This is a genomic window from Mobilicoccus massiliensis (assembly GCF_000826525.2).
GTDB classification, from domain to species: Bacteria; Actinomycetota; Actinomycetes; order Actinomycetales; family Dermatophilaceae; genus Mobilicoccus; species Mobilicoccus massiliensis.
In genome coordinates, this window is the sequence record NZ_LN651330.1 from 551,200 (window position 1) to 608,092 (window position 56,893).

Annotated in this window: 51 protein-coding genes, 4 tRNA genes and 1 pseudogene (1 of these 56 cut by a window edge); 43 read left to right on the top strand and 13 right to left on the bottom strand. The window is 70.1% G+C overall.

What is annotated here, in order from left to right; translation table 11 throughout:
• The 20 genes from BN1197_RS12265 to BN1197_RS12360 form a co-directional block, all read left to right on the top strand.
• On the top strand, nt 1-52 hold the 3' portion of the coding sequence (locus BN1197_RS12265) for a GNAT family N-acetyltransferase (protein WP_052466666.1). The gene continues 1,217 nt to the left of window position 1, outside the view; only the last 52 of its 1,269 coding nucleotides appear in the window; its start codon lies off the left edge, out of view; it ends in the stop codon at nt 50-52.
• 224 nt (nt 53-276) lie between these two features.
• Complete coding sequence (locus BN1197_RS12270) at nt 277-1,587, top strand: isochorismate synthase (RefSeq protein ID WP_040160072.1); 1,311 nt, start codon at nt 277-279, stop codon at nt 1,585-1,587.
• Between the two features lie 198 nt (nt 1,588-1,785).
• Nucleotides 1,786-2,475: a demethylmenaquinone methyltransferase gene (locus BN1197_RS12275; RefSeq protein WP_040160331.1), complete on the top strand. Its 690-nt coding sequence runs from the start codon at nt 1,786-1,788 to the stop codon at nt 2,473-2,475.
• A 56-nt stretch (nt 2,476-2,531) separates the two neighbouring features.
• Entirely contained in the window at nt 2,532-3,845 is a 1,314-nt protein-coding gene (locus BN1197_RS12280) for a geranylgeranyl reductase family protein (protein ID WP_040160074.1), read from the top strand.
• Between the two features lie 116 nt (nt 3,846-3,961).
• Nucleotides 3,962-4,330 (top strand): NADH-quinone oxidoreductase subunit A, encoded by a 369-nt coding sequence (locus BN1197_RS12285; protein WP_040160076.1) that lies wholly within the window; start codon nt 3,962-3,964, stop codon nt 4,328-4,330.
• A 1-nt stretch (nt 4,331) separates the two neighbouring features.
• Complete coding sequence (locus BN1197_RS12290; protein WP_040160078.1) at nt 4,332-4,904, top strand: NADH-quinone oxidoreductase subunit B; 573 nt, start codon at nt 4,332-4,334, stop codon at nt 4,902-4,904.
• Nucleotides 4,901-5,653: an NADH-quinone oxidoreductase subunit C gene (locus BN1197_RS12295; protein WP_040160081.1), complete on the top strand. Its 753-nt coding sequence runs from the start codon at nt 4,901-4,903 to the stop codon at nt 5,651-5,653. The genes BN1197_RS12290 and BN1197_RS12295 overlap by 4 nt, the downstream gene beginning before the upstream one ends.
• Entirely contained in the window at nt 5,653-7,026 is a 1,374-nt protein-coding gene (locus tag BN1197_RS12300) for an NADH-quinone oxidoreductase subunit D (protein ID WP_040160082.1), read from the top strand. Before BN1197_RS12295 ends, BN1197_RS12300 begins: the two co-directional genes overlap by 1 nt.
• Before the next feature lie 55 nt (nt 7,027-7,081).
• Complete coding sequence (gene nuoE, locus BN1197_RS12305; protein WP_040160083.1) at nt 7,082-7,918, top strand: NADH-quinone oxidoreductase subunit NuoE; 837 nt, start codon at nt 7,082-7,084, stop codon at nt 7,916-7,918.
• Between the two features lie 31 nt (nt 7,919-7,949).
• The gene (gene nuoF, locus BN1197_RS12310; RefSeq protein WP_040160084.1) at nt 7,950-9,260 is read left to right on the top strand and encodes an NADH-quinone oxidoreductase subunit NuoF; all 1,311 of its coding nucleotides are present in this window, start codon (nt 7,950-7,952) and stop codon (nt 9,258-9,260) included.
• Entirely contained in the window at nt 9,257-11,746 is a 2,490-nt protein-coding gene (locus BN1197_RS12315) for an NADH-quinone oxidoreductase subunit G (RefSeq protein ID WP_040160085.1), read from the top strand. Before nuoF ends, BN1197_RS12315 begins: the two co-directional genes overlap by 4 nt.
• Nucleotides 11,743-13,149 carry an NADH-quinone oxidoreductase subunit NuoH gene (nuoH, locus tag BN1197_RS12320; RefSeq protein WP_040160086.1) on the top strand — a complete coding sequence of 469 codons (1,407 nt, stop codon included), beginning with the start codon at nt 11,743-11,745 and terminating at the stop codon, nt 13,147-13,149. The genes BN1197_RS12315 and nuoH overlap by 4 nt, the downstream gene beginning before the upstream one ends.
• Complete coding sequence (gene nuoI, locus BN1197_RS12325; protein ID WP_040160088.1) at nt 13,142-13,942, top strand: NADH-quinone oxidoreductase subunit NuoI; 801 nt, start codon at nt 13,142-13,144, stop codon at nt 13,940-13,942. Before nuoH ends, nuoI begins: the two co-directional genes overlap by 8 nt.
• Nucleotides 13,939-14,703 (top strand): NADH-quinone oxidoreductase subunit J, encoded by a 765-nt coding sequence (locus BN1197_RS12330; RefSeq protein WP_040160091.1) that lies wholly within the window; start codon nt 13,939-13,941, stop codon nt 14,701-14,703. The genes nuoI and BN1197_RS12330 overlap by 4 nt, the downstream gene beginning before the upstream one ends.
• Nucleotides 14,700-14,999 carry an NADH-quinone oxidoreductase subunit NuoK gene (gene nuoK, locus BN1197_RS12335; RefSeq protein WP_040160092.1) on the top strand — a complete coding sequence of 100 codons (300 nt, stop codon included), beginning with the start codon at nt 14,700-14,702 and terminating at the stop codon, nt 14,997-14,999. The genes BN1197_RS12330 and nuoK overlap by 4 nt, the downstream gene beginning before the upstream one ends.
• Before the next feature lie 102 nt (nt 15,000-15,101).
• Nucleotides 15,102-16,958, top strand: coding sequence for an NADH-quinone oxidoreductase subunit L (nuoL, locus tag BN1197_RS12340; RefSeq protein WP_095999913.1), 1,857 nt, complete (start codon nt 15,102-15,104; stop codon nt 16,956-16,958).
• 5 nt (nt 16,959-16,963) lie between these two features.
• Nucleotides 16,964-18,658, top strand: a complete 1,695-nt coding sequence (locus BN1197_RS12345; protein WP_040160097.1) for an NADH-quinone oxidoreductase subunit M — start codon at nt 16,964-16,966, stop codon at nt 18,656-18,658.
• Nucleotides 18,658-20,220, top strand: coding sequence for an NADH-quinone oxidoreductase subunit NuoN (nuoN, locus tag BN1197_RS12350; protein ID WP_040160333.1), 1,563 nt, complete (start codon nt 18,658-18,660; stop codon nt 20,218-20,220). The genes BN1197_RS12345 and nuoN overlap by 1 nt, the downstream gene beginning before the upstream one ends.
• Complete coding sequence (locus BN1197_RS12355; protein WP_040160099.1) at nt 20,217-21,218, top strand: polyprenyl synthetase family protein; 1,002 nt, start codon at nt 20,217-20,219, stop codon at nt 21,216-21,218. Before nuoN ends, BN1197_RS12355 begins: the two co-directional genes overlap by 4 nt.
• 318 nt (nt 21,219-21,536) lie before the next feature.
• A complete protein-coding gene (locus BN1197_RS12360; protein ID WP_040160101.1) occupies nt 21,537-22,190 on the top strand; it encodes a TetR/AcrR family transcriptional regulator in 654 nt (217 codons plus the stop codon).
• 98 nt (nt 22,191-22,288) lie between these two features.
• Here BN1197_RS12360 and BN1197_RS12365 read toward each other — a convergent pair whose 3' ends face one another.
• A complete protein-coding gene (locus tag BN1197_RS12365) occupies nt 22,289-23,356 on the bottom strand; it encodes a 2-oxoacid:ferredoxin oxidoreductase subunit beta (RefSeq protein WP_040160105.1) in 1,068 nt (355 codons plus the stop codon).
• A complete protein-coding gene (locus BN1197_RS12370; RefSeq protein ID WP_245851919.1) occupies nt 23,353-25,281 on the bottom strand; it encodes a 2-oxoacid:acceptor oxidoreductase subunit alpha in 1,929 nt (642 codons plus the stop codon). The genes BN1197_RS12365 and BN1197_RS12370 overlap by 4 nt, the downstream gene beginning before the upstream one ends.
• A gap of 173 nt (nt 25,282-25,454) precedes the next feature.
• Between BN1197_RS12370 and htpX the strand changes: the two genes are divergently transcribed.
• A complete protein-coding gene (gene htpX / locus BN1197_RS12375) occupies nt 25,455-26,336 on the top strand; it encodes a zinc metalloprotease HtpX (RefSeq protein ID WP_040160335.1) in 882 nt (293 codons plus the stop codon).
• A gap of 518 nt (nt 26,337-26,854) precedes the next feature.
• On the opposite strand, the gene BN1197_RS12380 is transcribed toward htpX, so the two are convergent.
• From BN1197_RS12380 to BN1197_RS12410, 7 genes are all read right to left on the bottom strand, one after another.
• Nucleotides 26,855-27,982, bottom strand: a complete 1,128-nt coding sequence (locus BN1197_RS12380; protein WP_040160111.1) for a glycerate kinase — start codon at nt 27,980-27,982, stop codon at nt 26,855-26,857.
• A gap of 35 nt (nt 27,983-28,017) precedes the next feature.
• Complete coding sequence (locus BN1197_RS12385) at nt 28,018-29,055, bottom strand: asparaginase (RefSeq protein WP_052466668.1); 1,038 nt, start codon at nt 29,053-29,055, stop codon at nt 28,018-28,020.
• Between the two features lie 116 nt (nt 29,056-29,171).
• On the bottom strand, nt 29,172-30,305 hold the full coding sequence (locus BN1197_RS12390; RefSeq protein WP_040160113.1) for a pyridoxal-phosphate-dependent aminotransferase family protein: 1,134 nt from the start codon (nt 30,303-30,305) through the stop codon (nt 29,172-29,174).
• Between the two features lie 55 nt (nt 30,306-30,360).
• The gene (locus tag BN1197_RS12395; protein WP_217991197.1) at nt 30,361-31,053 is read right to left on the bottom strand and encodes an MOSC domain-containing protein; all 693 of its coding nucleotides are present in this window, start codon (nt 31,051-31,053) and stop codon (nt 30,361-30,363) included.
• A complete protein-coding gene (locus tag BN1197_RS12400) occupies nt 31,050-32,342 on the bottom strand; it encodes an MFS transporter (RefSeq protein ID WP_315969812.1) in 1,293 nt (430 codons plus the stop codon). Before BN1197_RS12400 ends, BN1197_RS12395 begins: the two co-directional genes overlap by 4 nt.
• A 201-nt stretch (nt 32,343-32,543) precedes the next feature.
• Entirely contained in the window at nt 32,544-34,277 is a 1,734-nt protein-coding gene (locus tag BN1197_RS12405) for an AMP-binding protein (RefSeq protein ID WP_040160118.1), read from the bottom strand.
• A 198-nt stretch (nt 34,278-34,475) separates the two neighbouring features.
• Nucleotides 34,476-34,970: a YajQ family cyclic di-GMP-binding protein gene (locus BN1197_RS12410; protein ID WP_040160120.1), complete on the bottom strand. Its 495-nt coding sequence runs from the start codon at nt 34,968-34,970 to the stop codon at nt 34,476-34,478.
• A gap of 184 nt (nt 34,971-35,154) precedes the next feature.
• Between BN1197_RS12410 and BN1197_RS12415 the strand changes: the two genes are divergently transcribed.
• Nucleotides 35,155-35,235 (top strand) — tRNA-Tyr (locus tag BN1197_RS12415).
• A 154-nt stretch (nt 35,236-35,389) separates the two neighbouring features.
• On the opposite strand, the gene BN1197_RS12420 is transcribed toward BN1197_RS12415, so the two are convergent.
• The gene (locus tag BN1197_RS12420) at nt 35,390-36,373 is read right to left on the bottom strand and encodes a hypothetical protein (RefSeq protein ID WP_040160122.1); all 984 of its coding nucleotides are present in this window, start codon (nt 36,371-36,373) and stop codon (nt 35,390-35,392) included.
• A 220-nt stretch (nt 36,374-36,593) separates the two neighbouring features.
• Here BN1197_RS12420 and BN1197_RS12425 point away from each other — a divergent pair, with 220 nt between their 5' ends.
• From BN1197_RS12425 to aroQ, 5 genes are all read left to right on the top strand, one after another.
• Entirely contained in the window at nt 36,594-37,394 is an 801-nt protein-coding gene (locus tag BN1197_RS12425) for a helical backbone metal receptor (protein ID WP_052466669.1), read from the top strand.
• A 7-nt stretch (nt 37,395-37,401) separates the two neighbouring features.
• Nucleotides 37,402-38,226: an enoyl-CoA hydratase gene (locus BN1197_RS12430; protein ID WP_040160344.1), complete on the top strand. Its 825-nt coding sequence runs from the start codon at nt 37,402-37,404 to the stop codon at nt 38,224-38,226.
• Between the two features lie 80 nt (nt 38,227-38,306).
• Complete coding sequence (locus BN1197_RS12435; RefSeq protein WP_040160124.1) at nt 38,307-40,073, top strand: NAD-dependent malic enzyme; 1,767 nt, start codon at nt 38,307-38,309, stop codon at nt 40,071-40,073.
• A 185-nt stretch (nt 40,074-40,258) separates the two neighbouring features.
• The gene (locus tag BN1197_RS12440) at nt 40,259-41,635 is read left to right on the top strand and encodes an MFS transporter (protein ID WP_040160346.1); all 1,377 of its coding nucleotides are present in this window, start codon (nt 40,259-40,261) and stop codon (nt 41,633-41,635) included.
• Nucleotides 41,636-41,791: 156 nt separating this feature from the next.
• Nucleotides 41,792-42,259 carry a type II 3-dehydroquinate dehydratase gene (aroQ, locus tag BN1197_RS12445; RefSeq protein ID WP_040160126.1) on the top strand — a complete coding sequence of 156 codons (468 nt, stop codon included), beginning with the start codon at nt 41,792-41,794 and terminating at the stop codon, nt 42,257-42,259.
• A gap of 67 nt (nt 42,260-42,326) precedes the next feature.
• Here aroQ and pntB read toward each other — a convergent pair whose 3' ends face one another.
• Together pntB and BN1197_RS12455 are read right to left on the bottom strand one after the other, a co-directional pair.
• A complete protein-coding gene (pntB, locus tag BN1197_RS12450; RefSeq protein ID WP_052466670.1) occupies nt 42,327-43,760 on the bottom strand; it encodes a Re/Si-specific NAD(P)(+) transhydrogenase subunit beta in 1,434 nt (477 codons plus the stop codon).
• Nucleotides 43,760-45,331, bottom strand: a complete 1,572-nt coding sequence (locus BN1197_RS12455) for a Re/Si-specific NAD(P)(+) transhydrogenase subunit alpha (protein ID WP_040160131.1) — start codon at nt 45,329-45,331, stop codon at nt 43,760-43,762. The genes pntB and BN1197_RS12455 overlap by 1 nt, the downstream gene beginning before the upstream one ends.
• A 219-nt stretch (nt 45,332-45,550) precedes the next feature.
• Between BN1197_RS12455 and BN1197_RS12460 the strand changes: the two genes are divergently transcribed.
• The 9 genes from BN1197_RS12460 to BN1197_RS12500 all read left to right on the top strand — a co-directional run bounded on the left by BN1197_RS12460 (nt 45,551) and on the right by BN1197_RS12500 (nt 50,499).
• Nucleotides 45,551-46,174: a biotin transporter BioY gene (locus tag BN1197_RS12460; protein WP_082043867.1), complete on the top strand. Its 624-nt coding sequence runs from the start codon at nt 45,551-45,553 to the stop codon at nt 46,172-46,174.
• A 102-nt stretch (nt 46,175-46,276) separates the two neighbouring features.
• Nucleotides 46,277-47,002, top strand: coding sequence for an energy-coupling factor ABC transporter ATP-binding protein (locus BN1197_RS12465; protein WP_052466671.1), 726 nt, complete (start codon nt 46,277-46,279; stop codon nt 47,000-47,002).
• On the top strand, nt 46,996-47,634 hold the full coding sequence (locus BN1197_RS12470) for a CbiQ family ECF transporter T component (RefSeq protein WP_040160134.1): 639 nt from the start codon (nt 46,996-46,998) through the stop codon (nt 47,632-47,634). Before BN1197_RS12465 ends, BN1197_RS12470 begins: the two co-directional genes overlap by 7 nt.
• A 201-nt stretch (nt 47,635-47,835) precedes the next feature.
• Nucleotides 47,836-47,908: transfer RNA gene (locus BN1197_RS12475), tRNA-Thr, on the top strand.
• Between the two features lie 61 nt (nt 47,909-47,969).
• Nucleotides 47,970-48,043: transfer RNA gene (locus tag BN1197_RS12480), tRNA-Met, on the top strand.
• A gap of 95 nt (nt 48,044-48,138) precedes the next feature.
• On the top strand, nt 48,139-48,306 hold the full coding sequence (gene rpmG / locus BN1197_RS12485) for a 50S ribosomal protein L33 (protein ID WP_040160136.1): 168 nt from the start codon (nt 48,139-48,141) through the stop codon (nt 48,304-48,306).
• Between the two features lie 158 nt (nt 48,307-48,464).
• Nucleotides 48,465-48,908, top strand: a complete 444-nt coding sequence (locus BN1197_RS12490; protein WP_040160138.1) for an FAS1-like dehydratase domain-containing protein — start codon at nt 48,465-48,467, stop codon at nt 48,906-48,908.
• 2 nt (nt 48,909-48,910) lie between these two features.
• Nucleotides 48,911-49,354, top strand: a complete 444-nt coding sequence (locus BN1197_RS12495) for a MaoC/PaaZ C-terminal domain-containing protein (protein ID WP_040160141.1) — start codon at nt 48,911-48,913, stop codon at nt 49,352-49,354.
• Nucleotides 49,351-50,499, top strand: coding sequence for a UDP-N-acetylmuramate dehydrogenase (locus tag BN1197_RS12500; RefSeq protein ID WP_052466673.1), 1,149 nt, complete (start codon nt 49,351-49,353; stop codon nt 50,497-50,499). The genes BN1197_RS12495 and BN1197_RS12500 overlap by 4 nt, the downstream gene beginning before the upstream one ends.
• An 82-nt stretch (nt 50,500-50,581) precedes the next feature.
• Here the strand turns inward: BN1197_RS12500 and BN1197_RS12505 are convergent, their stop codons facing one another.
• Nucleotides 50,582-51,613 carry an adenosine deaminase gene (locus tag BN1197_RS12505; protein WP_040160142.1) on the bottom strand — a complete coding sequence of 344 codons (1,032 nt, stop codon included), beginning with the start codon at nt 51,611-51,613 and terminating at the stop codon, nt 50,582-50,584.
• A 152-nt stretch (nt 51,614-51,765) separates the two neighbouring features.
• Here BN1197_RS12505 and BN1197_RS12510 point away from each other — a divergent pair.
• From BN1197_RS12510 to rplL, 7 genes and pseudogenes are all read left to right on the top strand, one after another.
• Nucleotides 51,766-51,838, top strand: a tRNA-Trp gene (locus BN1197_RS12510).
• An 88-nt stretch (nt 51,839-51,926) separates the two neighbouring features.
• On the top strand, nt 51,927-52,202 hold the full coding sequence (gene secE / locus BN1197_RS12515) for a preprotein translocase subunit SecE (RefSeq protein ID WP_040160144.1): 276 nt from the start codon (nt 51,927-51,929) through the stop codon (nt 52,200-52,202).
• 275 nt (nt 52,203-52,477) lie between these two features.
• A pseudogene (nusG, locus tag BN1197_RS12520) lies at nt 52,478-53,375 on the top strand (transcription termination/antitermination protein NusG).
• 589 nt (nt 53,376-53,964) lie between these two features.
• On the top strand, nt 53,965-54,393 hold the full coding sequence (gene rplK / locus BN1197_RS12525; protein WP_040160147.1) for a 50S ribosomal protein L11: 429 nt from the start codon (nt 53,965-53,967) through the stop codon (nt 54,391-54,393).
• Nucleotides 54,394-54,616: 223 nt separating this feature from the next.
• Nucleotides 54,617-55,330, top strand: a complete 714-nt coding sequence (rplA, locus tag BN1197_RS12530; protein ID WP_040160357.1) for a 50S ribosomal protein L1 — start codon at nt 54,617-54,619, stop codon at nt 55,328-55,330.
• 473 nt (nt 55,331-55,803) lie between these two features.
• Complete coding sequence (gene rplJ / locus BN1197_RS12535; RefSeq protein WP_040160148.1) at nt 55,804-56,385, top strand: 50S ribosomal protein L10; 582 nt, start codon at nt 55,804-55,806, stop codon at nt 56,383-56,385.
• A gap of 67 nt (nt 56,386-56,452) precedes the next feature.
• Entirely contained in the window at nt 56,453-56,845 is a 393-nt protein-coding gene (gene rplL, locus BN1197_RS12540; protein WP_040160151.1) for a 50S ribosomal protein L7/L12, read from the top strand.
• The last annotated feature ends 48 nt before the right edge of the window (nt 56,846-56,893 follow it).

Below are 56,893 nucleotides of genomic sequence, written 5' to 3' on the forward strand. Positions count from 1 at the left end.
GACCCGTGCCTTCGCCACGGGCGTCCTCCCGATCGGCGGCGTCGGATTCTGACGCCTGCCGGGCGGTCCCGGCCCGCCCCGCGCAACAAAGACCGGTCAGTCTGAGGGCGTTCGACGTGGTCGGCCAGCTGACCAGGGGGAACAGCGAATCGGTCGCGTGACGACGCCACGGTGACCGGTCTTTGTTGCGTGAGATTCCCGGGGCACCCTGGGGGTGAAAGGGCCTGTCCGAGCGGGGTGGGTGGCGCGGGTGACCGACAGGTAGGGTGATCCGCTGTGACTTCCGACGCACCCGCCCACCTCATCGCGCGTACGCGCGAGGTCGGCGACGTCGCCTCGCTGCTCGCCCTGCTGCCCGCCGATGCGCCGTCGCGAGAGTTGTGCTCGTGGGTGCGCGGGGGCGACGGGATCGTCGGCTGGGGCCGCGCGGCGGGCATCGCCACCTGCGGGGAGTCGCGCTTCGACGACGCGGAGACGTGGTGGCGACACGTCACCGAGGACGCCGAGGTCGACGACGAGGTGGGCCTCGTCGGGACCGGGCTGGTGGCCTTCGGGTCGTTCGCGTACTCCCCGGCTTCACGCGAGGAATCGCTGCTGGTCGTGCCACGGGTCATCCTCGGCCGACGCGACGGCCGCAGCTTCGTCACGACGATCTCGTGGTCGGTCGGCGCACACGACGACGCAGAGGTTCCGTCGTCCCAACCCGCGCCGCGGTCGCCCGGCGAGGTGAGCTTCTTCGACGGGGCGCTCGCGGGCCCCGCCTGGCAGACCGCGGTCGCCGAGGCCGTGCGCCGCATCGGTGAGGGCGACCTCGACAAGGTCGTCCTCGCCCGCGACCTCGTCGCCGAGGCCGAGCAGCCGATCGACCCTCGCTACCTGTTGCGGTGGCTGGCCGACGCCTACGCCAACACCTGGGTGTTCTCGGTCGACGGACTCCTCGGCGCGACCCCCGAGATGCTCGTGCGACTCGAACGCGGTCTCGTCACCTCCCGCGTGCTCGCCGGCACCATCCGGCGCACCGGCGACGACGAACGTGACCTCGCGCTCGCGGCCTCGCTCGCCCGCTCGAGCAAGGACCTCGAGGAGCACGAGTACGCGGTGGCCTCCGTCGCCGACGTCATCGCCCGGTACTGCACCTCGGTGAACACTCCCGAGACGCCGTTCGTGCTGCACCTGCCGAACGTCATGCACCTGGCCACCGACGTCGCCGGGCGCCTCACCAACGGCGCCTCCTCGCTCACCCTCGCGCGGGCGCTGCACCCCTCGGCCGCGGTCTGTGGCACACCAAAGGCACACGCCGACGCGGTGATCTCCGAGCTCGAGCACATGGACCGCGGGCGTTACGCCGGCCCGGTGGGCTGGATCGACGCCCGCGGCGACGGCGAATGGGGGATCGCCTTGCGCACCGGCGCTCTCGATCCGGCCGACCCGCGGCGCATGCGCCTCTTCGCCGGATGCGGCATCGTCGCCGGCTCCGACCCGGCCGCCGAACTCGCCGAGTCCGACGCCAAACTCGTGCCCATCCGCACGGCCCTCGCCGACCCCGGCCGCTCCGAGCGTCCTGGAGACCGCGCGAGCCGCATGTGAGCGTCATTCACGCCGCCGCCCGAGCGGATCGGGCCGAGCACGCGCATCCGCCTACGAAGGCGACACCCGACGACTCGGGCCCGCACCTCGCCGCCGTAGCCGCCGCCCGAGGCGCCACCACACTCCCCGCCCCGGCCACCCCGCAGACGCGGACGAGGCCACGCAGCAGCGGTGAGAGCCGATGAGAGGATGGGGATCATGATGCGCGCAGGCCTGGACAAGGAGCCCTCGGACGTCGCCCGGATGTTCGACGCGGTGGCCGCCCGATACGACCTCACCAACGACTTCATGACCGGTGGTCTCGTGCGGTACTGGCGCCGGGTCGTCACCGACGCGGTCGGGGCTCAGCCCGGAGAGGTCGTCCTCGACATCGCCTCCGGCACGGGCACCTCGAGCGTCCCGTTCGAGCGTGCGGGCGCGCACGTCATCTCGGCCGACTTCTCCCTCGGCATGCTGCGCGAGGGCGCGCGCCGCTACCCCGACCTCTCGTTCGTCGCCGCCGACGCCACCCGGCTGCCGTTCGCCGACGACTCCGTCGACGTGGTCACGATGTCGTACGGTCTGCGCAACGTGCGCGAGTACGCCGCCGCCCTCGCGGAGTTCCGTCGTGTCACGCGCCCGGGCGGCCGCCTCGTGATCTGCGAGTTCAGCTCGCCGACCACGCCCGCGTTCCGCGAGCTCTACACGCGCTACATCATGGGTTCGCTGCCGGCGATCGCGCGGGCCGTGAGCTCGGACCCGGAGTCCTACGTCTACCTCGCCGAGTCGATCCGCGACTGGCCCGATCAGCAGCGTCTGGCCACGACCATCGGCGGCGCGGGTTGGCGCGGGGTGGAGTGGCGCAACCTGCTCGGCGGCATCGTCGCGATCCACCGCGCCCGCGCCTGATCCACCGGCATGCGTGACCCCAGCCAGCCGCGCGACCCCAGCCAGACAGGAGTGACGTGAGTTCCCACAACGCCGACTCCCGGACCGCGGACGTCGTCGTCGTCGGCGCGGGCCCGGCCGGTGCCACGGCGGCCGCCTACCTCGCGGCCGACGGTCTCGACGTGGTCCTGCTCGAGAAGGCGACGTTCCCGCGCGACAAGATCTGCGGCGACGGCCTCACCCCGCGGGCGGTCAAGGAGCTGGTCTCCCTCGGCGTGCCCCATCCGGCCGAGGAGGGGTGGATCCGCAACCGCGGCCTGCGTCTCATCGGCGGCGGGCACCTCGTCGAGGTCGACTGGCCCGACGTGGCCGAGTACCCGGCGTACGGGCTCGCGATGCCGCGCACCGGCTTCGACCACGCCCTCGCCCGCCACGCGGTGTCCCGCGGGGCCCGGCTCGTCGAGGGTGCGTCGGTCACCGGTCCCATCCACGACTCGGGCGGCCGGGTCACGGGGGTTCGGGTCAAGGGGGTCGACGCGCGCGGCCGGGCCACGGGGGAGCGGTTCGAGTACCGGGCTCCCGTCGTACTGGCCGCCGACGGCAACAGCGCCCGCCTCGGCGTGGCCGAGGGCCGACGCCGGCGGGACGATCGTCCCATGGGCGTCGGGGTGCGCACGTACTACGAGACCCCACGTAGCAACGACGACTACATGGAGTCGTGGATGGAGCTGTGGGTCGACAAGGATCCGAAGGATCCCTCGGCCGGACGCATCCTCCTGCCCGGCTACGGCTGGATCTTCGCCCTCGGCGACGGCGCGAGCAACGTCGGCCTCGGCATCCTCGACACCTCGCCCGCCTTCGGCACGGTCGACTACAAGGACGTGCTGCGGCGGTGGGTCGCCACGTTGCCGCCCGAGTGGACCTTCGACGAGGAACACCGCAACGGGCAGGTACGCGGTGCCGCCCTGCCGATGGCCCTGGGGCGGGTGCCGCACTACGCCGACGGGCTGCTGCTGCTCGGCGACGCCGGCGGCATGATCAGCCCCTTCAACGGCGAGGGCATCGCCCACGCGATGGAGGCCGCGCGCCTGTCGGCCGAGATCGTCGCGCAGGCGATGACCCGGCCCGACGCCGCGGCGCGAGACCGCGTCCTCGCCCGCTATCCCGCCGCCGTCCGCGAGGAGATGGGCGGCTACTTCCGCCTCGGCACGGTCTTCGCCTCGCTCATCGGACACCCCGAGGTGATGCGTCTGGCCGTCCGGTACGGTCTGCCGCGGCGGACCCTCATGCGGTTCGTCGTCAAGATCATGGCGGGCCTCGCCGAACCCCACGGCGGGGGTCTCGACGATCGCGTCATCTCGACCCTGGCGCGCTTGACCCCTTCGGCCTGAGAGCGCGGGTCATTCACTAGACTGTTGGCGATGCCACGGGCCGGCGCGCCCGCGGCCTCGATTCGGGACACCGAGCCGGACCGTCGCACCATCAACCGAAAGGGGAGCGCGTCGAGATGACCAGCCCCTATCTGCCGATCCTGATCTTCTTCGCCTGTGGCATCGGCTTCGCCGCCCTGTCGGTGTTCGGCCTGGGCCTCGTGCTGGGGCCCAAGCGGTACAACTCCGCCAAGGTCATGGCGTACGAGTGCGGCATCCAGCCCTCCCCGCGCGCGGAGGCGGGCGGGCGGTTCCCGGTCAAGTACGCCACGACGGCGATGCTCTTCATCATCTTCGACATCGAGGCGCTCTTCCTCCTGCCGTTCGCGGTCACGTTCGACCAGCTCGGCCTGTACGGACTCCTCGCGATGACGCTCTTCCTCGTCAACGCGTTCTTCATCGCCGACGCCTACGTGTGGCGCCGCGGCGGATTGGATTGGGACTGACATGACGAACTCCGAATACGCCTTCGACCCCGAGGCGCTGCCCTCGGGCGTGATGACGGCCAAGATCAACGAGCTCGCCGGGTTCCTGCTCAAGACCTCCGTCTGGCCGGCCACGTTCGGGCTCGCGTGCTGCGCGATCGAGATGATGGTCACGGTCTCGCCCGACAACGACATCGCGCGGTTCGGCATGGAGCGCTTCTGCGCCACGCCGCGCCAGGCCGACCTCATGATCGTCGCCGGTCGGGTCAGCCAGAAGATGGCCCCGGTCGTGCGTCAGGTCTACGACCAGATGCCCGAGCCCAAGTGGGTCGTCTCCATGGGCGTCTGCGCGAGCTCCGGCGGCATGTTCAACAACTACGCGATCGTGCAGGGGGTCGACCACATCGTGCCGGTCGACGTCTATCTGCCCGGATGTCCACCGCGACCACAGATGCTCATCAACGCCTTCCTCAAGCTGCACGAGCAGATCCAGAAGTCGCCGCACATCTTCGACCGCAAGGCGATCGCGCGTGAGGTCGAGCGGGCCGCGATGGCCGAGGTGCCGCTCATCGAGTCGAAGGGGCTGCTGGCGTGAGTGAGAACACCCCCGGGTCCTCCGGACCCCAGACGCAGGGCACGGGTGGCCACCTTCCCGCGGCGCCGGGTACCCACCCCGACCCCGTCGTCGTCGGCGAGCGCCAGGGCATGTTCGGCGCGACCCGCGGTCAGGACACCACCGGTTACGGCGGCCTCGTCACCCGCACGCTCTTCCCCGGTGCGTCGGTGCGCCCCTACGGCGGCTACTTCGACGAGATCGCCGACGAGCTCGAGGCGGCGCTCGCCCGACGCGGCGGCCCGACCATGGAGCAGGCCGTCGAGCGGGTCGTCATCGACCGCGGCGAGATGACCCTGCACGTGCGGCGCGAGCACTTGCCCGCCGTCTGCTGGGCCCTGCGCGACGAGCCCGCGCTGCGCTTCGAGATGTTCTCGGGTGTCTCCGGCGTGCACTACCCCCAGATGGAGGGGGAGGAGTTGCACGCCTGCTACCACCTGCTCTCGATCACCCACCACTCGCGCCGCCTCCGCCTGGAGGTGAGCTGCCCCGAGGAGGACCCGCACATCCCCTCGGTGGTCGAGTGCTATCCCGGCGCCAACTGGCACGAACGGGAGACCTGGGACTTCTTCGGCATCATCTTCGACGGGCACCCCGCGCTCACGCGCATCCTCATGCCCGACGACTGGCCGGGGCACCCCCAGCGCAAGGATTACCCCCTCGGCGGAATCCCGGTGGAGTACAAGGGCGCCACCGTGCCGCCGCCGGACCAGCGGAGGGCCTACAACTGATGAGCGCCAACACCGATCACACCGCCACCGGCGCGCACGCCGGGGCCACGGCCACCGAGGGCACCCTCCCGGCCGACGAGGCGCTGCGCTCGTTCACCACCACCGGTGGCGACTTCGACGCCATCGCGGCCGAGGCCATCGAGCACAGCGACGAGCGCATCGTCGTCAACATGGGCCCGCAGCACCCGTCCACGCACGGCGTGCTCCGCCTCATCCTCGAGCTCGACGGCGAGCACGTCACCGAGGGCCGCGCCGGCATCGGGTACCTGCACACCGGCATCGAGAAGAACATGGAGTACCGCACCTGGACCCAGGGCGTGACGTTCTGCACCCGCATGGACTACCTCACGCCGATGTTCCAGGAAGCGGCGTACTGCATGGGCATCGAGAAGCTCCTCGGTGTCACCGACGAGATCCCCGAGCGGGCGCAGATCATCCGGGTGCTCATGATGGAGCTCACCCGCATCAGCTCCCACCTCATCTGCCTCGGCACCGGCAACATGGAGCTCGGCGCCACGACGGTGTTCACCACCGCCGCCCAGCAGCGTGAGCGCATCTTCCGGTTCATCGAGGCCGCGACCGGTCTGCGCATGAACAACGCCTACATCCGCCCCGGCGGTGTGGCGCAGGATCTGCCCGCGGGGTGGAAGGACCTGCTCGACGAGCAGCTTCCGCTGCTGCGCCAGGGCGTGAAGCAGATGGAGGCGCTCGTCATCGAGAACCCCATCGCCAAGGGGCGCCTCTGCGACGTCGGCTACCTCGACCTCACCGGCTGCATGGCGCTCGGCATCACGGGTCCGATGCTGCGGGCCACCGGGTTCCCGCACGACCTGCGCAAGTCCGACCCCTACTGCGGCTACGAGACGTACGAGTTCGACGTCTGCACGTGGGACACCCCCGACGCGTACGGCCGTCTGCGGGTGCGGTTCAACGAGATCTGGCAGTCGCTGCGCATCGTCGACCAGTGCATCGAGCGGCTCGCGAGCAGCTCCGGCCCGGTCATGCACCCCGACCCCAAGATCGGGTGGCCGGCCCAGCTCGCCATCGGCGGCGACGGCATGGGCAACAGCCTCGACCACATCCGCCACATCATGGGCACCTCCATGGAGGCGCTCATCCACCACTTCAAGATCGTCACGGAGGGCTTCCGGGTGCCGCCCGGCCAGGCCTACCAGGCCGTCGAGTCGGCCAAGGGCGAGCTGGCCTGCCACGTCGTCTCCGACGGCGGCACGCGGCCATACCGTGCGCACTTCAAGGACCCCTCGTTCCACAACCTCCAGTCGGTCGCGGCCGTCGTCGAGGGCGGCAACGTCGCCGACGTCGTCGTCGCGGTCGCCTCGATCGACCCGGTGATGGGCGGCGTGGACCGATGACGAACCACCTCGCCGCGAGGGATGCGGCCACGAGCGAGACCGAGGAGCAGGGCGCATGAGCGGGCATCACGACCGCCCCAACTACGGCACCGAGCCGGCGCGGCCCACCCAGCCGTACACGGCCGAGCAGTTCGAGCGCCTGCGGGGCGAGGCCGAGCAGATCATCGCGCGTTACCCGCAGCGGCAGTCGGCGCTGCTGCCGCTGCTGCACCTGGTGCAGAGCGAGGACGCCTACATCTCCCCGCGCGGCATCGAGTTCTGCGCCCAGATGATCGGCATCCCCGCAGCCCAGGTCAGTGGCGTGGCGACCTTCTACACGCAGTACAAGCGGTTCCCCAACGGCGACTACACGGTCGGCGTGTGCACGAACACGCTCTGCGGGATCATGGGCGGCGACGCGATCTGGAAGGCGGTCTCCGATCACCTCGGCGTCGGCCACGACGAGACGACCGCCGACGGCCGCATCACCCTCGAGCGGCTCGAGTGCAACGCGGCGTGCGACTACGCCCCGGTGGTCATGGCCAACTGGGAGTTCTTCGACAACCAGACGCCGGAGTCCACGATCGCGCTGGTCGACGCGCTGCGTGCCGGGCAGGACGTGCGGCCCAGCCGCGGGCCCGACAAGGTCCACACGTTCAAGCAGATCGCGCACGTGCTCGCCGGGTTCCCCGACGGCCACGTCGACGAGGGCCCCGGAGCCGGCCCGGCGTCGTTGGCCGGGCTCGTCCTCGCCGACGAGGAGGGCTGGACGGCCCCCGTTCCCGAGCGGCCCGTGGCCACCGAGTCCACCGCCCCGGCCGAACAGGGCATGTCTCCCGGCAGCCACAGCTCGGTGGACACCCCCGCCAACGCCCCCGACGAGAAGCCGGGCGACGGAAAGGTCGACGCATGAGCATCCACCAGTCGCCGAAGGGAGTGCGCCCATGACTCAGCTCACACCGATCCTCACCAAGCCGTGGGGTGCCGAGCGCTCGTGGAGGCTCGAGACGTACGAGGCCTTCGACGGCTACCAGGCGCTGCGCAAGGCGCTGACGATGTCGCCGGACGAGGTCGTGCAGCAGGCCAAGGACTCCGGCCTGCGCGGCCGCGGCGGCGCGGGCTTCCCCACCGGCATGAAGTGGGGGTTCCTGCCCCCGCCCGACGGCGGTCCCCGCTACCTCGTCGTCAACGCCGACGAATCCGAGCCGGGCACCTGCAAGGACATCCCGCTGCTCATGGCCAGCCCGCAGACCCTCATCGAGGGCATGGTCATCACGAGCTACGCGATCGGCTGCAACCACGCGTTCGTGTACCTGCGCGGCGAGGTCGTCCACGTCTACCGCCGCCTCATGGAGGCCGTGCGCGAGGCCCGCGAGGCCGGCTACATCGGCACGAACATCCTCGGCAGCGGCTTCGATCTCGAGATCACCGTCCACGCCGGTGCGGGCGCCTACATCTGTGGTGAGGAGACCGCGCTGCTCGACTCCCTCGAGGGTCGTCGCGGCCAGCCCCGTCTCAAGCCGCCGTTCCCCGCCGTCGCGGGTCTGTACGCGCGGCCGACCGTCGTCAACAACGTCGAGTCGATCTCCTCGGTCCCCGCGATCGTCCTCGGCGGCGCCGACTGGTTCGCGGGCATGGGCACCGAACGCTCCAAGGGCTTTGGCATCTTCAGCCTGTCGGGCCACGTCGAGGTCCCCGGCCAGTACGAGGCGCCGCTCGGCATCACGCTGCGCGAGCTGCTCGACATGGCGGGCGGCGTCCGCGCCGGTCACCGCCTGAAGTTCTGGACCCCGGGTGGTTCGTCCACGCCGCTGTTCACCGAGGAACACCTCGACGTGCCGCTGGACTTCGAGTCCGTCGCGGCCGCCGGCTCGATGCTCGGCACGCGTGCGCTGCAGATCTTCGACGAGACGGTCTCGGTCGTGAAGGCGGTCTCGCGCTGGATCGACTTTTACGCGCACGAGTCCTGCGGCAAGTGCACACCCTGCCGTGAGGGCACGTACTGGCTGCGTGAGATCTACACCCGCCTCGAGCAGGGGCAGGGCCGCGACGGCGACATCGAGAAGCTCGCCGACATCGCGGCCAACATCCTCGGCCGCGCGTTCTGCGCGCTCGGTGACGGTGCCACCAGCCCCGTCAGCTCGAGCATCAAGTACTTCCGCGAGGAGTACGAGCAGGCCATGACGACGCCGGTCGACGTGTCGTTCCCGCCGGAGAGATCGGTGCTGTTCGCGAAGGAGAGCGTGACCTCATGACCGTCCCGACCAGTCCCGCGTCGGGTGCCAACCCGACCTCCCAGGGCGGCGACGCGACGATTCCGCCGCCCGTGGAGATGGTCGAGGCCAAGATCGACGGCATCCCCGTGAGCGTCCCCAAGGGCACGCTCATCATCCGGGCCGCCGAGCAGCTCGGCATCGAGATCCCGCGCTTCTGCGACCACCCGTTGCTGGAGCCGGCCGGCGCCTGTCGGCAGTGCCTCGTCGACGTCGCCATGCCGGGCCGCGACGGCAAGCTCGCGAAGATGCCCAAGCCCCAGGCCTCGTGCACGATGACCGTCTCGCCGGGCATGGAGGTGGAGACCCAGCTCACCTCGCCCGTCGCCGAGAAGGCGCAGCGCGGCATCATGGAGTTCCTCCTCATCAACCACCCGCTGGACTGCCCGGTCTGCGACAAGGGCGGCGAGTGCCCCCTGCAGAACCAGGCGATGAGCCACGGGCAGGGCGAGACCCGCTTCACCGACGTCAAGCGCACCTACCCCAAGCCGGTGAACGTCTCCACCCAGGTGCTGCTCGACCGCGAGCGGTGCGTGCTCTGCCAGCGCTGCACCCGGTTCTCCGACCAGGTCGCGGGCGACCCGTTCATCTCGCTCACCGAGCGTGGCGCGAACAGCCAGATCGGCATCTTCCAGGACAAGCCGTTCCAGTCCTACTTCTCGGGCAACACCGTGCAGATCTGCCCGGTCGGCGCCCTCACGAGCGCGACCTACCGGTTCCGGTCCCGCCCGTTCGACCTCGTCTCGACGCCCGGCATCTGCGAGCACTGCTCGGCGGGCTGTCATCAGCGCACCGACCACCGCCGCGGCGTCACGCTGCGTCGCATGGTCACGAACGCTCCCGAGGTCAACGAGGAGTGGAACTGCGACAAGGGCCGCTGGGCGTTCACGTACCAGACCCAGCCCGACCGGTACGCCGCACCGCGCGTTCGCGGCGCCGACGGCACGCTGCGCGTCGCCTCCTGGCCCGAGGCCCTCGAGGCCGCGGCCCGGGGACTCGCCGCCGCGGGTGTGGGCGGTGTCGGTGTGCTCACCGGCGGTCGCCTGACTTCCGAGGACGCGTACGCGTACAGCAAGTTCGCGCGAGTCGTGCTCGGCACCAACGACATCGACTTCCGCGCCCGGCCGCACTCGGAGGAGGAGGAGGCGTTCCTCGCCTCTCGGGTCGTCGCGACCGCCCCTCAGGGCGGTGCGGTCACGTTCGAGGCGTTGGAGAGCGCGAAGTCGGTCCTCCTCGTGGGCTTCGAGCCCGAGGAGGAGAACCCCATGGTGTTCCTGCGGCTGCGCAAGGCGGCCCGCAAGAACAAGACCAAGGTCTTCACCATCGCGCCCTATGCGAGCTCCGGTCTGACCAAGCTCATGGGCACCCTCGTGCAGGCCGCTCCCGGCACCGAGGCGGAGCTGCTCGCCGCCGTCGGCGAGGGTCGCACCGAGTTGGCGACCGTGGCCGAGGCCCTCGACGACGGGGCGATCATCCTCGTGGGGGAGCGGCTCGCGACGGTGCCCGGTGCGCTGTCGGCCGCGGCCGCCCTGGCCGACCGCACGGGTGCCCGCCTGGCCTGGATCCCGCGTCGCGCCGGTGAGCGCAGCGCTCTCGAGGCCGGCGCGCTGCCCTCGATCCTGCCCGGCGGTCGTCCGCTCGGCGACGAGGGCGCCCGCGCCGAGATCGCCTCGGCCTGGCAGCTCGACTCGCTCGCCGCCAGCCCCGGCCGCGACGGCAACCGCATGATCGCCGACGCCGCCGACGGCCGCCTGCGGGCACTGCTCATCGGCGGTGTCGAGCCGGGCGACCTGCCCGAGCCCGCGCGTGTGCAGCAGGCCCTGGAGCGGGCGTTCGTCGTCTCGCTCGACCTGCGGGCCGGTGAGATGACCGAGTACGCCGACGTCGTCCTGCCGGTGTCCACCCACGACGAGCGTGCAGGCTCCTTCGTCAACTGGGAGGGGCGTCTCGGCGAGTTCGGCGAGGCCCTCAAGAGCCACACCATGGCCGACCACCGGGTCCTCGACCTCCTCGCGGGCGAGATGGGCCACTGGCTCGGACTGCCCAACCTCGCGGTCACCCGCGCGGAGATGGAGAGCCTCGGCGCCTGGACCGGTCGGCGGGCGGACACGCCCACCGCGCAGCCCCGCGGCCTCGCGACTCTGCGAGACGGGGAGGCCGTGCTCGCCACCTGGCACCAGTTGCTCGACGCCGGCGTGATGCAGGACGGAGAGCCGTTCCTCGCCGGAACGGCCAAGCCGTCCCGGGCACGTCTCTCGGCGGCCACCGCGGCCGAGGTCGGCGTCGTCGACGGCGATCCGCTCACCGTTTCGACGGCTCGCGGTTCGATCACGCTGCCGGTCGCCGTCACGACGATGGTCGACCACGTCGTGTGGCTGCCCACGAACTCCCCCCGGTCACGGGTTCGCGCCGGTCTCGGCGCTGTTGCCGGTGACGTCGTCACGCTCTCCAAGGGTGGTGTCGCATGACCCCGGTCCTCGCCCTCTCCGGTCCGGCCGTCGCGCTCTCCGGGCCCGTCGCCGACTTCTCCGACACGCCGTTGTGGCTGGCGGCGATCAAGGCGGTGCTCGTGTTCGTGTACCTGCTGCTGCAGGTGCTCGTCATCATCTGGTTCGAGCGTCGCTTCGTCGGCTTCATGCAGCAGCGTCCCGGCCCGAACCGCTTCGGCCCCCTCGGCGCACTGCAGACCCTCGCCGACGGCTTCAAGCTCATGTGGAAGGAGGCCGTGCGCCCCGCACGCGCCGACCGGTTCACGTACGCACTGGCGCCGATCATCGCCGGGTCCACCGCGTTCATCTCGTTCTCGGTGATCCCGCTCGGTGGCCAGGTGTACATGTTCGGCCACTGGACTCCGCTGCAGGTCACCGACAGCCCCGTCGCGGTGCTCATCGTGCTCGCGGCGGCCGGCGTCGGCGCCTACGGCTTCGTCCTCGCGGGCTGGTCCTCGGGCTCGACGTACCCGCTGCTGGGCGGTCTGCGTTCCACCGCCCAGGTCATCTCCTACGAGATCGCGATGGGCCTCTCGCTCGTCTCGGTGTTCCTCTTCGCCGGCTCGATGTCGACCTCGACGATCGTCGAGGCCCAGCGAGGCCTGTGGTTCATCGTGCCCGCCTTCTTCAGCTTCCTCGTCTACGTCGTCTGCATGGTCGGCGAGACCAACCGCCTGCCGTTCGACCTCGCCGAGGGTGAGGGCGAACTCGTCGGCGGCTACCACACCGAGTACTCGGGCATGTGGTTCGGCATGTTCTTCCTCGGCGAGTACGTCAACATGTTCACGGTCTCGGCGCTGGCGAGCACCCTGTTCCTCGGCGGCTGGCACTCCCCGATCCCGGGCTTCCTCGACGGCGGCTACTGGGGCATCCTCTGGCTCACCGCCAAGATGTGGATCTTCATGTGGGGCTTCGTCTGGCTGCGCGGCACCCTGCCCCGCACCCGGTACGACCAGTTCATGGCATTCGGCTGGAAGTTCCTCATCCCCGCCACGATCGTGTGGGTTCTCGCCGTCTCGTTCATGCACGCCGCCCGCCTCGGCTTCTTCGGCCCGCACCCGGTCATCGCGACGGTGATCATCGTGCTCGTCGTCGCCGCGATCGCGCTCGGCGCTGCGGTCAAGTGGGACTCGACGCAACAGGCCAAACGGCAACCCGTCGAGATCCCCGCCGAGGTCGACCCGTACGCAGGCGGATACCCTGTTCCGCCGATGCCGGGCCAGCGCCTGATCGAGCCGGGATCGGGCCGCGACGACCGGGTCCTCTCGGGCGCGGCCGCCCGCCGCACCGACGAGCCCACCGAGCACTCGCCGCACTCCCAGCAGCGCGCCGAGGAGCGCTCGAGCGACACCACCACCGACCAGGAGGGACACCGTGGCTGAGTCCACCCCCAACCCCGACGAGAGCCGGCGCTCCGACGTCGCCCGTCGCGAGCAGGCGGGTGCGCCGTCGGTCTACGGGCCGGAGCAGAACGCCGCCGACAACCAGGGCGGCTTCCTGTCCGACCTGCTCGCCCCGATCGCGGGATTCGGCGTCTCGTTCACCAACCAGTTCCGTAAGCGCCACACCGAGGAGTACCCCGAGGAGAAGCGGCCCACCCAGCCGCGTTACCACGGGCGTCACCAGCTCAACCGTCACCCCGACGGCCTCGAGAAGTGTGTCGGTTGCGAGCTGTGCGCCTGGGCCTGCCCGGCCGACGCGATCCTCGTCGAGGGCGCCGACAACGACGACACCCCGGTCGAGCAGGGCGGCACCGGCCGGTACTCCCCGGGTGAGCGCTACGGCCGCGTCTACCAGATCAACTACCTGCGGTGCATCTTCTGCGGGCTGTGCATCGAGGCGTGCCCCACTCGCGCGTTGACGATGACGAACTTCTACGAGCTCGCCGACCACACCCGTGAGGACCTCATCTTCGAGAAGCACCAGCTTCTCGCCCCGTTGTCCGAGGGCATGGTCTCCCCGCCCCACCCCATGGTCGAGGGCATGGAGGAGCGCGACTACTACCAGGGCAAGGTCGCCAAGGCCACGCCCGAACAGGAGGAGTTCGCGCGCGAGCGGACGGTGGCCGACGCCGACCACGCGACCTCCGACGCCGTGGGCGGGCCCGACCCGGCCGACGTGCCCACCAAGCCTCGCGACGAGGGCGGTCTGACGGAAGGCGGTACCCGGCGATGAGCAGCGGAGAGGCGGTCCTGTTCTGGATCGTGGCACCGATCATGGTGCTCGGGGCCCTCGGTCTCGCATTCAGCAAACGCGCCGTCTACGCGGCGCTGTCGATGGTCCTCACGATGATCCTGCTGGGTATCGTCTACCTCGCCCAGGGGGCCGACTTCCTCGGCATCGTGCAGATCTTCGTGTACTCGGGCGCGGTGATGATGCTCTTCATCTTCGTCGTCATGATGGTCGGCGTCGACGCCTCGGAGACGCGGCTGGAGACGATGAAGGGCCACCGGGTGTTCTCGGTGCTGCTCGGCCTCGGCCTGCTGTTGCTGCTCGGCGGTGCGCTCGCCAAGGTCACCTTCCGTCCCGGCGCCCCCATCGCGGAGATCAACGCCGGTGGCAACGTGACGATGCTCGGCCACCTCATCTTCGGGCCGTACATGGCCGCCTTCCAGATGGTCGGCGTCCTGCTCGTCGTCGCGGCCGTCGCCGCCATGGTGCTCGCCCACCGCGAACGCTTGTTGCCGCGTCCGGACCAGAAGGCCTGGAGCCGCCGCCGCATCCGCGAGAACAAGAACGTCGCCGGCCTGCCGGCCCCGGGTGTGTACGCGCGTCACAACGCGGTCGACACGCCGGCGCTGCTGCCCGACGGCACCCCGAGCGAGCTGTCGGTCTCGCGTATCCTCGTCGCGCGCGACCAGCTCTCGGACGCTTCGAGGTTCAGCGAGTCGACCGAGGTCATGGAGCAGGAGATCGAGGAGGGAACCGAACGATGAGCCTCTCCAACTACCTGTACCTCGCGGTCGTCCTCTTCTCCATCGGCGCGACCATCGTGCTGCTGCGCCGCAACGCCCTCATCGTGTTCATGGGCATCGAGCTCATGCTCAACGCCGTCGCGCTCATGATCGTCACCTTCGGACGCATGAACGCCAGCATCGAAGGCCAGACGATCGCGCTCTTCGTCCTCGCGGTCGCCGCCGCGGAGGTCGTCGTGGGACTCGCGATCATCATGGCCATCTTCCGTGCCCGCCGCTCGGCCTCGGTCGACGACGCCAACCTGCTCAAGCTGTAAGGAGAGCCCAGAGTGACACCCCATCTCCTCTCCGGTGCGCTGGCGAGCAACGTCGCGGCGGATCTCGCCCACCAGCAGCCCGCCACGGGCGTCACGGGCCTGATGTGGCTCGTCATCGCGCTGCCGCTGCTCGGTGCCTTCCTCCTGCTCGTCGGCGGACGGCGCACGGACTCCTTCGGCCCGCTGCTCGCGACCGTGCTCTCCTGGGCCGCGTTCGTCGTCGGCTTCGCCACCCTCTTCGCGTTCCTCGGCATGGACGCGGCCGAACGCAGCCGCCACATCGCGCTGTGGTCGTGGATTCCCGCCGGCTCGTTCGACCTCGACATGGGTCTGCTCGTCGACCCGCTGTCGCTCTCGTTCGTGCTGCTCGTGACGTTCGTCGGCTCGCTCATCCACGTGTACTCCCTGGGGTACATGGCGCACGACCCCGACAAGCGCCGGTTCTTCGCCTACCTCAACCTCTTCGTCGCGGCGATGCTCACGCTCGTGCTCGCGGACTCCTACCTGCTGCTCTACCTGGGCTGGGAGGGCGTGGGTCTGGCCTCGTACCTGCTCATCGGGTTCTGGAACTGGAACCCGCCCTACGCGGCGGCCGCCAACAAGGCGTTCATCATGAACCGCATCGGCGACTTCGGTCTCGGCATCGCGATCATGCTCATGTTCGCCACCTTCGGCACCGTGACGTTCGCGGGCGTGACGGAGCACGTGGGTCAGGCGAGCACCGGAGTGCTTACGGCCCTCGGACTGCTGCTGCTGCTCGCGGCCTGTGGTAAGTCGGCCCAGTTCCCGCTGCAGAGCTGGCTGGGCGACGCGATGGCCGGCCCGACGCCGGTCTCGGCCCTCATCCACGCCGCGACGATGGTCACCGCCGGTGTCTACCTCGTGGTGCGCAGCAGCCCGATCTACAACCTCGCACCCGACGCGCAGCTCGCGGTCACGATCATCGGTGCGATCACGCTGACCTTCGGTGCGATCGTCGGCTGCGTCAAGGACGACATCAAGAAGGCGCTGGCCGCCTCGACGATGAGCCAGATCGGCTACATGATGCTCGCCGCCGGTCTCGGCCCCGTCGGGTACGCGTTCGCGATCTTCCACCTCATCACCCACGGCTTCTTCAAGGCCGGGCTGTTCCTCGGCGCCGGCTCGGTCATGCACGCCATGAACAACCGGGTGGACATGCGCACGTTCGGCGACCTGTCCGCCAAGATGAAGATCACCTGGCTGACGTTCGGGCTCGGCTGGCTGGCCATCATCGGCTTCCCGCTGTTCTCCGGCTGGTGGAGCAAGGACCTCATCATCGAGGCCGCGTTCGTCGGAGACGGCTGGCGCCCCTGGGTGTTCGGTCTCATCACCCTGCTCGTCGCGGGTGTGACGGCGTTCTACATGTCGCGCCTGTTCTTCATGACCTTCCACGGCAAGGCCCGCTGGGACGAGCACGACCACCCGCACGAGTCGCCCGGCTCGATGACCGTCCCGATGGTCGTCCTCGCCATCGGCTCGCTCGGCCTCGGCGCGTTCCTGCACTTCGTCGGGTTCACCGAGTGGCTCGCCCCCGTGACGGGACACGTCGAGCACCACGAGCCGGTCATCCCCGTGCTCGCCATCCAGGTCCTCGTCTTCGTGCTCATGGTCGCCGGTGTCGCGGTCGCCTGGCTGCGCTACGGCAAGGCCGACGTGCCCCTCGTCGCCCCGCACGGCTCGGTGCTCACCCGCGCCGCCCGCCGGGACCTGTTCCAGGACGACATCAACGCCGGTGTGTTCACCGGGCCGACCATGGCCCTCGCCAACGGCCTCGCCGACGACAAGGGCGTCGACGACGGCGTCATGGGACTCGGCCGCGGGGTCGCCTCGATCTCCGGCGTGCTGCGCCAGGCGCAGAACGGCCTCGTTCGGACCTATGCCCTGACGATGCTCCTGGGCATCGTCGCGATCTTCGCCCTCGTGTGGATGGTGCAGTGATGACAATGACCGGCTTGCCCCTGCTCACGATCCTGGGGTTGATCCCGCTCGTCGGGGCGCTCGTCGTGATGTTCGCGGGCGAACGCGCGGCGCGCTCCATCGCGCTCGTCTTCTCGCTCGTCACGATGCTCGGCTCGTTCGTGCTGTGGGCGGGCTTCGACGTCGCCGCCACCGAGCAGTTCCAGTTCACCGAGGTCTACCCGTGGATCCCGGTGTGGGGCGTCAGCTACGCGCTCGGCATCGACGGGATGGCGCTGGCGATGATCGTCATGTCGGCGATCCTCGTGCCCATCTGCATCATCGCCGCACGCAACGACGTCGCGATGGTCGGCGGGCGCCGCCACCGCGGCTACTTCGCCTGGATGCTCGTCCTCGAGACGTTCATGATCGGGGTCTTCGCGGCCACCGACGTGTTCCTCTTCTACGTCTTCTTCGAGGCCATGCTCATCCCGGTCTACTTCCTCATCAACAACTACGGCGGTGAGAACCGGCAGGCGGCCGCGCTGAAGTTCCTGCTGTTCTCCCTCGCGGGCGGCCTCATCATGCTCGTCGCCGTCATCGCCGTGTTCTTCCAAGGCGCGGGTGGCCCGCAGGGCTTCCTCGTCGGCAACCTCACCGGGCTGACGATGAACCCCGTCGTGGAGAACCTGCTCTTCCTCGGCTTCTTCATCGCGTTCGCGGTCAAGGCGCCGATGTGGCCGGTCCACACGTGGCTGCCCGATGCCGCCACGGCCGCCCGGCCGGCCACCGCGGTGCTGCTCGTCGGTGTGCTCGACAAGGTCGGCACGTACGGCATGATCCGCTTCTGCCTGCAGATGTTCCCGCACGCCTCCGAGTGGGCGACCCCGGTCGTCATCACGCTCGCGCTCATCTCGATCATCTACGGCGCGTTCCTTGCGATCGGCGCGACCGACATGATGCGCCTCATCGCCTACACCTCGGTGAGCCACTTCGGCTTCATCGTGCTCGGCATCTTCGCGATGACCTCCGTGGGCATGGCCGGCTCGATTCTCTACATGGTCAACCACGGGTTCTCCACCGCCGCGCTGTTCCTCATCGCGGGCATGCTCGTCGTCCGCCACGGCAGCAAGGACGTGCGCGACTACGGCGGCTGGCAGCGCGTCACGCCGGTGCTCGCGGGGACGTTCCTCGTGGCCGGCATGTCGGGCCTCGCCCTGCCCGGCCTCGGGTCGTTCGTCTCGGAGTTCCTCGTCATGATGGGCACGTTCCAGCGGTACCCGGTGGCGGGCGTGATCTCCTCGGTCGGCATCATCCTCGCCGCGACGTACATCCTCGTGCTGTACATGCGGGTCTTCACGGGTCCGTCTCCCGGCTCGCGTCTCGTCGAGGTCGACGGGGTCGTCTCGTACGACGACACCCTTCCGGAGGGCCACGGCACTCGCGGCGCAGCGGGCGCGGTCGACACCACGACGCACGACGCCGCGGCCATGCACGAGCCCGCGACCCAGGGCGGCGTCGGCACGATGACCCGGCCCCTGCCGTCGCGGTTCACGGTCCCCGACCTCAACGGACGCGAGAAGCTCGTGGTCGCACCCCTGATCGCGATCTTCCTGATCCTCGGGTTCTTCCCCCGCGTCGCGCTGGACGTGATCGATCCCGCCGTGACCCAGACGCTCCACCTGGTGGGCGTCACCGATCCTGCCCCGGCCGTCGGGGCGCAGAACGGGAGTGCCAAGTGATGCCCGCGCCGGAGTTCGTTCCCGCAGACCTCAACGCCCTCGCGCTCGCGCCCGTCGCGATCGTCCTGGCGGCTGCGCTCATCGGCGTCCTGGTCGAGACGTTCGTCCCGCGCAGGTCGCGACACACGATCCAGGTGGTCCTCTCCGTGCTCGCGCTCGGTGTCGCCTTCCTCGTGCTCGCGCTCAACGTCCCGCGCGTGGTGGGGCCGACGATGTCCGGTGCGATCGTCCTCGACGGGCCGACCATCGTCCTCCAGCTCCTCCTGCTGATCATGGGGCTCATCTCGGTGCTCGTCATGGCCGAGCGCTTCGACGGCCGGCTGGCCGACGCCTTCACGCCCTCGGGTGCATCGGTGCCCGGTTCGCACGCCGAGGGCGTCGCCGAACGGCTCGGATCGAGCAACGAGGTCTACCCGCTCGCGCTGTTCTCGCTCGCCGGCATGATGCTCTTCCCGGCCGCGGGCGACCTGCTGACGATGTTCATCGCGCTCGAACTCCTCTCGCTGCCGCTGTACGTCCTCACGGCTCTGGCCCGTCGCAAGCGTCTCCTCTCGCAGGAGGCCGGCCTGAAGTACTTCCTGCTGGGCTCGTTCGCGTCCGCGTTCTTCCTGTTCGGCGCCGCGCTGCTGTTCGGCTACTCCGGCTCGATGCAGTTCCGTCGCATCGCCGAGGCCATCGGCACCCAGAGCGCCATGGACCCGCTGCTCGTCCTCGGCTGCCTGTGCGTCCTCGTCGGGCTGTTCTTCAAGGTCGGTGCGGTGCCCTTCCACTCGTGGACTCCCGACGTCTACCAGGGCGCGCCCACGCCGGTCAGCGGCTTCATGGCCGCCTGCACGAAGGCAGCGGCGTTCGGCGCCATGCTGCGCGTGGTCTACACGGGCATCGACGCCGACCGGTGGGACTGGATGATCGTCCTGTGGGTCGTCGCCGGGCTCACGATGATCGTCGGCTCGATCCTCTCGGTGACTCAGAGCGACATGAAGCGCATGCTCGCGTACTCCTCGATCGCGCACGCCGGGTTCGTCCTCGTCGGTGTCCTCGCCTTCGATCGCTCCGCCGTCGCCGCGGTGCTGTTCTACCTCGCGACCTACGGCTTCGCGGTGCTCGCGGCGTTCGGCATCGTCATGCTCGTGCGGACCCGCGACACCGGTGCCGAGGCGACGTCGCTCACCCAGTGGACGGGGCTCGGCAAGCGTTCCCCCCTCGTCGCCGGCGCGTTCGCGTTCCTGCTCATGGCCTTCGCCGGTCTGCCGCTCACCTCCGGCTTCACCGCCAAGTTCGCGGTGTTCTCGGCGGCGATCGCGCACGCGGGCGTTCCCGGTGCCGTGCTCGCGGTCATCGGCATGCTGTGCAGCGCCGTCACCGCGTTCGTCTACTTCCGGGTGGTTCGCATCATGTTCACCGTGGATCCCGAAGGCGACGACGACGGCATCGTCGTGCTGACGCCCTCGCTCGGCACGATCAGTGCCATCACGGTGAGTGTCGCGCTGACCCTGCTCCTCGGAGTCTTCCCCGCGCCGCTGCTCGACCTCATGTCGTCGCTGTCGACGTTCATCCGATGAGCAGTCCCGTCACCGCGCCTCTTCCTGGGCTCGACCCGAGCACGGCCGCGGCGCTGAACGACGGACTCGCCCGGGTCGAGGAGCTGTTGCGCGCACGGGTCTCGCACGAGGATCCGTTCATCGCCGAGGCGTCGGGGCACCTTCTCGCGGCCGGCGGCAAGCGCGTCCGCCCGGTGCTGACTCTCCTCGCGGCCCAGGTGGGCGAAGGAGCCGACGAGCGGGTCATCGCCGCGGCGGCGGCCGTGGAGCTCACGCACCTCGCCTCGCTGTACCACGACGACGTCATGGACGAGGCCGATCTGCGCCGCGGCGCGCCCTCGGCCAACGCCACGTACGACAACTCGACGGCCATCCTCGTCGGCGACCTGTTGTTCGGCAACGCCTCCGACGTCGTCGCCGACCTCGGGGCCGAGGCGGTCCGGATCCAGGCGCGGACGTTCATGCGCCTGTGCGGCGGCCAGATCCGGGACGACCGCCCCTGCCCGCCCGACCAGGACCCGGTCGAGTACTACATCGGCGTCCTGCGCGACAAGACCGGCGCTCTCATCGCGACCGCCGCGCGGTTCGGTGCGATGTTCGGTGGGTGTGACGATCGCACCGTCGCGCTGCTCGAGGAGTACGGCGAACTGTTGGGCATCGCCTTCCAGCTCGCCGACGATCTGCTCGATATCGACTCCCGGCCGGGTGTCTCGGGCAAGACGCCCGGCACCGACCTGCGCGAAGGGGTCGACACCCTGCCGGTACTCCTTGTCCGCCGTTCGGCGCGGCCCGAGGACGCCCGTCTGCTGAACCTGCTCGACGCCGACCTGTCGAACGACGAGCAGGGGGTGGCGGAGGCTCTGGAGCTCCTGCGCGCTCATCCGGCCATGGAGGAGGCGCGCGTCTACACCCGTGGCATCGCGGCGAGGGCCCAGGAGCAGCTCACGCCCTTGCCGGAGTCGGCCGCGGTGGACGCTCTCCGGACGCTTGCCGCGAGCGTTGTCGACCGCGCTGTGTGATCTTTCGGCCCGCGTCGTAAGGCGCCGTGACCCGTCGTTCATCGCCCCCGTTCGGGGCCGCCCCGTGCGATTCGCACGGGGCGTTCGCGTGTTCCCCAGGTCTCTACCAGCTTGGTGAGCTGTACTGTCGTGCAATGGATTTCGGCTACATTCCCGGTGTCACGAATCCGCTGTGAACGGTTCAAATCCGGCTCCGACATGGCGTTTGTCGGATGACCGCCACTGTCGGATAAAGGTTCGATAACGCCCGGGTATGGGCACGGTAAGAGTGTCCGCCGGGGTCTCGGAGCCGGCCGATTTGGCCCTACAGTGCTGGTTATGCCCAGAGTTCCTGCAGACCGTCGCCGAGAGCAGCTCATCGGCGCCACGATCGACCTCGCGATCGAAGAGGGGCTTGCCGCTGCCTCCGTACGACGCATCGCCGAGCGTGCGAACGTCTCGCTCGGAGTCGTCCACTACTGCTTCAGCAGCAAAGAAGCGCTCATCAACGCCGTGGCGGAGTCGTTCCTCAACCCCATCATCGGTCCGGTCGCCGAGGCACTCGAGGCCGCCGAGGGCAAGCCGCTTCGCGACAAGGCGCGCACCGCCATCCAAACGTTCTGGGACACGACGATCAGCGACCCGGGCCGCCAGCTGCTGAGCTACGAGCTCGCGTCGTGGTCGGTGCGCGGCGACGGGGAGGCCGCGCGGTTGCTCTACACGACGTACCTCGACGTCATCGAGGCGTTCATCGTCGAGGGGCTGGGGATCCAGGGCACCGACGAGGTCTCGACCCGCACGATCGCGCGTATGGTCCTCACGCTCACCGACGGAGCGATGCTCGCGTGGCTCGTCGACCGTGACGACGAGGCCACCGATGCGGTCGTGCAGACCTATCTCACCCTGCTGCTCGACTACGTCGACAAGGCGGTGACCGACCGGCGCATGCGCCTGGACGGTGAGTCGCCCACGCAGACGCACGCGGCGGTCTGAGCCGCCGCACCGACGCCGCCTCTGGAGCACAGACGAGGGCGCCTCCGCCATGACGGCGGAGGCGCCCTCGTCGTATCGGGCCGCAGACGCGGCCGGCGTCACTCGACCGTCCAGGTGTCCTTGCCCGCGAGCAGCCCGGCGATGTCGGCGTCGTCGACCGTGCCACCGTGGTCGGCGACCGCCGAGGCGACCTGGCCGCGCACGAGATCGTCGTAGGTGGGATGGGAGACCTGCCGGAAGATGCCGAGCGGCACGTGCTCGCCGTCGAGTTGGGCGAGGGCGAACGCGTTGGTCGGGTCCTCGCGTGCCGGGTCGTGGATCACGACGCGGCTGCGATCGGCGTTCTTCTCGCCGACGAGATCGAGGCTGCCGTCAGGGTCGCGGACGACGACGTGGTGGTCGCCGGCGCGCACGGGCTGGCCCTGCTCGAGCCGCAGGATGCGGGCCTCGGCCTCCTTCTTGTCCTTGAGCATCTCGAAGGCGCCGTCGTTGAAGATCGGGCAGTTCTGGTAGATCTCGACGAGGGCGGCGCCGCGGTGCTCCGCGGCAGCCTTGAGCGTCTCGGTGAGGTGAGCGCGGTCGGAGTCCATCGTGCGGGCCACGAACGTCGCTCCGGTGCCCAGGGCGAGCGCGACGGGGTTGAACGGCGCGTCGATCGACCCGAGGGGGCTGGACTTGGTGACGAGGCCGGGCGTGGAGGTGGGGGAGTACTGGCCCTTGGTGAGGCCGTAGATCCGGTTGTTGAACAGCAGGATCGTGATGTTGAGGTTGCGGCGCAGCGCGTGGATGAGGTGGTTGCCACCGATCGAGAGCGCATCACCGTCACCGGTGACGACCCACACCGAGAGGTCGGGCCGCGAGATCGCGAGTCCGGTCGCGATGGCCGGCGCACGCCCGTGCACCGAGTGCATGCCGTAGGTGTCGAGGTAGTAGGGGAACCGCGAGCTGCAGCCGATGCCGGAGATGAACGCGATGTTCTCGCGCTTGAGGCCGAGCGTCGGCAGGAACGACTGCACCGCGGCGAGCACCGCGTAGTCGCCGCAGCCGGGGCACCAGCGCACCTCCTGGTCGGAGGTGTAGTCCTTCTTGGTCTCCGCGGGCGCGCCCTCGGGCAGGCGGGGGATGCCGTGCAGGCCGCTGCTCGGCATGCCGAGGTCGATGGTCATGCGGAGGCTCCTTCCTGGATGGTCGTGGCGCTGCTGTCGAGGTCGTCCTCGTCGAGCGATGCCACCGCGGCGGCGAGCACGTCGACGAGTTCGGTGGAGGTGAACGGCAGCCCGCGCACGGCGGTGTGGGACTGCACGTCGACGAGGAACCGGCCGCGCAGCAGCAGCGCGAGTTGGCCGAGGTTCATCTCGGGGACGACGACCTTGCGGTAGGCGCACAACACGTCGGCGGTGTTGCGGGGCATGGGGTTGAGGTGGCGCAGATGGGCCTGCGCGATGGGGATGCCCGAGGCGCGCAGGCTGCGGACCGCCGCGCTGATCGGGCCGTAGGTCGACCCCCAGCCGAGCACGAGCACGTCGGCGTCGCCGCGGGGGTCGTCGACCTGGAGGTCGTCGATCGTGTCGGCGATGCGCTCGATCTTCTCGGCGCGCAGCCGGGTCATCCGGTCGTGGTTGTCGGGGTCGTAGCTGATGTTGCCGGTGCCGTCGGCCTTCTCGATGCCACCGATGCGGTGCTCGAGGCCCGCCGTGCCCGGCACGGCCCAGGGCCGCGCGAGGGTCTGCTCGTCACGGACGAACGGGTGGAACGTCGGGTTGCCCTTGGCGTCGGTGGCGTTGGGTTCGGTGGCGAACTCGACGTCGAGGCGCGGGAGGTCGGCGACATCGGGGATGCGCCAGGGTTCGGAGCCGTTGGCGAGGTACCCGTCGGAGAGCAGGATGACCGGGGTCCGGTAGGTCGTCGCGATGCGGACCGCCTCGAGGGCGGCGTCGAAGCAGTCGGACGGCGAGGACGCGGCGATGACCCCGACGGGAGCCTCGCCGTTGCGGCCGAACATCGCCTGCAGCAGGTCGGCCTGTTCGGTCTTCGTGGGCAGGCCGGTCGAAGGGCCACCGCGCTGCACGTCGACGACGATCAGCGGCAGCTCCACCGAGACCCCGAGGCCGATGATCTCCGACTTGAGGGCGAGGCCGGGGCCGGAGGTCGTCGTCACGCCGAGGGCACCGCCGAACGATGCGCCGAGGGCGATGCCGATGCCCGCGATCTCGTCCTCGGCCTGCACGGTGGTGACGCCGTAGCGCTTGAGCCCGGCCAGGGTGTGGAGGATGTCGGAGGCCGGGGTGATGGGGTAGCTGCCGAGCACGAGGGGCAGCCCGCTGCGGTACGCTGCGGTGGCCAGACCGTAGGCCGTGGCCGTGTTGCCGGTGATGTTGCGGTAGCGGCCGGGCGGCATGGGCGCCGGAGCGATCTCGTAGCTGACCGCGAAGTCCTCGGTGGTCTCGCCGTAGTGGTACCCGGCGTCGAGCGCGGTGATGTTGGCGGCCAGCAACTCCGACTTCTTGGCGAACTTGGCCCGCAGGAACGCGCGGGTACCCTCGAGCGGCCGGGTGTACAGCCACGAGAGAAGCCCGAGCGCGAACATGTTCTTCGCGCGCTCCTTCTCCTTGCGGGTGAGGTCGAAGTCGGCGAGGGCCGTTACCGTCATCGACGTGAGCGGCAGCGCGTGCACGTGCCAGGACTCGAGGGCGTCGTCCTCGAGCGGGTTCTCGGCGTAGCCGACCTTGGCGAGCGCGCGCTTTCCGAACGCGTCGGCGTCGGCGATGATGACGCCGCCGCGCGGCAGGTCACGAAGGTTGGCCGCGAGGGCCGCCGGGTTCATCGCGACGAGCACGTTCGGGGAGTCGCCCGGCGTGAGCACGTCGTGATCGGCGAAGTGCAGCTGGAAGCTCGAGACTCCCGGCAGGGTGCCCTGGGGTGCGCGGATCTCGGCCGGGAAGTTGGGGAGGGTCGACAGGTCGTTGCCGAGCACCGCCGTGGCGCTCGTGAACCGGTCGCCGGTGAGCTGCATGCCGTCACCGGAGTCGCCGGCGAAGCGGATGACGACGCGATCGAGCTGCTCGGTGGTCTTGGGCGTGGAAAGGGACACGGGCGTGGCTTCCATCTGGGTCGGGGCTCGGCGGGCAGGTGCTGGCGCGCCGGTTCTCGCCATCGTAGTCCTGTGATGTCAGGCTCACCTCACCGCCCGGGGGCGGTGCCCTGTGCGGTCGGCGGTTCGGGCGGCTCGGGAACGTCGGGCGGGGCTTCGGCGTTGACATGGACATGCATCGGCACTTCAACGGACTCAAGACCGCGCTGCTCCTCGGCGCGATCTTCGCCGTGCTCCTCGGGCTCGGCTCGGTCATCGGCGGCGGCCGCTACATCTGGCTGTTCGCGCTCATCGGTCTCGCCACCACCGCCTACGGCTACTGGAACAGCGACAAGATCGCCATCGCCGCCATGCGCGCACGTCCGGTGAGCGAGGCGGAGGCGCCGGCGATGTACCGCATCGTCCGCGAGCTCTCCGAGCGTGCCGGCCAGCCGATGCCGCGGCTGTACGTCTCGCCCACCCAGGCCCCCAACGCGTTCGCGACCGGACGCAACCCGCAGCACGCGGCGGTCTGCTGCACGGAGGGCATCCTGCGCCTGCTCGACGAACGTGAGCTGCGCGGGGTTCTCGGCCACGAACTCATGCACGTCTACAACCGCGACATCCTCACCGGTTCGGTGGCGGCCGCGATCGCCGGCGTCATCACCAGCGTCGCGCAGATGCTCATGTTCGCCGGCATGTTCGGTGGTGGCGACGACGAGCGCCCCAACCCGATCGCCGCGATCGCGATGGCGCTGCTCGCCCCGATGGCGGCCGCGCTCATCCAGATGGCGATCAGCCGAACCCGCGAGTACGACGCCGACGAGGACGGGGCCCGGCTCACCGGCGATCCGCTCGCCCTCGCCTCCGCGTTGCGCAAGCTCGAGCGCGGCGTCGAGGCGGCCCCCCTGGCGCCCGAGCAACGCATCGTCAACGCCTCGCACATGATGATCGCCAACCCCTTCCGCGCCGGCGACGTCTCCAACCTCTTCTCCACCCATCCCCCGATGGCGCAACGCATCGCCCGTCTCGAGGGCATGGCCGGCAACGGCCCGGGCATCCAGCACTACGGCTGACCCCCCGGGCCGCTCGGACAGGCGGTTTCACCCCCTGCACGTGGGCGTACCCGCTCGGACAGGCGGTTTCACCCGTATCCGCGCGGGTCCCACCCGCTCGGACAGGCGGTTTCGTCGTATCCGCATGGGTCCCACCCGCTCGGACAGGCGGTTTCGTCGTATCCGCATGGGTCCCACCCGCTCGGACAGGCGGTTTCACCTGCTTCGGCGGGCCAGAGGCGACGGAAACGCCTGGCCGAGCACGGCGTGGGGGTGGAAGCGCCTGTTCGAGTGCGCGGGACGGGGCGCCCAGGCTTCTCGCGTGAGCCCCCCACTCGCTCGAACAGGCGGTTTCACCCGTATCCGCATGGGTCCCACCCGCTCGGACAGACGGTTTCACCTGCTTCGGCGGGCCAGGGGCGATGGAAACGCCTGTCCCAGGATTTCCCGCGAGTGAAAGAGCCTGTCCGAGGGTTTGGCGCGAGTGAAAGCGCCTGTTCGAGCGGGTGGGGTCGGGTCAGGGTCGTGTTGGGGTCGGGTCAGGTGAGTTCTGCTCGGGCCACGTCGGCGGCGAGGCGGCGTAGGAGGGGGCCTGCGTCGCGCATGCACGTCTGCTCGTCGGGCTCGAGATCGGTGAGGCGGTAGAGGCGCTCGAAGCCCGCCTCCTGCGCCTCGGTCTCGTCGAGCATCGCCCGCCCGCAGACCGCGACGATCGGCACCCCGGCACGGCGCGCGGCCTGGGCGACGCCCGCAGGAGCCTTGCCGAGCAGGGTCTGTAGGTCGAGCGACCCCTCGCCGGTGACGACGAGCCGGGCGCCCTCGACCATTCGGTCGAACTCGTTGAGGTCGAGAACGATCTCGATACCCGGCCGCATCTGCGCGCCGAGGATGGCGAGCGCGGCCCATCCCACGCCGCCCGCGGCGCCCGCGCCCGGCTCACCCGCGACATCTTTGCCGGTGGCCTGCGCGACGAGCGACGACAACCGTGCCAGGCCGGCGTCGAGGTGCGCCACGTCCTCCGGAGAAGCGCCCTTCTGCGGGCCGAAGATCGCGGCCGCACCCTGCTCGCCGAGCAACGGGTTGTCGACGTCACAGGCGACAGTGACGGCGGTGCGCGCGAGCGCCGGGTTCAGGCCCGACAGGTCGACCGAGGCGAGGTCGACGAGCGCGCCACCGCCGGGGGGTAGTTCGTGGCCGTCGGCGTCGAGGAACCGAGCCCCCAGCGCGCTGAGCATCCCGGCTCCGCCGTCGGTGCTCGCGCTGCCGCCGATGCCGATGACGAGGCGCGTCACTCCGGCATCGAGCGCGGCCGCGATGACCTCGCCCAGGCCCCGACTCGTCGCGTCGAGGGCGCGACGCTCGCCCCCGGGCAGCCGGACCAACCCACAGGCATCGGCCATCTCGACGACGGCCTCGTCGCCGCGGCGGACGTAGCGGGTGTGGACGGGCTCACCGGTGGGTCCACTGCAGGTGACCGGGACGGGCTCGAACCCCGCGACCTCGGCGGCGTCGAGGGTGCCGTCGCCTCCGTCGGCGATGATGACCGAGCGCACCTCGACGCCGGGCGCGCCCTCACACAGACCGGCCTCGAGGTGCTCGATCACCTCGTGCGCCGTGAGCGAGCCCTTGAACTTGTCGCAGGCGATGAGGACGTGGCCGTCGGTCATGGGGGTCTTCTCCGTGGAGTCGGCGCGGGTGGGAGTCAGTGGGTGTCGAAGAGCCGTTGCAGCTCGGCGGTGTCGCGCGTGCGGGTGAGGGCGAGGGCGAGCAGCACGCGGGCCTTCACCGGGGGGAGGTCTCCGGCGCACACCCAGTCGTGCTCGTCGTCGCTGATGTCGCCGTTGCGCGCGGTCGGTCCGAAACCGAGCCGGGAGGCGCGGACGACGACGAGTCCGTCGCGGTGTGCCTCGTCGAGCATGGCGACGACCGGTCGGGAGACGTTGCCGCCGCCCGGGCCACCGTGCACGAGCCCTGCCGCACCCGAGCGCGCGACGGCCCGCACGAGCGCGGGCGTCATCTCGGGGTGGGAGACGAGGATCTCGACCGCGGGCAGTGGGTCCGGCAGGTCGGAGAGTCGGAACGCGCTCGTCGGCCCGAACGCTCGCGCCGGCCGGGCGCCGACGACGAGGCGGCCCTCGAGGACGTGCCCCAGCGGGCCGTGGAGGCATTCGAAGGCGTCGAGCCGTCCGGCCGTGCGTTTGGTGACATCGCGTGCGCCGAGGACCTGACCGCCGAAGACGACGAGGGTGCCAAGACCTCGGGCCGCGGCATCGGCCGCGACCGCCACGGCGTCGGCGAGGTTGGCGGGCCCGTCGGCGCCGGGGTCGTCGGCAGGGCGCATCGCTCCGGTGAGGACGACGGGCACCTCGGTGTCGAGCAGCAGGTGCAGGACGTAGGCGGTCTCTTCCATCGAGTCGGTGCCGTGGGTGACGACGATGCCGTCGGGCGCATCGTCACCGTCGAGAACGTCCTGCAGGTGGCGGGCGAGTCTCACCCTGTCGGCGAGGGTGAGGTCGACGGAGTCGAGTGCGAAGAACTCCTCGGTGCGCAGGTCGACCCGATCGCCCAGCCCGGGCACCGCACCGGTGAGCGTCTCGACCGAGAACACACCCGCCCTGTAGTGCTGGTCGTCGACGGCCGCGGCCGAACCGGCGATCGTGCCGCCGGTGGCGCAGATGAGGATGACGGGGCGAGGTCGGTCGGTCACGATGCCCGTCCCGGCGGCGTCGGCAGAGGTCATGGCGCAATCCTGCCCGACCCCGGTTCCTTCGCGCGGCCATCTCGGCAGACGCGTGACCAGCGGCACCCGGGGCCGACCGGCGGTCTCCCACCGCTCGGCCCCGGGGGCCACGGTCGTCAGCGCCGGGCCAGCTTCTCCACCGCGGTGGCCAGCCGATCGACGGTTCCGTCCACGTCGTCGAGCTTGTCGAGGCCGAACAGCCCGATGCGGAAGGTCGAGAAGTCGTCCGGTTCACCACACATGAGGGGGACGCCGGCCGCGGCCTGGATGCCGAGGGGCTTGAACGCGGCCGCGCTCCTGATCTCAGGGTCATCGGTGTAGGAGACGACGACGCTCGGCGCCGCGAACCCCTCCGCGGCGACGGACGGGAATCCGTACTCCGCGAGCAGGGCTCGCACCTTGCCTCCGAGATCCAGCTGGGCCGCACGCATCGTGTCGAGGCCACGATCGCGGGTCTCGCGCATGGCGCCACAGATGCTCACGAGCGCATCGGTCGGCATCGTCGCGTGGTAGCCCGCGGTTCCTTCGACGTATCCGTCGGCGATGCTCAGCCACCGCTTGAGGTCGAGAGCGAAACTCGTCGTCGTGGAGTCGAGAACGGCCTCGCGACCCCGGTCTCCCAACATGACGAACCCGGCGGCCGGGGTGCCGCTCCACCCCTTCTGGGGTGCGCTGATGAGAACGTCGACGCCGGTGTCGCGCATGTCGACCCACAACGCGCCGGAGGCGATGCAGTCGAGCACGAAGAGCCCGCCGACCTCGTGCGTGGCCTCCGCGACGGCGCGAAGGTACTCGTCGGGCAGGAGGATCCCGGCGGCGGTCTCGACGTGCGCCGCGAACACGCGCTGGGGCCGCTCTCGACGGATCGCCTCGACGACCTCGTCGACTGGGGGAGGGGCCCATGGTGCGCGGGGGGCGTCGTCGACGCTGCGGGCGGTGCAGACCGTGACGTCATCGGTGATGCGTCCGGTCTCGAAGATCTGACTCCAGCGGTAGGAGAAGAACCCGTTGCGGATGACGAGGCAACGCCGATCGGTGGCCAGCTGACGGGCCACCGACTCCATCGCGTAGGTTCCACCGCCGGGGACGACCGCAACGGAGTTTGCGTCGTAGGTCGAACGGAGGATCTCGAGAAGCTCCTGCATCACGCCGATGAACCTCTTCGACATGTGGTTGAGCGCGCGATCGGTGAAGACGACCGAGTACTCGAGGAGGCCGCCGGGATCGATGTCGTCGTGGGGAAGATTCATGGGCCGAGCCTAGCCACGACAGTGTCTTTCGGACACGGGGCGCGGTCGGAGCCCCTCACCGATCCCGGAGCCGTGAGCTCCAGTCCTCGACGCGTCCGTGGGTGAGTCGTTTGGCGAAGGTCGTGCGCCAGTTCTCCGAGAGGGTGGGCACGGCGGTCGCGGCCTCCCACTCGTCGGCGCCGGCGGAGCGGTCGAAGAGGGCACGCAGCACCCGTGCGAGCGGCCACGTCGGCTCGGGTCGCTCGATGACGTCGAGGACGTCCCCGGCGCTCACGACGCCGGGTTCGAGGACGCGGTAGTACCAGCCCGTGCAGCGCAGCTCCTGCATGCGACGAGCGGTGCCGCGGCGGTCGAGCCGGGCGTCGAGCTTCCAGCACGGCTGACGCCCTTGCGAGACCTGGAGCACGGCGGTGCCCACCCGCACGATGTCGCCGACGTGCACGTCGTGCTCGGTGAGGCCGTGGGTCGAGATGTTCTCACCGAACGCGCCGGGCTGCTGCAACGCGGCGGCGTCCGGGAGCCACTCACGCCAGGTCGGGTAGTGATCGCGGGCGTAGTGGTGGACGGCTTTGTCGGGGCCGCCGTGGTGGCGCAGGTCGGCCTGTTCGTCGCCGGTGAGGCCGGTCGCGCCGATCCGCACGGGTCCGGAGACGGGGGACTTCGCGATGCCACTCGTCCCGCGTCCGCCGGGCAGCGGTGCGACGCGTCCGACGAGCACGGCGTCGATCCGCGTCGGGGCCGCAATCACGGTCGCCCCTCGTCCCGGCGAGCGAACCTCCGTCGCAACGCACGATGCATCGGGTCGACCCGGAGGTCGACCGACGCGCGGGTCGCCCGGCGGGCCGAGAGCAGCCCGACGACGCCGGCGGCGAGCATGGGCACCTGCACTCCCATCGCGAGGCGGAACGCGAGGTGCGACGAGAGCCCCGCGCCCTCGGCGAGGTCGACGAGGATCCCGATGAGGAGGATCGCGACGAGCGCCCCGCCGAAGCCGCCCATGATGACGAGGCCGGTCGCCGTGCCCAGCCGGTGGGAGGGGTTGAAGGTGCGGGCGAAGTCGAACCCGATGGCCGAGCCCGGGCCACCCGTGGCGAGCCCCAGCGCGAGGATCGCCAACAGCCACATGGGAGCCGGTCCGGGCCAACAGAGCACGGCGATCCACGGCACGGCGTTCGCCGCGACCACGGCGAGGACGAGGTTGCTGCGGCGCACGGGGTAGCGCTGGGTGAGGCTGCCGAGCAGGGGGCCGCAGGGGAGGGAGGCGACGACGTGGAGGGCGAGGAGCCCGCTGGCCTCGGCGGCGGTGCGCCCCTCGCCGAGCACGAGGAACGGCACGCCCCACATCATCGCGAACGTCATCGGGGTGAAGCACGTGACGTAGTGCGTCCAGATGCCGAGCCGTGTGCCCGGAGTACGCCACGTCTCGGCGAGCAGACGGCCGATCTCACCGGGTGCCATCGCGGTCACCGCCGGCGCGACGCCGGCCGGCGCGTTGCGGATCAGTGCGAGAGCCAGCACGAGCACGACGATCGCCACGGCGGCCGAGCCGAGGAACGACGGACTCCAGCCGAAGCTGTGCAGGGCGTACGCGAACGGCACGGCCGAGGCGATCTGGCCGCTCTGCCCGAGCAGCCCGGTCATCTGGGTGACGATCGGTACCCGCCGTGGTGCGAACCACGCCGGGACGAGTCGGATGACGCTCGCGAAGGTCATCGCGTCGCCGGCGCCCACGAGCACTCGCGCGATCATCCCCTCGGGCGCCGAGCCTGCAGACGCCATGACGACCTGCCCCATCGCCATGACGAGAGCACCGGTCGTGATGAGCAGCCGCGAACCGAACCGGTCGAGCAGCACCCCCACGGGGATCTGCATCGCCGCGTACACGACGAGCTGCAGCACGACGAACGTCGCGACCACACCTGCCGGAGCCCCGAATCGTTCGGCGGCGTCGACTCCCGCCACCCCGAACGACGTGCGCTGCAGCACCGCCGAGGCATACGCGAGCACACCCACGACCCAGACGATCCACGTACGCACGCCTGCCAGTCTCGCCCATCGCGAAAATCGCGGTGCGCCCGCCCGAGGCCGTCGATGCCCGGGGCGGGTGATTCGTGCACGGGTGACGCGCAGTGCGCAGGCCGTCGACGACGCGGTCGGAGTGCTCGAGGCGTGTACGAGACGCCGGGGCCGTCGCCTCCACGACGACGGCCCGGCGCGACCCTCCTCTCGATCAGGAGGTCAGGACCCGCTGCCCTTGAGCTCGGGGAAGTCGGAGTCGCGGTACTCGCCCTCGGGTCGGCCGTCACCATCGGCGAGTCGGTCCTCGCGCTGGCGGAGTTCGACGCGGCGGATCTTGCCCGAGATCGTCTTCGGCAGCTCCCCGAACTCGAGGCGGCGGATGCGCTGGAACGGGGCGAGGCCTTCGCGGCAGTGCTTGAGGATGTCGAACGCCGTTTTCTCGTCGGCGTCCCAGCCCGAGGCGAGCACGACGTAGGCCTTCGGTACCGCCAGACGCACCTCGTCGGGTGCGGGGACGACCGCGGCCTCCGCGACGGCCGGGTGCTCGATGAGCACCGACTCCAGCTCGAACGGGCTGATCTTGTAGTCGCTCGCCTTGAACACGTCGTCGGTGCGGCCGACGAACGTGATGGCGCCGCGTTCGTCACGCACGGCGATGTCACCGGTGTGGTAGTAGCCGCCGGACATGGACTCCGCGGCGCGTTCCGGGTCGTCCTGGTATCCGGCCATGAGGTTGACCGGGTGCTGGGAAAGGTCGAGACACAGTTCTCCCTCGGTCTCGGTGCGTTCGCCGGTGACGGGGTCGACGAGCACGCTCGGCACGCCGGGCAGGGGGCGACCCATCGAGCCGGGGATGACCGGCTGACCAGGGGTGTTGCCGACCTGGACCGTGGTCTCGGTCTGGCCGTAGCCGTCGCGGATCGTCAGTCCCCAATGCTTCTGCACCTGTTCGATGACCTCGGGGTTGAGAGGCTCGCCGGCTCCGATGATCTCGCGCAACGACCCCTTCTTGCCCGCGAGGTCGGCCTGGATGAGCATGCGCCACACCGTCGGCGGGGCGCAGAACGTCGTCACGCCCGCGCGGTCCATCTGTGCGAGGAGCGCGGCGGCGTCGAAGCGCGTGTAGTTGTACTCGAAGATGCACGCCTCGGCGATCCACGGCGCGAAGAAGCAGCTCCACGCGTGCTTGGCCCAGCCGGGGGAGGCGATCGTCAGGTGGACGTCGCCCGGCTGCTGACCGATCCAGTACATCGTGACGAGGTGCCCGACGGGGTAGCTCGTCTGCGTGTGCTTGACGAGCTTGGGCTTGCTCGTCGTGCCCGAGGTGAAGTAGAGCAGCAGCGGGTCGTCGACGTCGGTCTGCGCCTCCCACGCCGGAGCGTCGTCGCGCTCCTGCGCCGTGCGGATGTCGGCCCACCCCTCGCCGGCGTCACCGACGCTGAACAGGTGGACGTCGACGTCGGGGTCCTCACGGGCCCAGTACATCTTCCCGGCCTCGTCGGCGTTGGCGATGATGCCCTTCGCGCCGGCCCGCGCGATGCGTTCCTTGAGGTCGGAGGCGCCGAGGGCCGTCGTCGTCGGGGCGATGACCGCGCCGATCTTCATGATCGCGAGCATCGAGTCCCAGAGCTCGACCTGGTTGTTGAGCATGATGAGGACCGGGTCGCCCTTGCCGATGCCCTGCTCGACGAGCCACGCGGCGAGCTTGTCGGAGCGCTTCGCCATGTCGTCGAAGCTGTACTTGTCCTCGCTGCCGTCCTCCTCGACGATCCACAGCGCGGGCTTGTCGTTCCCGCGGGCCATGACGTCGAACCAGTCGGTGGCCCAGTTGAACCGGCCCTCCAGGCGCGGCCACTCGAAGCCGTCGCGCGCGGCGTCGTAGTCCTCTCGGTGGGCGAGGAGGAAGTCGCGCGCGGCCTTGTACGTGTCGTGAGCAGAGGTGGCGTTGGTCATGTTCGTGGTCTATCAGCCGCGCGGGAACGGCGTCAGCATCCGGCGGTGGGCACGCGACGAACAGTCGATCGGCGTCGCCGAACGGGAAACGCGTGTGCGGCGCGCATCACACGTGCCGCCGCCCGCCGTCCCCGGAGCGGGAACGGCGGGCGGCCGGCCCAGGTGTGGCTCACGAACGAGGCGAGCCGCGAGGGCGAGTCAGCGGTAGTTCGTGAACTGCACCGCGAAGTCGAGGTCGGCCTCCTTGAGCATCCGCTGCACGGCCTGGAGGTCGTCCTTGCTCTTGCTGCTCACCCGCAGCTCGTCGCCCTGGATGACGGGCTTGACGGTCTTGCCGAACTCGTCGCGGATGAGCTTGGAGACCTTCTTCGCGTTCTCCTGGCTGATGCCGTCCTTGAGCGCGGCGTCGAGGCGGTAGATCTTGCCGGAGGCCTTCGGCGTGCCCTCGCCGGTGTCGAGCGACTTGAGCGACACACCGCGCTTGACGAGCTTGGTCTGCAGCACGTCGAGCACCGCGAGGCACCGCTCTTCGCTGTTGGCCTTCATGACGATCGAGTCGCCGGACAGTTCGACCGAGGCGTCGACGCCCTTGAAGTCGTACCGCTGCGAGATCTCCTTCTCGGCCTGGTTGACGGCGTTCGCGACCTCCTGGTGGTCGACCTTGCTGACGATGTCGAACGAGCTGTCGGCCATGTCCTACCTCCGCTTGCCGATGGCGGCCCGAACGGGCCTGGTCTGGTCGCCCATTCTGCCTGCGTCCGCCGCGGGATGCCGTCGGGTGTCCTGGCGCGTTCGGCGCAGGTCGGCGCGACCACGCGACGCCGGAACCGATTGGACGCCGCACGGGTCGGTATTGCTATCCTCGGACACGCACGACGGCAGGTTGCCCGAGCGGCCAATGGGAGCGGACTGTAAATCCGTCGCGAAAGCTACGAAGGTTCGAATCCTTCACCTGCCACGCCGCGCGAAGGCCCCGGATTCCACGAATCCGGGGCCTTCATCGTCTCTGCCCCCGGGCGGCCGCGCCCCGCCCGCGACGTCTTCGCGCAGTTCGCGCAACAAAGACCGGTCAGTCACGGGCCACGACGCAGCTTCTTCGCCGTCCTGCCTGGTCAGAGGGTTGCGCTCACTCGGTGAGTCTGCCGGTGACCGGTCTTTCTTGCGCGGGCCGTCAGCGCAGCGGCACGCAGCAGGCCGCGAAAGCGGTCCGCGTCGGTTCCCAGGTGGCTCCACTTGGCTCGGATGACGATCCAGTCACGGACGACGAGGTCGTTGTAGCGATCGATGTCACGACCGAAAGACTCCAGATCTCCGTGGTAGGCGTAGCTGTCGGCCTCGACGACCACCCGGTGGTCGACGTCCGCGAGGTCGACGGTGCCTACGAATCCGTCTGCGGTGAGCGAGACCTGGGGCACCAACCGCAGTTCCTCCACCTCGGACGCGACGGCCCGCACGGCCGACTCGAAGGGGTTGGCGGCGCGGGCGTCGCCGAGAGCGACGACCCGGCGAATCCGCGCGCCGCCGCGGCCCCGCCAGAGGGCGGCCGCGTCCTCGAGTTCCTGCCGTCCGACCTCACCCGACCGGAGTGCCGCGTCGGCGACAGCGACCGCCTCGACCAGCGGCAGCGTCCGCGCGCAGTCGAACACCGTGGTCAACGCCGATGTCACGCCGTCCTCCCGTTCGCGCCGGGACAGGCTGCGTCGCCCGCGCACCGCGATCGGGCACCGCCTCCGGTTCTCGTCGACCGTCACCTCGGTGGTGACCGGCATGACGAGCACCGGCCAATCCCGAGCCAGGGCAGCGCTGCGATGAGACAGGCACGCGTCGTGGGCCCGCGCGTGGGCGAGGTCGGCCTCACGATCGGCGGTCCACGCCGGGTCCGGGGTTTCGTCCCAGGTCGCCCAGGACCGCTGCGAGGTGGGCCGGACTCGGGCGAGCACGTAACGGCCGCGCGAGATTCGACGAACGTGGCCCAGGGAGCAGGCCTTACGCACGGCGGCGGCCGACGAGACGGTGACGAGGTCGCCACACGTCGCGGTTCCGCCGCACACGACGAGGTGGGTGAGGAGGGTGGCCAGTCGATCATCGCGAGGCATGTCGGCAGCCTCGGCCGGCGCGGCGGCGGCGTGGACCCCGTTCCGAAGGGTGCTGTGGACGGGGCTCCGCAGATCTCGCGCAACAAAGACCGGTCATGCTCGGCTTCGATTTCGGGTGCAGCGCGCTGACCTGGGCGTTCGCGGGTCGGCGCCTGGTCGCGGGGCGCAGTGACCGGTCTTTGTTGCGCGAGTTCTGCGTCGGCCCCGGCAGGATGGGGGTATGCGCGACGATCTGGGGACCGAAGTGGAGCTCGACGGGCCGCCGGGGCGGGTGATCAGCCTCGTTCCGTCGCTCACCGAGGCTGTCGCCGTCAGCGCGCCGGGGATCCTCGTCGGAGCGACCGAGTGGTGCACTCACCCGGCCGATCTCGATGTGCCGCGGTTCGGAGGCACCAAGAACCCCGACGTCGCCGGCATCGTCGCTGCCGCGCCCGATCTCGTCGTCATGAACGAGGAGGAGAACAAGCCGGAGCACGTCGCAGAGCTGCGTGCGGCAGGCATCCCGGTGTGGGTCACCGATATCCGCACCGTCGAGGGGGCGTTGACGTCGTTGAACCGGCTGCTCGACGCGCTCGCTGCCCCCGATCGCGCGTGGCTCGACCGGGCCCGGGAGGTGTGGAACCGGATCGAGCCACCCGAGAGTCGGCGCACCGCGCTCGTCCCGATCTGGCGGCGGCCGTGGATGGCCGTCGGCAGCGACACCTACACCGGTGACGTGCTCCGCCGCCTCGGCGTCGACAACGTCCTCGCCGACTCGCCCGAGCGGTACCCACGCGTCGACCTCGACGACGTCCTGCACGACGTCGACCTCGTCGTCCTGCCCGACGAGCCCTACCGATTCACCCCCGGCGACGGGCCCGAAGCGTTCCCCGGCCGGTCGTGCGCTCTCGTGAGCGGCCGCCACCTCACGTGGTACGGGCCGGCCATGGTCGAGGCCCCGGCGGTGTTGGGAGCAGCGCTCGCCGCTCCCACGATGTCGCCCGCCACAGTCGATCCGTCGTCGGCGGTCCACGATGGGTGAGGTGACGATGCGCCACCCCGACGCCGAGTCCGACGAACTGCTCATCGACCGCGACGGTCCGGTCGTCACCGTGACGTTCAACCGGCCGCACCGCCGCAACGCCTTCACGACGGCGATGTACGACGCGCTGCGCTCCGAGGTCGATGCGCTCGCCGACGACACCCGCGTCCGCGCCGTCGTGCTCCGCGGGGCCGGGGGAGCGTTCGCCGCCGGCAACGACATCGGCGAGTTCGCCGCGATGACGTCGGGTGCCGAGGCCGTCGCCTACGAGGCCCGGGTGCAGGAGTTGCTCGGGTCGTTGTCGGCGCTGCCGCAGGTGACGATCGCGGCCGTCGACGGCCTGTGCGTCGGCGGCGGGCTGGCCGTGGCGACGTGCTGTGACCTGCGTATCGCGACGGCGTCGTCGCGTTTCGGCTACCCGATCGCCCGCACGCTGGGCAACGCCTTGTCACGCGCGCTGCTCGAGCGGTGCGTCCACGTCTTCGGCGAATCCCTCACCCGCCAGATGCTTCTCACTTCACGTCTCGTCGACGCCGACCGTGCGTACACGATCGGCGCGCTGCTCGCGGTCTGCCCGTCGCGCGCGGAGCTCGACACCGAGGTCGCCTCCGTCGTCGAGGGAGTGCTGCAGGCCGCCCCGCTCACGCTGCGGGCGACCAAACAACAGCTCGGCGCGATCACGGCCACCGACCCGGCCGGTCGGGCCGACGACGACGCGCTGCTCGAACAGGTCTACGGCAGTGCGGGATTCCGTGAGGGTGTGCGAGCCTTCCTCGCCAAGGAGCCGCCCCGGTTCGCCGACGTCGAGGCGAGCGAGCCTCCCGCGTCCTGACACCTGCACCGCCCCTGCCCAGCCCCAAACCCTGCGCCTTCGCCCGCGCGCCCGCCGACAGTCCTTCGTAGGCTGAGGACATGGCGGAGAAGGCTGACAAGGTGGATTCCGGTGTCGCAGAGGCGAAGGACGCGATCGCCAAGGGGTACAAGAACCCCTCCGGGCGGCGTCCGGAGAAGCAGAGGATCTGGGAGCGCGGGCGAGAGGTGCTCAAGCAGCCGATCGTCAACCGGGGCACGGCGTTCACGCGGGCCGAGCGCAAGGAGCTCGGGCTCGTCGGGTTGCAGCCGGTCGGTGTCGTCGACATCGACGGCCAGATGCGACGTGTCTACGAGCAGTACCGGGCCCAGCCCGATCCACTGAGCAAGAACCTCTTCCTCTCGGCGATGCGCGATCGCAACGAGACCCTGTTCTACCGGCTGCTCGCCGAGCACCTCGAGGAGATGCTCCCGATCGTCTACACCCCGACCATCGGGGAGGCGATCCAGAAGTTCAGCCACTGGTACATGCGCCCGAGCGGGGTGTTCCTCTCGATCGACTACCCCGACGACATCGAGGAGGCGTTCACCAACTACGGGCTCGGCTCCGAGGAGGTCGACCTCATCGTCGTCACCGACTCCGAGGGCATCCTCGGTATCGGAGACCAGGGCGTCGGTGGGGTGATGATCGCGACCGGCAAGCTGTCGGTGTACACCGCGGCGGCGGGGATCCATCCGCGTCGGGCGATCCCGGTCGTGCTCGACGTGGGCACCGACAATATCGGCCTGCTCAACGACGATCTCTACATCGGTGCTCGCCACGCCCGGGTGCGCGGCAAGCGCTACGACGAGTTCGTCGAGAAGTTCGTCGAGGTGGCCACCAGGCTGTACCCGAACGCGATGATCCACTGGGAGGACTTCGGCGCGGACAACGCGTATCGCATCCTCGACACCTACCGGCAGCGGTGCTGCACGTTCAACGACGACATCCAGGGCACCGCCGCGGTCGTCGTCGCGGCGGCGCTCTCGGCCTGCAAGACCGCGCATACCCCGCTCAAGGACCAGCGCATCGTCATCCACGGTGCCGGCACCGCGGGAGTCGGCATCGCCGAGCTGATGCGCGACGAGATGGTCCGCGCCGGGCTCAGCGAGCGGGAGGCGAACTCCCGCTTCTGGTGCCTCGGCAGCCGGGGCTTGATCTCGGCGCGGCTCGGCGACAAGGTGCGCCCGTTCCAGAAGCAGTTCGCGCGCTCGGAGGCCGAGCTCAAGGACTGGGACGTCGACGATCCCAAGCGCATCGACCTCGCCGACGTCGTGCGCAACGTCCACCCGACGATGCTCATCGGCACGTCGGCCCAGGCCGGAGCGTTCACCGAGGCGATCGTGCGCGAGATGGCCGAGCACACCGAGCGCCCCATCGTCTTTCCGCTCTCGAACCCCACGTCCAAGGCCGAGGCGCTGCCCGCCGACCTGCTCGAGTGGACCGACGGCGCCGCGCTCATCGCGACCGGGTCGCCGTTCGAGCCGGTCGTCCACGACGACGTGACCTACGAGATCGCGCAGGCCAACAACGCCCTGGTGTTCCCTGGCATCGGCCTGGCCGTCACGGTCTGCCGCCCGACCCGCATCACCGATCACATGATCGCGGCGGCGGCGGAGGCCGTGGGCCGCATCGGTGCCGAGGGCGGCACGGGGTCGAGTCTGTTGCCGCCGGTGAGCATGCTCCGGGCCGTGTCCGGATCGGTCGCGATGGCGGTCGCCCAGGCCGCCGCGGAGGACGGCGTCGCTCGGGTCGAGGTCCACGACTCGGTCCAGGAGGTCTTCGACCTCATGTGGCAGCCCACCTACCGGCCCATCGAAGCGGTCTGACGCGTCCCCCGCCGTCGAACGGCTCGGCCGTGCGTGCCGACTCACGCACCGGCGGTTTCCGTCGCGTCCGGCGCGCGGTGGCGTGGCGCGACGAGCGTGCGGCGGTGTGTCATCCTCACTCGGTCGGCCGAGAGCGCCGCGAACCGGAGGAACCGCCGACCCGGTCGGTGAGCGAGGAGAACGCGATGGGTGCCACCACGGAGCACGTGGGATCGCCGAGCCGTACCGATCGGCTCGACCGGCTCGACGTCAACCGTGCCCACGGTCGGTTGCTCCTCGGAGCGGGCGTGGGCTGGGCCCTCGACGCGATGGACGTCGGTCTCATCTCGTTCGTCATGCTCGCCCTCGCCCGGCAGTGGCAACTCGACTCCGCGACGTTGTCGGGCATCGCCTCGATCGGGTTCGTGGGTATGGCGATCGGGGCCGGTGTCGGCGGCCTGCTCGCCGACCGAATCGGCCGCCGTCAGGTCTTCGCGCTCACCCTGCTCGTGTACGGACTCGCGACCGGGGCCTCCGCGCTGGCCGGTTCGGTCGCGGTGCTGATGGTCCTGCGCTTTCTCGTCGGTCTCGGTCTCGGGGCCGAGCTGCCGGTCGCGTCGACGCTGGTCAGCGAGTACTCGCCGCAGGCCGTGCGCGGTCGCATGGTCGTCGCGCTGGAGTCGTTCTGGGCGATCGGGTGGATCCTCGCCGCGCTCATCGGCTACTTCGTCATCCCGCTGAACGACGACGGCTGGCGCTGGGCGCTCGCGGTCGGCATCGTCCCGACGCTGTACGCCGTCGTGGTGCGGTGGGGACTGCCGGAATCCGTGCGCTTCCTCGAGTCCAAGGGTCGTCACGCGGAGGCCGAGAGGGCCGTGCGGCAGTTCGAGGCCCCGGCCGGCATCGTCCACGACGAGCCGCTACCCACGGACGAGCCCTCGACGCTCGCCCGCGCCGCGCGACCGCGCGGCAAGAGCGGCCTGTGGACCTCCGACTTTCGTCGGCGCACGGCCGCACTGTGGATCGTGTGGTTCATGGTGAACCTCAGCTACTACGGGGCGTTCATCTGGTTGCCGACGTTCATCGCCGGCCAGGGGTACGGCCTCGTCAAGTCGTTCGAGTACACGCTCATCATCACGCTCGCCCAGGTGCCCGGCTACGCCCTGTCGGCGTGGCTCATCGAGGTGTGGGGGCGGCGCGCCACGCTGGCGACGTTCCTCGTGGGGTCGGCGGCGTCGGCGGCGCTGTTCGGAGCCGTGGGGTCGGCGGCATTCCCGCAGATCCAGGGCGCGGGCTGGCTCATCACCGCCGGCTGCCTGTTGTCGTTCTTCAACCTCGGCGCGTGGGGCGCCCTGTACGCGGTGTCCCCGGAGATCTACCCGACCCGCATCCGTAGCACCGGTGCCGGTGCGGCCGCCGCGTTCGGGCGCATCGCCTCGATCCTCGCCCCCATCGTCGCCGACCGCCTCGTGCACGCCGGCGGCCAGGGCCTGGTCTTCGCGGTGTTCTGCGTCGCCTTCGCCATCGCCGCCGTCGCCGCGCTGTTCCTGCCCGAGCTGCGCCGCGTCGCACTGGAGGAGTGAGGCTACGGACGCGCGCTCCGGGAAGCATCCACCCGCGCGTCGTGGCAGCGGTGATGGCAGCTCCGGTGGGGTGGTGACCCCCGATCCGTCACCAACCCGTCTTCCTTCTCGGAGAACGCGCGGGGGACGCGAAGGTGCGAGTGCCAGACTGACGCCATGACGACTCAGTTCTCCCGGCCGCTCGTGGGCGTGCTCAACGGCCCCAACCTCAACCTGCTCGGAACCCGGCAGCCGGAGATCTACGGCCGCGCCACCCTCGCCGACATCGAGCGTCGCTGCGGTGAGGTCGGTGACGAGGTCGGGTTGGCCGTGGAGTGTGTGCAGAGCAACCATGAGGGCGCGCTCGTCGACGCGATCCAGGAGTGGCGCACCAGGGCGGCGGGATTCGTCGTCAACGCCGCCGCCTACACGCACACGTCGATCGCGCTGCGCGACGCGCTCCTCGCCACGGGGCTTCCGCTGGTCGAGGTGCACCTGTCGAACGTGCACGCCCGTGACGAGTTCCGGCACCGCTCCTACCTCGCCGACATCGCGAGCGCGGTGATCGCCGGCTGCGGCCCCGAGGGCTACGAGTTCGCTCTGCGCCATCTCGCCGGGCGCCTCGCCCGTACGACGCGCGCCTGAGACGCGACGACGACAGCCGCCGAGCCCGGACTTCGGGATCGGCGGCTGTCTCGGTCGTCGGTAGTCCTCAGAACTCGCGCAGGATGTCGTCGACGCGGTCCTTGGCGTCGCCGAAGAGCATCTCGGTGTTCTCCTTGAAGAACAGCGGGTTCTGCACACCGGCGTATCCGGTGTTCATCGAGCGCTTGAACACGACGACGTTCTCGGCCTTCCACACCTCGAGCACGGGCATGCCGGCGATGGGGGAGCCCGGGTCGTCCTGCGCGGCGGGGTTGACCGTGTCGTTCGCGCCGATGACGAGCACGACGTCGGTGTCGGGGAAGTCGTCGTTGATCTCGTCCATCTCGAGAACCACGTCGTAGGGCACCTTGGCCTCGGCGAGCAGCACGTTCATGTGGCCGGGGAGGCGGCCGGCGACGGGGTGGATGCCGAAGCGCACGTCGACGCCGCGTTCGCGCAGGCGGCTCGTGAGTTCGGCGACGGGGTACTGCGCCTGGGCGACGGCCATGCCGTAGCCGGGCGTGATGATGACCGACTTCGCGTCCTTGAGCATGTCGGCGACGTCGGCGGAGGTGGTCTCGCGGTGCTCGCCGTATTCCTGGGCCTCGCCGACGACGGCGCCGTCGGAGCCGAACCCGCCCGCGATGACGTTGATGAACGAGCGGTTCATGCCCTTGCACATGATGTAGCTGAGGTAGGCACCGGAGGATCCGACGAGTGCGCCGGTGATGATGAGCAGGTCGTTGTTGAGCAGGAAGCCCGCGGCCGCGGCGGCCCAGCCGGAGTAGCTGTTGAGCATCGAGACGACGACCGGCATGTCGCCGCCGCCGATGGCCGCGACGAGGTGCCAGCCGAGGAAGAGTGCCGCGAGGGTGAGGAGGCCGAGGAGCAGTTGCCGCGCGAACATCGCGTCGTGCGGCATGAGCACGTACACGACCGTGAGCACGACGAAGGCGATGACGATGCCGAGGTTGATCATGTTGTGCTTCGGCAGCATGATCGGCGCCGACTTCATGCGCCCCGACAGCTTGAGAAAGGCGACGATCGAGCCGGTGAGGGTCACGGCTCCGATGAAGACGCCGACGAAGACCTCGGCGTCGTGGATGCCGGCGTTCTGAAGAGGCACCTCGTAGGAGCTGTTCCAGCCCACGAGCACGGCGGCCAGACCGACGAAGCTGTGCAGGAGCGCGATGAGCTCGGGCATGCCGGTCATCTCGACGCTGCGTGCCCGCCAGATGCCGATGCCCGCGCCGATGGCCATGGCGACGAGGATGAGCCCGAGGCCCACGAGGCCGGTGCCCGGGCGGTTGCCGGCAGCGGTGCCGGACTGGACGCCGAGGACGGCCGCGCCCACGGTGACGACGAGGGCGATGACCATGCCGAAGATGCCGTACCGGTTGCCGGCGCGGGCGGTCTCGTGCTTGGAGAGTCCGGCCAGGCTGAGGATGAACAGCAGGCCCGCGATGATGTACGTGCCCTGCAGGAGCGTGAACTGCAACATCAGGCGTCACCCTTCTTGAACATGTCGAGCATGCGGGCGGTGACCGTGAAGCCGCCGAACACGTTGATGCTGGCCACGAGGATGCCGAGGAACGCGAGCACCGAGATCCACAGGTGACCGTCGTGTCCGACCTGGAGCAGGGCGCCGACGATGATGATGCCGCTGATCGCGTTGGTCACCGACATCAGTGGCGTGTGCAGGGCGTGATGCACGTTGCCGATGACGTAGTAGCCGATGACGCAGCTGAGCATGAACACCATGAAGTGTCCGAGGAACGGTTCGGGCGAGACCGCGGCGATCAGGAGGAACGCGAGCGCGGCGGCAGCGGCGAGCCCGGTCTTGGCGCCGACCGACATCGGGCCCTTCTCCCGTCTGCCCGGCGTCTCGACGGCGGTCGAGCCGGCCGCCTCACCCGGCACGGCGGCGTCCGCCGGCTTCGGTGCCGCCGACACCTGCACGGGCGGCGGCGGCCACATGAGCTCTCCGTCGAGGACGACGGTCATGCCGCGCTGGACGACGTCGTCCATGTCAAGGACCACCTGGCCGTCCTTGCCGGGCGTGACGAGCTTGAGCAGGTTGACGAGGTTGGTGCCGTAGAGCTGGCTGGACTGGGTGGGCAGGCGGCCCGCGAGGTCGGTGTAGCCGAGGATGATGACGCCGTGATCGCTCGTCGTGCGCTCACCGGCCACCGAGCCCTCGACGTTGCCGCCTGCGGCCGCGGCCATGTCGACGATGACGCTGCCGGGCTTCATCTGCGCGATCATCTCGGAGGTGATGAGGCGGGGAGCCGGCTTACCCGGGATGAGTGCGGTGGTGATGATGATGTCGACGTCCTTGGCCTGCTCCATGTAGAGCTCGGCGGCCTTGCGGTTGTAGTCCTCGCCGGTCTCGCGGGCGTAACCGTCGGTGGAGACGACCTTCTCGGCCTTGACCTCGAGGAACTCCGCGCCCATCGACTGCACCTGTTGGGCGACCTCGGGGCGCGGGTCGGTGGCGCGCACGATCGCGCCGAGGCTGCCGGCCGCACCGATGGCCGCGAGGCCCGCGACCCCGGCTCCGACGACGAGGACCTTGGCGGGCGGCACCTTGCCGGCGGCCGTGACCTGGCCGGTGAAGAACCGGCCGAACTCGTTCGCGGCCTCGATGACGGCCCGGTAGCCGGAGATGTTCGCCATCGAGGAGAGCACGTCGAGGGACTGCGCGCGGGAGATGCGCGGCACGGCGTCCATCGCGAGAACGGTGATGGGCCGCGCGGCGAGCTTCTCGACGAGCTCGGGGTGAAGGGCGGGTCCGATGAGCGCGCAGAGGATCGCGCCGTCCTTGAGCGCGGCGATCTCGTCGTCGGCCGGAGCGTTGACGGCGAAGACGATGTCGGCGCCCCACGCGTCGTAGGCGTCGCCGATGCGGGCGCCCGCCTCGGCGTAGGAGCCGTCGGCGATCTTGGCGAGGGCGCCGGCGCCGGTCTCGACGACGACGTCGTAGCCGAGCTTGCGCATCTGCTCGACGGTCTTCGGTGTGGCGGCCACCCGGGTCTCGCCCGGCTGCCGTTCTCGCGGGACGCCGATGATCACGGGGTACTCCTTCGTGGCGGGGCCTCGGGCAGGGAACCGGCGAGCGCCGGTCGCGGGTCCTACGTTTGCGGGAACGGCCGGTTCTGGGGTCAGCGTGCCAGAGACTGAGACCGCAGTATGGCTTTCGTCCCCAGGAAAGGGGGATGGGGCCGTGCGCACGCCGCGCCTCCGGCACACTTTCCCCAGGCCGGACGGCCTCGTCACTTCCAGGAGGATCAGATGCCCACCACGTCGAGGACGGACACCTCGCCCGTTCAGCGGACCTCGAAGCCCCGAGTCGCCGCACGCGATCTCGCTCTCATCGCGGCGATGGCGGCGCTCATCATCGTCCTCGGCATCCCGGGCTCGTTGTACCCGGTCGGGCCGGCGGTGCCCATCACCCTGCAGTCGCTCGGCGTCATGCTCGCGGGCGCGCTGCTCGGCTGGAAGCGTGGCGGCCTCGCAGTCCTGCTCTTTCTCGCGGTCGGCGCGACCGGCCTGCCCGTGCTCGCCGGCGGGCGCGCGGTGCTGCCGGCGCTCGCGAGCCCCACGGTGGGCTTCATCCTCGGTTACCTGCTCGGCGCGATGGCCGTCGGTGCCCTCGTGCAGATGCGTGCGCGCCGGCTCACGACCGCGTGGCTCGCCTTCTCGATCCTCGTCGGCGGCATCGTGGTCGTCCACGCCTTCGGCATCCCCGGCATGATGTGGCGCGGCCACCTCGACCTGACCAAGGCGTTCGTCACCGACATGGTGTTCATGCCGGGCGACCTCATCAAGGCCGTCGTCGCCACCGTCGTCGCCGCGGCGGTGCACCGCGCCCTGCCCACGCTGCTGCCGTCGACGTGGGCCGGTCGTCGTCCCTGATCGGGGCGTGAACGCAGACAGGCCGGGCCGGGAGCGGGTCGTCGAGGCGGGTGGGCGTGGCCTTCGCCGCCGACCGCACGAGACGGTCGCGAGGAGGGTCCGATGATCGAGTTCCGCGACGTGCATCACTCCTACGGTGAGCGCGAGGTGCTGCGGGGGATCGACCTGTGTCTCGACGAGCCGCGGGTCGGCATCGTCGGGGCGAACGGTTCGGGCAAGTCGACGCTGGTCCGCATGATCAACGGTCTCGTCGAGCCGAATTCGGGGAGGGTCCTCGTCGACGGGCTCGACGTCGCGAAGCAGGGGCGCGAGGTGCGGCGTCGGGTCGCGTTCGTCTTTCCCGATCCGGAGGCGCAGATCGTCATGCCGACCGTGAGCGAGGACATCGCGTTCTCCCTACGGCGACACCGGCTCTCGCGATCCGAGGTCGACGCGCGAATCGCCGCGGCCCTCGCCCGGTTCGGACTGACCGATCACCGCGACCACCCCGCCTATCTGCTGAGCAGTGGGCAGAAGCAGCTGCTCGCGATCGCCTCGGTCACCGCGACCGATCCCGCGATCCTCGTCGCCGACGAGCCCACGACGCTGCTCGATCGTCGTCACACACGGGCGGTCATGCGCCACCTCGAGGCCCTCGACCAGCAGCTCGTCCTCGTCTCCCATCAACTCGAGCTGTTCGCGCAGTGGGAGCGCGTGGTCGTCATCGACGACGGGCGCGTCGTCGCCGACGGGCCGGGCGCGCAGACGATCCCGTACTACCGCGCCCTCATGGACGGCGCGGACGCCTCCGACCGCTCTCCGCACCGGGCCGAGGAGGGGTCGTGCTGAGCGCGACGTACGTTCCCGGCGACTCCTTCCTCCACCGCGCGCGGCCCTCGATCAAGCTCCTCACGCTCCTCGTACTGACGACGGCGCTCATGGTCGTGCCGTCGTTGCTCGCCGTCGGGGTCGCGGCCGCCCTCGTCGCCGGGGTGGTGCTCGCGGCGGGGTTGGGCGTGCGACGGCTGCTCGCGCTGGTGTGGCCGCTGCGGTGGATCGTGCTCGTGCTCACGCCCGTTCAGGTGTGGTCGGCGGGCTGGGAGCGGGCGGGCATCGTCGTCGGTGGCCTCGTCGTCGCGATCGTCGCCGCCGGAGTCGTCACGGTGACGACGCGGGTCGCCGACATGATGGACACGATCACCGCGGGGCTGCGGCCCTTCGAACGGTTCGGCGTCGACGCCGAACGCGTGGGCCTGGCGATGGCGCTCACCATCCGCTCGATCCCCGTCATCTCCCGCACGTTGACCGAGTGCGGCGAGGCCCGTCGGGCGCGGGGGCTGGGGAGCAGTCCCCGCGCGCTGCTCGTCCCGTTCGTCGTCCGCACGGTCCACCACGCCGAGCGGGTGGGGGAGGCCCTGGTCGCCCGAGGTCTCGACGACGGCGCGCCGAGACAGCCGCCGATTCCGCGCGGACAACGGTGACGAGGGCGTGCGCGGATTCACGCGGCGATATGAGCTCGGAATCGGCGGCTGTCTCGGCGCGAGGGAGCGCGGCCGGCAGCGCGGGAGGCGATTTCGTCTCCACGGCCCCCACCGTGTATCGTCATTCAGGCGCCTACGCGAGTTGCTCGCGCAGACGCACCCGGAGAAGGCATCGGGAGTCCACTCCCGCGGCGCTCCGGTGCCCCGATAGCTCAGTCGGCAGAGCGTCTCCATGGTAAGGAGAAGGTCTAGGGTTCGATTCCCTATCGGGGCTCAGGTCGCGATCGATCCGACCGACCGTCGTGTGCGGATTCCGGTCGGTCGAAGCGCCCCTTGGCGGGGTAGCTCAGGTGGTTAGAGCACACGACTCATAATCGTGGTGTCGCGGGTTCGACTCCCGCCCTCGCTACGCGCGTGATCCTCCTTCGAGCATCACGTCCACAGGAAGATCGTCTGCGGAGGCTCATCCGCAGATCTCCCGAATCTCGAAAGACAGGTAGTCCCGTGGCCAAGAGCACCGACGTCCGCCCCAAGATCACCCTGGCGTGCGCGGACTGCAAGGACCGCAACTACATCACGAAGAAGAACCGGCGCAACGACCCCGACCGCATCGAGCTGTCGAAGTTCTGCCCCAAGTGCGGCAAGCACACGGCGCACAAAGAGACGCGCTGACTTCTCGCTGATCCAGGCGCACCACGACGCAGCCGCTCCCGGCACCCGGGGGCGGCTGCGTCGTCTCGTCGTTCCGTCGGGCCGCCCGGTGCGGGGATTCGCCGAGGTCACCGGGTCGCCGGCACGGGTTGTCGGTGGGCTGCACTAGGGTTCGGCACATGGCTGTGAACACCGCTTTCGAAGGCCGAACCTACCCACCGGGGGAGCCGTTCGCCGTGGGGCGTGAGCACGTGCGCGCGTTCGCCGAGGCCGTCGGGGCCCACGACGCGATTCACCACGACATCACGGTGGCGCGCGCCGCAGGGTTCGACGATCTCGTCGCGCCGCCCACGTTCGCGGTCGTCGTCGCTCAGCGGTGCGAGGCGCAGTTCATCGCCGACCCCGAGGCGGGAATCGACTTCTCCCGCGTCGTCCACGGCGACGAGTCGTTCGAGCACCACCGTCCGCTCGTCGCCGGCACCGAGGTGTCGTCGACGCTGCACGTCGACCGTGTTCGTGAGGCCGGCGGCAACGCGCTCGTCTCGACGCGGGTCGAGATCGCCGACACGGCGCAGCAGCCGGTGTGCACCGTGCGATCCAGCCTCGTCGTGAGAGGGGAATGAGCATGAGCGACAACGTCGTGCGCCCGTCCGTGGGCGCGGTGGCGGTCGGAGACGAGATCGAGCCCATGAGCGTGCATGTCGACCGGGCACGTCTCGTCGAGTACGCCGCGGCTTCGGGCGATCGCAATCCGATCCACTGGGACGAGCGTTTCGCGACCTCGGTCGGCCTGCCCGACGTCATCGCGCACGGCATGTTCACGATGGGCGCGGCTGGCGAACTCGTCTCGCGATGGGCCGGCGGCGCGCAGTACGTGCGGTCCTACTCCAGCCGGTTCAGTAAGCCGGTCGTCGTGCCCCACGAGGGAGGCGCCGACATCGAGGTGGCGGGGCACGTCAAGCAGGTCGACGAGGAGGCCGGTGAGGCCGTGGTCGAGCTCACGGTCACCCACGGCGGTGCCAAGGTGCTCACCAAGGCCCTGGCCACCGTCGCGCTGGCCCGCGCATGAGCGCCGTCGCCAGCGAGGTCGCCCCCTCGAGTTCCCACGTCCTGGCCGACCACACGACCATGCGGGTCGGCGGTCCCGCGCAGCGGTTCGTCACCGTCGCGACCACCGACGAGCTGGTCGATGCGGTGCGCGTCGTCGACGAGGCCGACGAGCCGCTCGGGGTGTTCTCGGGCGGGTCCAACCTCGTCGTCGCCGACGCCGGGGTCGAGGCGACCGTCGTCCGGGTCGCGACGCGCGGCATCACGGTCGAGTCTCAGGACGCGTGCAGCGGAGTGAGTGTGCGGGTCGCGGCGGGGGAGCCGTGGGACGCGTTCGTCGCGCAAGCGGTCGACTCGGGATGGATCGGCATCGAGGCGCTCTCGGGGATCCCGGGGTGCGTGGGCTCGACTCCCGTGCAGAACGTCGGCGCCTACGGCCAGGAGGTCGCGCAGACCATCGCCCAGGTGCGCACCTGGGACCGGGCCGCGGCGCGCATCCGTACGTTCAGCGCGGCCGAATGCGACTTCTCCTACCGGCACTCGCGGTTCAAGGGCACCCGGATGCCTGCTCGCACCACCGGCGACGACGTCTCGGCCGCCCTCGGCGGCCTCTCACCGCGATTCGTCGTGCTCGACGTCCTCTTCCAGTTCGCGCTCGGAGATCTCTCGGCACCCGTCGCGTACGCCGACCTCGCCCGCGGACTGGGTGTCGACCTCGGTGCTCGCGTGCCGCTCACCGACGCCCGCGAGGCGGTGCTCGATCAGCGGCGGCGCCGCGGCATGGTGCTCGACGCCCCCGATCACGACACGTGGAGCTGCGGCTCGTTCTTCACCAACCCGATCCTGCCCGTCGAGCGGATGGCGCAGCTCGTCGAGCGCGTCCACGAGGTCGCGGGCGCCGAGCTCACCCCACCGCGCTTCGGCGCCGGCCCCGGCCACGAGAAGACGAGCGCCGCCTGGCTCATCGACAAGGCGGGCTACGGCAAGGGATACGGGCTTCCCGGGCGGGCCGCGCTCTCCACCAAGCACGTGCTCGCGGTCACCAACCGCGGCGGCGCCACGACGGCCGAGATCGTCGCGCTGGCTCGCGAGATCAGGGACGGCGTCGAGAGCCGGTTCGGCGTCCGTCTCGTCAACGAGCCGGTTCTCGTGGGGGTCGAGCTCTGACCAGGCCGGGTGCGACAGGACGCGCCGCGCGCTGAGATGACGCCCCTCGCCGGGCGGCAGGGGATGCCCGCAGGGGGGTCTCTCAGACGTCGGTCGGCTCGGCGAGCCACTCGTCGATTCCGGCGAGGGCGTCGCTGCGCACCTCGGCCGGGGCGCGGCTGCCCTCGATCGACATGCGGGCGAGATCGGTCAGTTCCGCGTCGTCGAAGCCGTGCACGCTGCGAGCGATCTCGTACTGGTCGTCGAGCCGCGAGCCGAACAGCAGGGGGTCGTCGGCGCCGAGAGCGATGCGCGCGCCGGCCTCGTACAGCGTCCGCAACGGCACCTCGAACGGGGTGGCGTAGACGCCGAGCCCCACGTTGCTCCCCGGGCAGACCTCGAGCGTGATGCCTCGCCGGACGATCTCGGCGACCAGCGCGGGATCCTCGACGCTGCGCACACCGTGGCCGATGCGGTCGGGGCGAACCTCGAGCGTGGCCCGCACCGCCTCGGGCCCGAGCAGTTCTCCGCCGTGCGGCACGATCGCGAGGCCGGCTTTGCGGGCGATGCGGAACGCGCCCTCGAACTCCTCGGTGTGCCCCCGGCGTTCGTCGTTGGAGAGCCCGAAACCGAGGACGTCCCCCGGGCCGTCTCCGGCGTGTCGGGCCGCGAGGCGGGCGAGGGTGCGGGCGTCCAGGGGATGGCGGGTACGACTCGCGGCGACGATGACGCCCACACCGATGCGCCCCGGCACACTGACGCGACGAGCCTCGTCGAGAACGATCTCCAGGGCCGGGGTGAGCCCGCCGACGTGCGGGGCGTAACTGGTCGGATCCACCTGGATCTCGAGCCACCGCGACCCCTCGGCCGCGTCGTCCTCGGCGGCCTCGCGCACGATGCGCCGCATCGCCTCCTCGGAGGTCACACAGGCACGCGCTGCATCGTAAAGACGTTGGAAGCGGAACCACCCGCGTTCGTCGCGGGCCGCGAGCTTCGGCGGCCAGTCCTCGACGAGGGCATGCGGCAACCGCACGCGCTGCTCCTGCGCCAACTCCATGAGCGTCGTGAACCGCATCGACCCCGTGAAGTGCAGGTGCAGGTGCGCTTTGGGGAGGGTGTGGACCGGCCTGCTCACCGTCCCAGTGTCACAGACAGGCCCTGGCGAGCCCGTCAACCCCCGGCCGACCACGCCTGACGCGGGCCCGGGTTGGCCTTGGGGGGTCGCTCTCCCGTATGCTCTCCGTCTGGGTGAGGCACGGACGCGACTGCGTGCTGCCGCTCACCCGTAGGGCAGTGGCTCAATTGGTAGAGCACCGGTCTCCAAAACCGGCGGTTGGGGGTTCGAGTCCCTCCTGCCCTGCGAATACGGATGGCGTAGAGAACACGGGGTCGCCGCACCGCATCACCATCGTCAGGCGCGGTCTGCGGCCCGCAGAGATGAGGCACACGTGAGCGACCACGGCACGACGACGCGTTCGACGCCGTCGGCGCGAGAGCGCCGCCCCCAGGGCGGCAACGTCGTCACGCGCTTCTTCTCCGCGATCGCCCTGTACTTCTCCCAGGTGCTCGACGAGATGCGCAAGGTCGTCCGACCCACGCGCAAGGAGCTCACCACCTACACCATCGTGGTCATCGCGTTCGTCACCGCGGTCATGCTCTTCACCCTCGGCGTCGACGCCGTCACGACCAGGCTCGTTTCCTGGATCTTCTCCGGAACCTGGTGACCCGTCCCCGTCCGTCAGCCCCTCGACAGATCCCATCGCACACCCGGCCCCGGACATTCGATCCGGGGCGCGGTGTATCAGGCAAGGAAGTGAGTTCGCCCGTGACCGATCCGGAGTACCAGACCGAGGCAGGCGAGGAGACCCCCGCCCTCACCCCGTCCGACGACGTGCAGCCCGGCGAGGTCGAGGTCGACGAGACCACCGGCGAGGTCGCCTTCTCCACCGACGAGACCCCCGACCAGGTCGACTCCGACCCGGCCGGCGCTCTCGAGAACGTGGACGAGGCCCTGCAGGCGAACGACGCGCTCACCTTCTCCGACGAGGACACCCAGGCGCCCGCCTCGAACGGCCCCGCCGAGAACGCTCACGAGGACGAGGACGAGGACGAGGACGAGGACGACGCGGCCGACGCGACGACCGACGACGCCCCCGAGGCTCCGGCTGCCGCCGACGAATCCGCAGAGGCCGGCGAGTCCGACGCATCCGAAGAAGCCGAAGAGCAGGAAGACCCCGTCGAGGCACTCCGCAAGGAACTGCGCTTCCTCCCCGGCGACTGGTACGTCATCCACTCCTACGCCGGCTACGAGAACCGCGTGAAGCAGAACCTCGAACAGCGCGTCACCTCCCTCAACATGGAGGACTACATCTTCCAGGCCGAAGTGCCCATGGAGCAGGTCACCGAGATCAAGAACGGCCAGAAGAAGGTCGTCCGCCGCGTCCGCATGCCCGGATACGTCCTCGTGCGCCTCGACCTGACCGACGAGAGCTGGGGTGCCGTCCGCCACACCCCCGGCGTCACCGGATTCGTCGGCAACGCGCACCAGCCCGTGCCCCTCAGCCTCGACGAGGTCATCTCCATGCTCGCCCCCCAGGTCGAGCAGGAAGCCGCCGCCGCAGCCCCCGCCGCCGCCAGCCGCCCCGCCGCTGCCGCCTCCACCACCGTCGTCGACTACGAGATCGGCGAATCTGTCACGGTCATGGACTGCCGCCTCCACCACCGTCGTCGACTACGAGATCGGCGAATCTGTCACGGTCATGGAAGGCCCCTTCGAAACCATGCCCGCCACCATCTCCGAAATCCTCCCCGAACAACAGAAACTCAAGGTCCTCGTCTCCATCTTCGGACGCGAAACCCCCGTCGAGCTGTCGTTCAACCAGGTGGCCAAGATCTGAGCCGCTGCGCGGTTGGCAGCGCCCGCTTACGCCGGCGCTTCGCGCTGGCGGAAGCGGGGCTGCATTGACGCGGCTTCGCCGCGGCGGGGTGTTTGTTCCGCCGATTCAGGCCTCGCTTCGCTCGGCGAATCGGCGGCGAAAACCCGAAACCCCTGTATCCGACTCATCGGGTGCGGGGGTTTCGAGTTTCGGGGGTGTGGCCGGCCGCCGTTGGGTCATGGGCATCGTGGTCACCATTTCGGGCGATCCGGCGCCGGCCCGCTCGGCGTACCTGGCGTGGTGTGGTCGCCTACCGCGTCCGTGCAGGCGCTGGGTATTGGGTGCCCATCTGCTGTCGTCGGTGCACGCATCGGGGATGGTGGGCACGTCGTCTGCGGGGTGCATCGTGGGCTCGAGACCTGCGCCGGGTGCGTCCTGCGCGCGCGTGCTGCTTCGTCCGGCGGATTCGCTTCTGCACGGGGGCGGCGCGTACCGTAGACCCTCGGTGCCTGCCTAGGGGCTCGCACCACCCATCGCGTCGCGGTGGGGCATCTGCAACCGGGTCATCGCCCACGGCGTGGGCCCACACGAACAGGGAAGTGAGGGGCGTATGCCTCCCAAGAAGAAGGTCTCCGGCTACATCAAGCTCCAGATCCAGGCCGGCGCGGCCACTCCCGCGCCGCCCGTCGGCCCGGCGCTCGGTCAGCACGGCGTCAACATCATGGAGTTCGTCAAGGCGTACAACGCCGCGACCGAATCCCAGCGCGGCAACGTCATCCCCGTCGAGATCACGGTCTACGAGGACCGCTCGTTCACCTTCATCACCAAGACCCCGCCCGCCGCGGAGCTCATCAAGAAGGCCGCCGGCGTCGCCAAGGGCTCCGGCGAGCCGCACAAGACCAAGGTCGCCACGCTCACCGATGACCAGGTCCGCGAGATCGCCGAGCAGAAGATGCAGGACCTCAACGCGCACGACATCGACCAGGCGAAGAAGATCATCGCCGGCACCGCGCGCTCCATGGGCATCACCATCAAGTGACCCTCTGAGCCGTTCCCGAACGGCTCACACCTCGACGAGACCGCAGGGTTCGCCCTGCGGTCTCGTCGCGCATCCGGAGCGATTGGCGACGATTCGGAGCGTCGTCGGCACCTGTGGCAGAATTGTTCCTTGTGGTAGGGCCGAGCGCGGCCCGTTCGACCACGACTCCGCACAGCGCCCCCGTACCACGCGGATGCGGCGCGTCACCGACCAAGGAGCACTCATGAAGCGCAGCAAGGCCTACCGCGAGGCCGCCGAGAAGATCGACCGCAGCAAGCTGTACTCCCCGCTCGAGGCCGTTCGCCTCGCCAAGGAGTCCGCGAGCACCAAGTACGACTCCACCGTCGAGGTCGCCTTCCGTCTCGGCGTCGACCCCCGCAAGGCCGACCAGATGGTCCGCGGCACCGTCAACCTCCCGAACGGCACCGGCAAGACCGCTCGCGTCCTCGTCTTCGCCAACGGTGCGAACGCCGAGGCCGCCCGCGAGGCCGGCGCCGACTACGTCGGTTCCGACGACATGCTCGAGAAGGTGCAGGGCGGTTGGCTCGACTTCGACGCCGTCGTCGCGACCCCCGACCTCATGGGCAAGGTCGGCCGCCTCGGAAAGGTCCTCGGCCCCCGCGGCCTCATGCCCAACCCCAAGACCGGCACCGTGACGATGGACGTCGCCAAGGCCGTCTCCGACATCAAGGGCGGAAAGATCGAGTTCCGCGTCGACAAGCACAGCAACCTGCACTTCATCATCGGCAAGGCCTCCTTCGACGAGAAGGCCCTGGTGGAGAACTACGGTGCAGCGCTGGAGGAGATCCTCCGTCTCAAGCCGTCGGCCAGCAAGGGTCGCTACATCACCAAGGCCACGATGGCCACGACGATGGGCCCCGGCATCCCGCTCGACCAGAACCGCACCCGCAACCTCCTCGTCGAGGACGAGGCCTGAGCCTCATCCCGATCACGAGACGGCGCCCCTCTCACCGAGGGGCGCTGTCTCGTTTTCCGAGCGCGACGCCGGCTCCTGGCAGACGCGCTCGTCATCCGGCACCTGTGTCCCTCTGTGCACGTCTCCGGTACACCGTGCACGCGTGAGACGACGTGTCGTGCCAACCCACGGCGTGCACCGACGCCGCAATCCGTGCGCGGCGCTCGCTACGGGGCTCGACCCCCGTCCGCACCCGCCGATTTGGCCCGACCCGCGTCTCCCGCGTACGCTGTCGGGGACCCATGACCGCCGGTTGTCGGTTCGCGCGAGCGTCCCGACCGAAGGTCCCCGTAGACGGGGCGTCCTGCGCAGGCCACCGAGAACGTTCACCGAATCCTCGCCGGTTCGGTCGTGTGCTCCCGATGCCCTGCGGCACGGGAGCTCTTTTCGTCTCAGGGGCCGTGGGGTGCCGGCATCACGTTTAAGGAGGCCCCATGGCAACGCCCGCGAAGCAGGCAGCCATCGCCGAGCTCTCGGAGAAGTTCCGCGAGTCCGGTGCGGCCGTGCTGACGGAGTACCGCGGCCTGACCGTGGCCCAGCTGTCCGAGCTCCGCTCGCAGCTGCGCGCGAACGGCAGCTACTCCGTCGCGAAGAACACGCTCACCGAGCTCGCTGCCAAGGAGGCCGGAGTCACGGCCTTCGAGGGGCAGCTCGTCGGTCCGTCGGCGATCGCCTTCATCACCGGTGACCCGGTCGAGGCGGCCAAGACCCTGCGTGACTTCGCCAAGGCCAACCCCCTCCTCGTCATCAAGGGCGGCGTCCTCGACGGCAAGCCCCTGACGGCGGAGGAGATCACCAAGCTTGCCGACCTCGAGTCGCGTGAGGTCCTGCTGGCCAAGGCCGCAGGCGCGATGAAGGGCAAGCTCAACCAGGCCGTGTCGCTGTTCGCCGCTCCGCTGTCGCAGACGGCGCGCGTGATCGACGCCCTCCGGGCGAAGGTCGAGCAGACCGGTGGGGCCGCTGCGGCTCCCGCCGAGGCCACCGAAGACGCCGCCGCGAGTGGCGACGAGTCCTGACGCGTCCCGCGCAGGAACACCATCAGTTCAGCCGCTCACGGCACGTAAGTCAGGAAGGAAGCCAATCATGGCGAAGATGTCCACCGAGGAGCTCCTCGGCGTTTTCGAAGAGATGACCCTCATCGAGCTCTCCGAGTTCGTCAAGGCGTTCGAGGACAAGTTCGAGGTCACCGCTGCGGCTCCGGTCGCGGTTGCGGCCGCGGGCGCCCCGGCCGGCGGCGGCGACGCCGGCGGCGCGGCCGAGGAGAAGGACGAGTTCGACGTCATCCTCGAGGCTGCGGGCGACAAGAAGATCCAGGTCATCAAGGAGGTCCGTGCGCTCACCAGCCTCGGCCTCAAGGAGGCCAAGGACCTCGTCGACGGCGCGCCCAAGCCCGTTCTCGAGGCTGCGAAGAAGGAAGACGCGGAGAAGGCCAAGGCTGCCCTCGAGGGCGCCGGCGCCACCGTCACCCTCAAGTGACGTTTCGCTCCTTGTTCTGAGCCTCGCTCAGTGACACCCGCGCGGCGG

Excerpts from the sequence above, each read along its gene's own strand:
- BN1197_RS12315 (WP_040160085.1), top strand. The coding sequence starts at position 9,257 with ATGACCGTCCCGACCAGTCCCGCGTCGGGTGCCAACCCGACCTCCCAG.
- BN1197_RS12380 (WP_040160111.1), bottom strand. The coding sequence starts at position 27,982 with ATGACCGACGGCCACGTCCTCATCGCCTGCGACAAGTTCAAGGGCTCG.
- BN1197_RS12405 (WP_040160118.1), bottom strand. The coding sequence starts at position 34,277 with ATGACCAACGCCACCTCTGCTCACGACACGTACAAGGCCGCGCGCGAC.
- BN1197_RS12300 (WP_040160082.1), top strand. The coding sequence starts at position 5,653 with ATGAGCGCCAACACCGATCACACCGCCACCGGCGCGCACGCCGGGGCC.
- BN1197_RS12285 (WP_040160076.1), top strand. The coding sequence starts at position 3,962 with ATGACCAGCCCCTATCTGCCGATCCTGATCTTCTTCGCCTGTGGCATC.
- nuoK (WP_040160092.1), top strand. The coding sequence starts at position 14,700 with ATGAGCCTCTCCAACTACCTGTACCTCGCGGTCGTCCTCTTCTCCATC.
- nuoF (WP_040160084.1), top strand. The coding sequence starts at position 7,950 with ATGACTCAGCTCACACCGATCCTCACCAAGCCGTGGGGTGCCGAGCGC.
- BN1197_RS12410 (WP_040160120.1), bottom strand. The coding sequence starts at position 34,970 with ATGGCCGACAGCTCGTTCGACATCGTCAGCAAGGTCGACCACCAGGAG.
- BN1197_RS12275 (WP_040160331.1), top strand. The coding sequence starts at position 1,786 with ATGATGCGCGCAGGCCTGGACAAGGAGCCCTCGGACGTCGCCCGGATG.
- BN1197_RS12500 (WP_052466673.1), top strand. The coding sequence starts at position 49,351 with ATGAGCGCCGTCGCCAGCGAGGTCGCCCCCTCGAGTTCCCACGTCCTG.
- BN1197_RS12430 (WP_040160344.1), top strand. The coding sequence starts at position 37,402 with ATGCGCCACCCCGACGCCGAGTCCGACGAACTGCTCATCGACCGCGAC.
- BN1197_RS12490 (WP_040160138.1), top strand. The coding sequence starts at position 48,465 with ATGGCTGTGAACACCGCTTTCGAAGGCCGAACCTACCCACCGGGGGAG.
- BN1197_RS12435 (WP_040160124.1), top strand. The coding sequence starts at position 38,307 with ATGGCGGAGAAGGCTGACAAGGTGGATTCCGGTGTCGCAGAGGCGAAG.
- BN1197_RS12460 (WP_082043867.1), top strand. The coding sequence starts at position 45,551 with ATGCCCACCACGTCGAGGACGGACACCTCGCCCGTTCAGCGGACCTCG.
- BN1197_RS12365 (WP_040160105.1), bottom strand. The coding sequence starts at position 23,356 with ATGACCATCGACCTCGGCATGCCGAGCAGCGGCCTGCACGGCATCCCC.
- BN1197_RS12425 (WP_052466669.1), top strand. The coding sequence starts at position 36,594 with ATGCGCGACGATCTGGGGACCGAAGTGGAGCTCGACGGGCCGCCGGGG.
- BN1197_RS12465 (WP_052466671.1), top strand. The coding sequence starts at position 46,277 with ATGATCGAGTTCCGCGACGTGCATCACTCCTACGGTGAGCGCGAGGTG.
- BN1197_RS12420 (WP_040160122.1), bottom strand. The coding sequence starts at position 36,373 with ATGCCTCGCGATGATCGACTGGCCACCCTCCTCACCCACCTCGTCGTG.
- rplA (WP_040160357.1), top strand. The coding sequence starts at position 54,617 with ATGAAGCGCAGCAAGGCCTACCGCGAGGCCGCCGAGAAGATCGACCGC.
- htpX (WP_040160335.1), top strand. The coding sequence starts at position 25,455 with ATGCATCGGCACTTCAACGGACTCAAGACCGCGCTGCTCCTCGGCGCG.
- rplL (WP_040160151.1), top strand. The coding sequence starts at position 56,453 with ATGGCGAAGATGTCCACCGAGGAGCTCCTCGGCGTTTTCGAAGAGATG.
- BN1197_RS12360 (WP_040160101.1), top strand. The coding sequence starts at position 21,537 with ATGCCCAGAGTTCCTGCAGACCGTCGCCGAGAGCAGCTCATCGGCGCC.
- aroQ (WP_040160126.1), top strand. The coding sequence starts at position 41,792 with ATGACGACTCAGTTCTCCCGGCCGCTCGTGGGCGTGCTCAACGGCCCC.
- rplJ (WP_040160148.1), top strand. The coding sequence starts at position 55,804 with ATGGCAACGCCCGCGAAGCAGGCAGCCATCGCCGAGCTCTCGGAGAAG.
- BN1197_RS12355 (WP_040160099.1), top strand. The coding sequence starts at position 20,217 with ATGAGCAGTCCCGTCACCGCGCCTCTTCCTGGGCTCGACCCGAGCACG.
- BN1197_RS12440 (WP_040160346.1), top strand. The coding sequence starts at position 40,259 with ATGGGTGCCACCACGGAGCACGTGGGATCGCCGAGCCGTACCGATCGG.
- BN1197_RS12390 (WP_040160113.1), bottom strand. The coding sequence starts at position 30,305 with ATGAATCTTCCCCACGACGACATCGATCCCGGCGGCCTCCTCGAGTAC.
- pntB (WP_052466670.1), bottom strand. The coding sequence starts at position 43,760 with ATGTTGCAGTTCACGCTCCTGCAGGGCACGTACATCATCGCGGGCCTG.
- nuoH (WP_040160086.1), top strand. The coding sequence starts at position 11,743 with ATGACCCCGGTCCTCGCCCTCTCCGGTCCGGCCGTCGCGCTCTCCGGG.
- BN1197_RS12495 (WP_040160141.1), top strand. The coding sequence starts at position 48,911 with ATGAGCGACAACGTCGTGCGCCCGTCCGTGGGCGCGGTGGCGGTCGGA.
- rplK (WP_040160147.1), top strand. The coding sequence starts at position 53,965 with ATGCCTCCCAAGAAGAAGGTCTCCGGCTACATCAAGCTCCAGATCCAG.
- BN1197_RS12345 (WP_040160097.1), top strand. The coding sequence starts at position 16,964 with ATGACCGGCTTGCCCCTGCTCACGATCCTGGGGTTGATCCCGCTCGTC.
- nuoN (WP_040160333.1), top strand. The coding sequence starts at position 18,658 with ATGCCCGCGCCGGAGTTCGTTCCCGCAGACCTCAACGCCCTCGCGCTC.
- nuoL (WP_095999913.1), top strand. The coding sequence starts at position 15,102 with ATGTGGCTCGTCATCGCGCTGCCGCTGCTCGGTGCCTTCCTCCTGCTC.
- BN1197_RS12330 (WP_040160091.1), top strand. The coding sequence starts at position 13,939 with ATGAGCAGCGGAGAGGCGGTCCTGTTCTGGATCGTGGCACCGATCATG.
- nuoE (WP_040160083.1), top strand. The coding sequence starts at position 7,082 with ATGAGCGGGCATCACGACCGCCCCAACTACGGCACCGAGCCGGCGCGG.
- BN1197_RS12385 (WP_052466668.1), bottom strand. The coding sequence starts at position 29,055 with ATGACCTCTGCCGACGCCGCCGGGACGGGCATCGTGACCGACCGACCT.
- BN1197_RS12290 (WP_040160078.1), top strand. The coding sequence starts at position 4,332 with ATGACGAACTCCGAATACGCCTTCGACCCCGAGGCGCTGCCCTCGGGC.